This window comes from Sphingopyxis sp. TUF1 (assembly GCF_036687315.1).
Lineage (GTDB): Bacteria > Pseudomonadota > Alphaproteobacteria > Sphingomonadales > Sphingomonadaceae > Sphingopyxis > Sphingopyxis kveilinensis.
The window spans coordinates 2,955,171-3,011,908 of the sequence record NZ_CP144683.1; the positions used below are offsets into that span (position 1 = coordinate 2,955,171).

General features: G+C 64.1%; 51 protein-coding genes and 1 riboswitch (1 of these 52 only partly in view). Of the genes, 20 read left to right on the top strand and 31 right to left on the bottom strand.

The genetic code is table 11. From position 1 onward, the window contains the following. The 4 genes from guaB to VSX77_RS13910 form a co-directional block, all read left to right on the top strand. Window positions 1-1,307 carry the 3' portion of an IMP dehydrogenase gene (gene guaB / locus VSX77_RS13895; RefSeq protein WP_338425196.1) on the top strand. Its footprint begins 151 nt before the window's first position, so the window shows 1,307 of its 1,458 coding nt (coding positions 152-1,458); the start codon falls outside the window, past its left edge; it ends in the stop codon at window positions 1,305-1,307. A 116-nt stretch (window positions 1,308-1,423) separates the two neighbouring features. Further along, on the top strand, window positions 1,424-2,614 hold the full coding sequence (locus VSX77_RS13900) for an RsmB/NOP family class I SAM-dependent RNA methyltransferase (protein WP_338425197.1): 1,191 nt from the start codon (window positions 1,424-1,426) through the stop codon (window positions 2,612-2,614). A 32-nt stretch (window positions 2,615-2,646) separates the two neighbouring features. Further along, on the top strand, window positions 2,647-3,177 hold the full coding sequence (locus VSX77_RS13905) for a hypothetical protein (RefSeq protein ID WP_338425198.1): 531 nt from the start codon (window positions 2,647-2,649) through the stop codon (window positions 3,175-3,177). 120 nt (window positions 3,178-3,297) lie between these two features. Beyond that, window positions 3,298-3,726 carry a hypothetical protein gene (locus tag VSX77_RS13910; protein ID WP_338425199.1) on the top strand — a complete coding sequence of 143 codons (429 nt, stop codon included), beginning with the start codon at window positions 3,298-3,300 and terminating at the stop codon, window positions 3,724-3,726. Window positions 3,727-4,070: 344 nt separating this feature from the next. On the opposite strand, the gene rsmA is transcribed toward VSX77_RS13910, so the two are convergent. From rsmA to VSX77_RS13965, 11 genes are all read right to left on the bottom strand, one after another. Beyond that, complete coding sequence (gene rsmA / locus VSX77_RS13915; protein WP_338425200.1) at window positions 4,071-4,910, bottom strand: 16S rRNA (adenine(1518)-N(6)/adenine(1519)-N(6))-dimethyltransferase RsmA; 840 nt, start codon at window positions 4,908-4,910, stop codon at window positions 4,071-4,073. Next, window positions 4,907-5,926 carry a 4-hydroxythreonine-4-phosphate dehydrogenase PdxA gene (gene pdxA / locus VSX77_RS13920; protein ID WP_422397232.1) on the bottom strand — a complete coding sequence of 340 codons (1,020 nt, stop codon included), beginning with the start codon at window positions 5,924-5,926 and terminating at the stop codon, window positions 4,907-4,909. The genes rsmA and pdxA overlap by 4 nt, the downstream gene beginning before the upstream one ends. Then, window positions 5,926-7,266, bottom strand: a complete 1,341-nt coding sequence (locus tag VSX77_RS13925) for a peptidylprolyl isomerase (protein ID WP_338425202.1) — start codon at window positions 7,264-7,266, stop codon at window positions 5,926-5,928. Before VSX77_RS13925 ends, pdxA begins: the two co-directional genes overlap by 1 nt. 137 nt (window positions 7,267-7,403) lie before the next feature. Then, complete coding sequence (locus tag VSX77_RS13930; RefSeq protein ID WP_422397318.1) at window positions 7,404-8,663, bottom strand: adenosylmethionine--8-amino-7-oxononanoate transaminase; 1,260 nt, start codon at window positions 8,661-8,663, stop codon at window positions 7,404-7,406. A gap of 92 nt (window positions 8,664-8,755) precedes the next feature. Then, window positions 8,756-9,364 (bottom strand): dethiobiotin synthase, encoded by a 609-nt coding sequence (gene bioD, locus VSX77_RS13935; RefSeq protein ID WP_338425204.1) that lies wholly within the window; start codon window positions 9,362-9,364, stop codon window positions 8,756-8,758. Next, on the bottom strand, window positions 9,361-10,497 hold the full coding sequence (locus VSX77_RS13940) for an 8-amino-7-oxononanoate synthase (protein WP_338425205.1): 1,137 nt from the start codon (window positions 10,495-10,497) through the stop codon (window positions 9,361-9,363). The genes bioD and VSX77_RS13940 overlap by 4 nt, the downstream gene beginning before the upstream one ends. A 124-nt stretch (window positions 10,498-10,621) precedes the next feature. After that, the gene (ilvC, locus tag VSX77_RS13945) at window positions 10,622-11,662 is read right to left on the bottom strand and encodes a ketol-acid reductoisomerase (RefSeq protein WP_338425206.1); all 1,041 of its coding nucleotides are present in this window, start codon (window positions 11,660-11,662) and stop codon (window positions 10,622-10,624) included. A 123-nt stretch (window positions 11,663-11,785) separates the two neighbouring features. Continuing rightward, window positions 11,786-12,301 (bottom strand): acetolactate synthase small subunit, encoded by a 516-nt coding sequence (ilvN, locus tag VSX77_RS13950; RefSeq protein WP_338425207.1) that lies wholly within the window; start codon window positions 12,299-12,301, stop codon window positions 11,786-11,788. A gap of 4 nt (window positions 12,302-12,305) precedes the next feature. After that, window positions 12,306-14,060 (bottom strand): biosynthetic-type acetolactate synthase large subunit, encoded by a 1,755-nt coding sequence (ilvB, locus tag VSX77_RS13955; RefSeq protein ID WP_338425208.1) that lies wholly within the window; start codon window positions 14,058-14,060, stop codon window positions 12,306-12,308. Between the two features lie 74 nt (window positions 14,061-14,134). Beyond that, the gene (miaA, locus tag VSX77_RS13960; protein WP_338425209.1) at window positions 14,135-15,094 is read right to left on the bottom strand and encodes a tRNA (adenosine(37)-N6)-dimethylallyltransferase MiaA; all 960 of its coding nucleotides are present in this window, start codon (window positions 15,092-15,094) and stop codon (window positions 14,135-14,137) included. A 60-nt stretch (window positions 15,095-15,154) separates the two neighbouring features. Continuing rightward, complete coding sequence (locus VSX77_RS13965; protein WP_338425210.1) at window positions 15,155-15,787, bottom strand: LysE family translocator; 633 nt, start codon at window positions 15,785-15,787, stop codon at window positions 15,155-15,157. A gap of 17 nt (window positions 15,788-15,804) precedes the next feature. Continuing rightward, window positions 15,805-15,885: riboswitch (ZMP/ZTP riboswitch) on the bottom strand. Between the two features lie 203 nt (window positions 15,886-16,088). On the opposite strand from VSX77_RS13965, the gene serB reads away from it, so the two are divergent. Continuing rightward, window positions 16,089-16,973: a phosphoserine phosphatase SerB gene (serB, locus tag VSX77_RS13970; protein WP_338425211.1), complete on the top strand. Its 885-nt coding sequence runs from the start codon at window positions 16,089-16,091 to the stop codon at window positions 16,971-16,973. A gap of 67 nt (window positions 16,974-17,040) precedes the next feature. Here serB and VSX77_RS13975 read toward each other — a convergent pair whose 3' ends face one another. From VSX77_RS13975 to VSX77_RS14005, 7 genes are read right to left on the bottom strand one after another with little or no spacing between them, the layout of a single operon-like run. Next, window positions 17,041-17,631 carry a VOC family protein gene (locus VSX77_RS13975; RefSeq protein ID WP_338425212.1) on the bottom strand — a complete coding sequence of 197 codons (591 nt, stop codon included), beginning with the start codon at window positions 17,629-17,631 and terminating at the stop codon, window positions 17,041-17,043. A 14-nt stretch (window positions 17,632-17,645) separates the two neighbouring features. Further along, complete coding sequence (locus VSX77_RS13980; RefSeq protein ID WP_338425213.1) at window positions 17,646-18,263, bottom strand: glutathione S-transferase family protein; 618 nt, start codon at window positions 18,261-18,263, stop codon at window positions 17,646-17,648. A 47-nt stretch (window positions 18,264-18,310) separates the two neighbouring features. Then, window positions 18,311-19,234: an SMP-30/gluconolactonase/LRE family protein gene (locus VSX77_RS13985; RefSeq protein WP_338425214.1), complete on the bottom strand. Its 924-nt coding sequence runs from the start codon at window positions 19,232-19,234 to the stop codon at window positions 18,311-18,313. Beyond that, on the bottom strand, window positions 19,231-19,878 hold the full coding sequence (locus VSX77_RS13990) for a carboxymuconolactone decarboxylase family protein (protein ID WP_338425215.1): 648 nt from the start codon (window positions 19,876-19,878) through the stop codon (window positions 19,231-19,233). The genes VSX77_RS13985 and VSX77_RS13990 overlap by 4 nt, the downstream gene beginning before the upstream one ends. A 10-nt stretch (window positions 19,879-19,888) precedes the next feature. Then, the gene (locus VSX77_RS13995; RefSeq protein ID WP_338425216.1) at window positions 19,889-20,284 is read right to left on the bottom strand and encodes a nuclear transport factor 2 family protein; all 396 of its coding nucleotides are present in this window, start codon (window positions 20,282-20,284) and stop codon (window positions 19,889-19,891) included. Window positions 20,285-20,294: 10 nt separating this feature from the next. Next, a complete protein-coding gene (locus VSX77_RS14000) occupies window positions 20,295-21,182 on the bottom strand; it encodes an SDR family NAD(P)-dependent oxidoreductase (RefSeq protein WP_338425217.1) in 888 nt (295 codons plus the stop codon). Continuing rightward, entirely contained in the window at window positions 21,179-22,474 is a 1,296-nt protein-coding gene (locus tag VSX77_RS14005; protein WP_338425218.1) for a spinster family MFS transporter, read from the bottom strand. Before VSX77_RS14005 ends, VSX77_RS14000 begins: the two co-directional genes overlap by 4 nt. 106 nt (window positions 22,475-22,580) lie before the next feature. On the opposite strand from VSX77_RS14005, the gene VSX77_RS14010 reads away from it, so the two are divergent. Then, window positions 22,581-23,348, top strand: a complete 768-nt coding sequence (locus VSX77_RS14010) for an SDR family NAD(P)-dependent oxidoreductase (RefSeq protein WP_338425219.1) — start codon at window positions 22,581-22,583, stop codon at window positions 23,346-23,348. 105 nt (window positions 23,349-23,453) lie between these two features. On the opposite strand, the gene VSX77_RS14015 is transcribed toward VSX77_RS14010, so the two are convergent. Genes VSX77_RS14015 through VSX77_RS14025 form a run of 3 tightly spaced genes read right to left on the bottom strand, consistent with a single transcriptional unit; the run spans window position 23,454 to window position 26,940 of the window. After that, complete coding sequence (locus VSX77_RS14015; protein WP_338425220.1) at window positions 23,454-24,164, bottom strand: glutathione binding-like protein; 711 nt, start codon at window positions 24,162-24,164, stop codon at window positions 23,454-23,456. Next, on the bottom strand, window positions 24,161-24,658 hold the full coding sequence (locus tag VSX77_RS14020) for a nuclear transport factor 2 family protein (protein WP_338425221.1): 498 nt from the start codon (window positions 24,656-24,658) through the stop codon (window positions 24,161-24,163). The genes VSX77_RS14015 and VSX77_RS14020 overlap by 4 nt, the downstream gene beginning before the upstream one ends. Before the next feature lie 11 nt (window positions 24,659-24,669). Then, window positions 24,670-26,940, bottom strand: a complete 2,271-nt coding sequence (locus VSX77_RS14025) for a TonB-dependent receptor (protein WP_338425222.1) — start codon at window positions 26,938-26,940, stop codon at window positions 24,670-24,672. 122 nt (window positions 26,941-27,062) lie between these two features. Here VSX77_RS14025 and VSX77_RS14030 point away from each other — a divergent pair, with 122 nt between their 5' ends. Both VSX77_RS14030 and VSX77_RS14035 read left to right on the top strand, forming a co-directional pair. Then, window positions 27,063-27,569, top strand: coding sequence for a DUF3237 domain-containing protein (locus VSX77_RS14030; protein WP_338425223.1), 507 nt, complete (start codon window positions 27,063-27,065; stop codon window positions 27,567-27,569). A 1-nt stretch (window position 27,570) separates the two neighbouring features. After that, window positions 27,571-28,296, top strand: coding sequence for a glutathione binding-like protein (locus tag VSX77_RS14035; protein WP_338425224.1), 726 nt, complete (start codon window positions 27,571-27,573; stop codon window positions 28,294-28,296). Between the two features lie 222 nt (window positions 28,297-28,518). Here the strand turns inward: VSX77_RS14035 and VSX77_RS14040 are convergent, their stop codons facing one another. Next, window positions 28,519-29,223: a glutathione S-transferase family protein gene (locus VSX77_RS14040; RefSeq protein WP_338425225.1), complete on the bottom strand. Its 705-nt coding sequence runs from the start codon at window positions 29,221-29,223 to the stop codon at window positions 28,519-28,521. A 4-nt stretch (window positions 29,224-29,227) separates the two neighbouring features. Beyond that, window positions 29,228-30,391 carry a CaiB/BaiF CoA transferase family protein gene (locus tag VSX77_RS14045; RefSeq protein WP_338425226.1) on the bottom strand — a complete coding sequence of 388 codons (1,164 nt, stop codon included), beginning with the start codon at window positions 30,389-30,391 and terminating at the stop codon, window positions 29,228-29,230. A 118-nt stretch (window positions 30,392-30,509) separates the two neighbouring features. On the opposite strand from VSX77_RS14045, the gene VSX77_RS14050 reads away from it, so the two are divergent. Further along, on the top strand, window positions 30,510-31,412 hold the full coding sequence (locus VSX77_RS14050) for a hydroxymethylglutaryl-CoA lyase (protein WP_338425227.1): 903 nt from the start codon (window positions 30,510-30,512) through the stop codon (window positions 31,410-31,412). Here VSX77_RS14050 and VSX77_RS14055 read toward each other — a convergent pair. The 3 genes from VSX77_RS14055 to VSX77_RS14065 all read right to left on the bottom strand — a co-directional run bounded on the left by VSX77_RS14055 (window position 31,409) and on the right by VSX77_RS14065 (window position 34,772). Continuing rightward, window positions 31,409-32,320, bottom strand: coding sequence for an EamA family transporter (locus VSX77_RS14055; RefSeq protein WP_338425228.1), 912 nt, complete (start codon window positions 32,318-32,320; stop codon window positions 31,409-31,411). The two genes, VSX77_RS14050 and VSX77_RS14055, sit on opposite strands and share 4 nt — an antisense overlap. A gap of 109 nt (window positions 32,321-32,429) precedes the next feature. Then, complete coding sequence (locus VSX77_RS14060) at window positions 32,430-34,127, bottom strand: N-acyl-D-amino-acid deacylase family protein (RefSeq protein WP_338425229.1); 1,698 nt, start codon at window positions 34,125-34,127, stop codon at window positions 32,430-32,432. 21 nt (window positions 34,128-34,148) lie between these two features. Then, entirely contained in the window at window positions 34,149-34,772 is a 624-nt protein-coding gene (locus tag VSX77_RS14065; RefSeq protein WP_338425230.1) for a helix-turn-helix domain-containing protein, read from the bottom strand. Between the two features lie 142 nt (window positions 34,773-34,914). On the opposite strand from VSX77_RS14065, the gene VSX77_RS14070 reads away from it, so the two are divergent. The 8 genes from VSX77_RS14070 to VSX77_RS14105 all read left to right on the top strand — a co-directional run bounded on the left by VSX77_RS14070 (window position 34,915) and on the right by VSX77_RS14105 (window position 47,309). Further along, window positions 34,915-36,888, top strand: a complete 1,974-nt coding sequence (locus tag VSX77_RS14070) for a serine hydrolase (protein ID WP_338425231.1) — start codon at window positions 34,915-34,917, stop codon at window positions 36,886-36,888. Next, on the top strand, window positions 36,888-37,895 hold the full coding sequence (locus VSX77_RS14075) for a dipeptide epimerase (protein ID WP_338425232.1): 1,008 nt from the start codon (window positions 36,888-36,890) through the stop codon (window positions 37,893-37,895). The genes VSX77_RS14070 and VSX77_RS14075 overlap by 1 nt, the downstream gene beginning before the upstream one ends. Before the next feature lie 126 nt (window positions 37,896-38,021). Further along, the gene (locus VSX77_RS14080) at window positions 38,022-40,211 is read left to right on the top strand and encodes a TonB-dependent receptor (RefSeq protein ID WP_338425233.1); all 2,190 of its coding nucleotides are present in this window, start codon (window positions 38,022-38,024) and stop codon (window positions 40,209-40,211) included. A 2-nt stretch (window positions 40,212-40,213) separates the two neighbouring features. Continuing rightward, window positions 40,214-41,272 (top strand): DUF1611 domain-containing protein, encoded by a 1,059-nt coding sequence (locus VSX77_RS14085; RefSeq protein ID WP_338425234.1) that lies wholly within the window; start codon window positions 40,214-40,216, stop codon window positions 41,270-41,272. Next, a complete protein-coding gene (locus VSX77_RS14090; protein ID WP_338425235.1) occupies window positions 41,269-42,408 on the top strand; it encodes a hypothetical protein in 1,140 nt (379 codons plus the stop codon). Before VSX77_RS14085 ends, VSX77_RS14090 begins: the two co-directional genes overlap by 4 nt. Beyond that, entirely contained in the window at window positions 42,405-43,976 is a 1,572-nt protein-coding gene (locus VSX77_RS14095; RefSeq protein ID WP_338425236.1) for a serine hydrolase, read from the top strand. The genes VSX77_RS14090 and VSX77_RS14095 overlap by 4 nt, the downstream gene beginning before the upstream one ends. Continuing rightward, window positions 43,973-45,151 (top strand): dipeptidase, encoded by a 1,179-nt coding sequence (locus VSX77_RS14100; RefSeq protein ID WP_338425237.1) that lies wholly within the window; start codon window positions 43,973-43,975, stop codon window positions 45,149-45,151. Before VSX77_RS14095 ends, VSX77_RS14100 begins: the two co-directional genes overlap by 4 nt. Window positions 45,152-45,248: 97 nt before the next feature. Beyond that, window positions 45,249-47,309: a transglycosylase domain-containing protein gene (locus VSX77_RS14105; RefSeq protein WP_338425238.1), complete on the top strand. Its 2,061-nt coding sequence runs from the start codon at window positions 45,249-45,251 to the stop codon at window positions 47,307-47,309. Here VSX77_RS14105 and VSX77_RS14110 read toward each other — a convergent pair. From VSX77_RS14110 to VSX77_RS14125, 4 genes are read right to left on the bottom strand one after another with little or no spacing between them, the layout of a single operon-like run. Continuing rightward, window positions 47,306-48,412 (bottom strand): DNA alkylation repair protein, encoded by a 1,107-nt coding sequence (locus tag VSX77_RS14110; protein ID WP_338425239.1) that lies wholly within the window; start codon window positions 48,410-48,412, stop codon window positions 47,306-47,308. The two genes, VSX77_RS14105 and VSX77_RS14110, sit on opposite strands and share 4 nt — an antisense overlap. After that, window positions 48,409-49,824, bottom strand: coding sequence for an efflux transporter outer membrane subunit (locus VSX77_RS14115; protein WP_338425240.1), 1,416 nt, complete (start codon window positions 49,822-49,824; stop codon window positions 48,409-48,411). The genes VSX77_RS14110 and VSX77_RS14115 overlap by 4 nt, the downstream gene beginning before the upstream one ends. Then, a complete protein-coding gene (locus VSX77_RS14120) occupies window positions 49,817-52,981 on the bottom strand; it encodes an efflux RND transporter permease subunit (RefSeq protein ID WP_338425241.1) in 3,165 nt (1,054 codons plus the stop codon). Before VSX77_RS14120 ends, VSX77_RS14115 begins: the two co-directional genes overlap by 8 nt. Window positions 52,982-52,987: 6 nt before the next feature. Then, complete coding sequence (locus VSX77_RS14125; RefSeq protein ID WP_338425242.1) at window positions 52,988-54,142, bottom strand: efflux RND transporter periplasmic adaptor subunit; 1,155 nt, start codon at window positions 54,140-54,142, stop codon at window positions 52,988-52,990. 112 nt (window positions 54,143-54,254) lie between these two features. Here VSX77_RS14125 and VSX77_RS14130 point away from each other — a divergent pair, with 112 nt between their 5' ends. Next, window positions 54,255-54,902 (top strand): TetR/AcrR family transcriptional regulator, encoded by a 648-nt coding sequence (locus tag VSX77_RS14130; protein WP_338425243.1) that lies wholly within the window; start codon window positions 54,255-54,257, stop codon window positions 54,900-54,902. 28 nt (window positions 54,903-54,930) lie between these two features. On the opposite strand, the gene VSX77_RS14135 is transcribed toward VSX77_RS14130, so the two are convergent. Beyond that, window positions 54,931-55,425, bottom strand: a complete 495-nt coding sequence (locus VSX77_RS14135) for an FKBP-type peptidyl-prolyl cis-trans isomerase (RefSeq protein WP_338425244.1) — start codon at window positions 55,423-55,425, stop codon at window positions 54,931-54,933. Window positions 55,426-55,615: 190 nt separating this feature from the next. On the opposite strand from VSX77_RS14135, the gene VSX77_RS14140 reads away from it, so the two are divergent. Together VSX77_RS14140 and VSX77_RS14145 are read left to right on the top strand one after the other, a co-directional pair. Next, window positions 55,616-55,837: a hypothetical protein gene (locus VSX77_RS14140; RefSeq protein WP_338425245.1), complete on the top strand. Its 222-nt coding sequence runs from the start codon at window positions 55,616-55,618 to the stop codon at window positions 55,835-55,837. A 207-nt stretch (window positions 55,838-56,044) separates the two neighbouring features. Beyond that, window positions 56,045-56,644, top strand: a complete 600-nt coding sequence (locus VSX77_RS14145; protein WP_338425246.1) for an EF-hand domain-containing protein — start codon at window positions 56,045-56,047, stop codon at window positions 56,642-56,644. The last annotated feature ends 94 nt before the right edge of the window (window positions 56,645-56,738 follow it).

The window sequence follows — 56,738 nt, forward strand, 5'->3', positions numbered from 1 at the left end:
CCGAAGCCGACATGGCGATCCTGATGGCGCAGATCGGCGGCATCGGCGTCCTTCACCGCAATCTGACGGTCGAGGAACAGGCGGCCGCGGTGCGGCAGGTCAAGCGCTTCGAAAGCGGGATGATCGTCAACCCGATCACCATCACGCCCGACGCGCCGCTGTCCTACGCCACCGCGCTGATGGACCAGCACCGGATTTCGGGCATTCCGGTTGTCGAGACGGGCGGCAAGCTCGTCGGCATCCTGACGCATCGCGACGTCCGCTTCGCCGACAATCCGGGGCAGCCGGTGCGCGAACTGATGACCGCCGAAAACCTTGCGACGGTGCGCCCCGGTGTCGGGCAGGACGAGGCGCGCAAGCTGCTGCACCAGCGGCGCATCGAAAAGCTGCTCGTCGTCGACGACGATTATCACTGTATCGGCCTGATTACCGTCAAGGACATGGAAAAGGCGGTAAATTTCCCCGACGCGACGAAGGATGCCAGCGGGCGCCTGCGCGTTGCCGCCGCCACGAACACGGGCGATACTGGGGTCGTGCGTGCCGAGGCGCTGCTCGAGGCCGAATGCGACCTGATCGTCGTCGACACCGCGCACGGGCACAGCAGGGGTGTCGGCCAGACGGTCGAACGCATCAAGAAATTGTCGAACCGGGTGCAGGTGCTTGCGGGCAATGTCGCGACGGGCGAAGCGACCAGGGCGCTGATCGATTGCGGCGCGGACGGGGTGAAAGTTGGCATCGGCCCCGGCTCGATCTGCACCACGCGCGTTGTCGCAGGCGTTGGCGTGCCGCAGCTGACCGCGATCCTCGACAGCGTCGAGGCGGCGGCGAAGCTGGGCGTGCCGGTGATCGCCGACGGCGGCCTGCGCACCTCGGGCGACATTGCCAAGGCTTTGGCCGCGGGCGCATCAAGCGTGATGGTCGGCTCGCTGCTCGCGGGCACGGCCGAGGCGCCGGGCGAAACCTTCCTGTTCCAGGGGCGCACCTATAAAAGCTATCGCGGCATGGGCAGCGTCGGCGCGATGGCGCGCGGCTCGGCCGACCGCTATTTCCAGCAGGACATCAAGGATCAGATGAAGCTGGTTCCCGAAGGGATCGAGGGCCAGGTGCCGTTCAAAGGCCCCGCCAAGGATGTGATCCACCAGCTTGTCGGCGGGGTGAAGGCGGCGATGGGCTACACCGGCAGCCGGACGCTGAAAGATCTGCGCGAGCGCGCGAAATTCGTGCGCATCACCAATGCAGGGCTGCGCGAAAGCCATGTCCATGACGTCGCGATCACGCGGGAGGCGCCGAATTATCCGGCGGGTTGAGGTGTTCCGTCATTGCGAGGAGCGAAGCGACGAAGCAATCCCCAGCGAGCGCCCATCCAGGTCGTTAGCTGGAGATTGCTTCGCTTCGCTCGCAATGACGCACTAGGAAGACTTTAATGACCCCCGCCGCGCGCATCCAGACCGCGATCGAAATCCTCGACGCCATCGCCGCGGCCGCGCGCGAGGGCGGGGCGCCTGCGGACGCAATCATCGCCGACGCGATGCGCGCGCGCCGCTATGCGGGGTCAAAGGACCGCCGCGCGATCCGCGCGCTCGCCTACGACGCCATCCGCGCCGTGCGCTCGGCGCCCGAATCGGGCCGCGCGGCGATGCTCGCGCTTGCCGATGCGCAGCCCGATCTTGCCGCGCTGTTCGACGGTTCGGCCTATGGCCCGGCGCCGATCGCCGCCGACGAGCCGCGCGCGCAGACGGGCGTTGCCGCCGGGGCGCTGATGGACCTCTTCGACCCGCTCGTCGGTGAAGGGGAGTATGACGCCTTGCTGGCGCGCGCGCCGCTCGATCTGCGCGCCAACCGGATCAAGGCTGCAGTCGATAATCTTGCCACGCTGTTTCCCGAAGCCGCGCCCATCCCCGGGACGTCCGACGGATGGCGCCTGCCGCCCGAAACCGCGGCGGTTCAGCACCCGGCCTATACCGAAGGCGCGTTCGAGGTGCAGGACGCCGCAAGCCAATATGCGTCGGCGGCGCTGGACGCCGCGCGCGGCCAGGCGATCGTCGATCTTTGCGCGGGCGGCGGCGGCAAGACGCTCGCCATCGCCTCGCTGACCGCGAACGATGCGGACATCCTGGCGTGCGACACAAACCGCGCGCGGCTTCAGCAACTCCCGCCGCGCGCCGAACGCGCGGGCGCGACGCGGATCGAAACGCGGTTGCTCAATCCGGGTCAGGAAGTCGCGATGCTTGCCGACTGGCAGGGGAGGGCGGATCGCGTCTTCGTCGACGCGCCGTGTTCGGGCAGCGGCACCTGGCGCCGCAGCCCCGAACTTCGCTGGCGGCTCACTCCCGCTCGGCTCGAAAGCCATCTTGCCGACCAGGCGAAGCTGATCGACATCGGCGCCGATCTTGTGGCGCCCGGCGGCAAACTCCTTTATGCCGTCTGTTCGATTATCGCGCGCGAGGGGCGGGCACAGGTGGATGAATTTCTGAACCGGAACGCCGGATGGACGGCGGACGTCGGCTATCTTCCCGCGGGTATCGGACGCGCCGCGGGTGCGGGTTTTCTGCTGACCCCGGCGCACGACGGCTGCGACGGATTTTTTCTCGCACGGCTGACATCGCCATGTTAGCATCCCCCTCAATCAAGCGATGGGAGAATGCGATGCGCATCAGTTTACTGGCCCTTGGCGCCGGTCTTGTCCTGGCCAGCCTGCCGACCGCCTCCGATGCCCAACGCGCCGACAACGACATCCTCCCGCGCTCGATCGCGCTACAGGCGGAGGGGCAGCAGGCGCAGGAAGCAGGCGACCTGAACCTTGCGATCGACTATTATGAATCGGCGCTCGCGGCCGACCCGCGCAACCGGTCGGCGATCATCGCGCTGGCGCAGGTCGCACGCGCGCAGGGTCTGCCCGGCAAGGCGATCGGCCTATATCGCGAAGCGCAGATTCTGGAGCCCAACGACATTGTCGCGCTGACGGGCGAGGGCGAAGCGCTTGCCGACAAGGGCGCGCTCGAACTGGCGCGCGAAAAGCTCGCTGAGGCTGCGCGGGTCTGTCAGGGTAAATGCCCGCAGGTTGTAGCACTGGAAAAAACGATCGCTTCGAGCGCGTCGAAGCGCGTCGTTGCCGCCGAAGCGCTGGTGCCGAAGCCGGTGGTCGCCACGGTAAAGCCCGCCAGCGGCCAGAATTGATCAGCGCACCTGCGAAGGTTGCTCGGCCCAGGTGTATTCGGAAGGGCGGATAGCGACCGATTGTCGGCTTCCCAACAACCTGCCAAGCTCGACTCAAGGTAAATTTGGAGTGCCTGACCGATGATTGGTTCAATTCTAGTGGCCGTAGTGGCCGCGGCTGCTCCAGTTTCGGCGCACCGCGACGACGAGGCGGTGATGCGCACTTTTCTCGCAGCATTGGTCGCTGGCAACTCGGACCATCTTGAAAAGAACGTTCATGTTGAGCTGCGATACGATGCCGAGTTTCGCGCTCGGCACACGCCTGGACAGTTAGAAACCACCGCCCATGCAGTCATAGAGAAAACGAAGGATTGCGATGTAGGCGCAGTGATACGCGGCGTCGGGTCGCTGAACTATACAGTTAACTGGTGGTGCAAATATCGCGATGAAGCCGAGGGCTCTCCGCTCGAAGGAGCGGCAGCGGTTTTCCGCGTTAGAAAGGGATTGGTCGAGGTCAGCAATTTTAGCTGGCAGCAACCTTATGCGGTGTGGCCGAGAACGTCGAATTGAAGACTAGGCGTTCGCTCGTATACTGTTCAATGGCATCATGATCGCCAGCCAACGACGAGGACTATATCCGCTTTCCACCCCAAAGCCGACGTTCACCGCAAAAAAACGCTGTCCTACATGATCCGACTGTGCCAGCGTTCACCCCGCTCTTTCAATGTGGACAAAAGCGATTGCCGCCGCCGGAGGTCGACAAATCGCGAAAGGCTGACTTTTACTGACCTTTGAGCAGATTTCGCGCCTCGTGCGCGATGGCGCCCGCGCAAGGCTGATCTTTCCTGACCTTTGGGATGTTTCCGCAACTTTTTGCCTCTGACTTCGCGGCGGCCGACCACCTCCCGGGCGACTCAGCGACCCAGCGCGCGGGCCAACGCCATCCACTCGCCGACGCTCACCGTTTCGGCGCGGCGCGTCGGGTCGATTCCCAGCATTTCCGCGGCCGCAACCGCGCCATCGACGCCTTTCAGGCTCTGCCGCAGCATCTTGCGCCGCTGGCCAAAGCCCTTTTCGGTGAGGCGCGACAGGAGGCGCGGGTCAATGCCTTTGGGCTGTTCGGCGGGCGTCACATGGACGATCGCCGACATGACCTTGGGCGGCGGAGTGAAGGCCGAGCGATGTACCTTCATTGCGATCTTCGTATTGGCACGCCACTGCGCGAGCACGGCGAGCCGGCCATAGGCGTTGGTGCCCACCGGCGCGACGATGCGTTCGGCGACCTCGAGCTGGAACATCAGCGTCAGCGACAGCCAGCGCGGCGGCCACTCCATCGGCTCCAGCCAGCGCGTAAATAGCGCGGTCCCGACATTATAGGGCAGGTTGGCGACGATATGATAAGGCTCGCCGCCGGTTACGGCATCTACATCGACTGCCATCGCATCGTCGGCGATGACCGTCAGCTGCGCCGGAAACGCCTCCGCCAGCTCGGCAAGCAGGGGCAGGCAGCGATCGTCGCGCTCGACCGCGATGACCTTTGCGCCCGCGCGGAGCAGCGCGCGCGTCAGGCCGCCCGGACCAGGGCCCACTTCAAACACCGTCGCCCCGTTAAGATCGCCGGGGATCGCGGCGATGCGGTCGAGCAATTGCTCGTCGAACAGGAAATTCTGCCCCAGCGCCTTGCTCGCCGACAGGCCGTGAGCGCGCACCGTTTCGCGCAGCGGCGGCAGCGGCGTCTTCGGTTGCAGGGTCACTTCGCCGGGGCGCAGCTACGTTCGCGCGCCGCCGCCATGCGCGCGGCCATGGCTATCGCGGCGATGGTCGGGCCGGGATCGGCGCGGCCGGTGCCCGCGATATTGAACGCCGTGCCATGGTCGGGTGAGGTGCGGATGATCGGCAGCCCCAGTGTCAGATTGACGCCGTCATGAAAATGCAGCGCCTTGAACGGCGCCAGCGCCTGATCGTGATAACAGCAGAGCACGGCGTCATAGCGGTCGCGGATGCCCGGCGCGAACAGGGCATCGGCGGCGGCGGGGCCGTCGATGACGAGACCCTCGTCCGCGAGCTGCGCGACCGCGGGCTGCATGATGCGGATTTCCTCGTCGCCCAGCTGGCCGCTTTCCCCGGCATGGGGGTTCAGCCCGGCGAGCGCGATCCGTGGCGCCTCGATCCCGAAATCGCGGCGCAGCCCGCGCGCGACGATCCGGGCCTTGGCAATGATAAGGTCGCTCGTCAGTCGCTCGGGAACCTCGGCGAGCGGAATATGGGCCGTCAGCGGAACGACGCGCAGCGACGGTCCCGCGAGCATCATCACCGCGTTGGTCGCGGTGACGCCGCAGCGCTCGGCAATGAATTCGGTCTGCCCGGGATGCGTATAGCCGATGCCGTGCAGCGCGTGTTTCGAAACGGATCCGGTGACGAGCGCCGCGCTCGCCTGGTTGCGCGTCAGCCCAATGCCCGTTTCGAGCGCATGCAGCGCGCACGTCGCACCTGCCGCAGTCGGCGATCCGGGGGTCAGCGGGCCGCTGTCTTCCAGATGCCAGACGGGCAGCGCCCCGGCAAAGGTGCGGCCCACCTCTTCCATGTCGCCGACCCGGGCGACCGGGCCGTCCCAGACCGCCTCGATCGCGGCGATGTCGCCGATGGCGACGAAAGGCGGCAAATCATGGTCGCGGCGCGCGGCCCAGGCTCGCGCGGTAACTTCGGGGCCGACGCCCGCCGGGTCGCCCATGGTGACCGCGATCGGGCGCCGAAGGTCGCTCATCGGCATCAGCTATATTCGATCACCGCGTCGCGGCGCAGGTCGCGCAAGTAGCGCTGGGCGCGCTTGTTGACCTTGTCTTCCAGCAATTTCGCCTCGATCTGCTCGACATTCGGCGCGGTCGCCGTCTCCGGCATGTCGCGGCCGCAGAGAACCAGAACGCTGACGCCCTCGTTCGCGGCGCCGAACGGCTGCGTCGTCTGGCCGATCTGCAGATTGACCAGCGTCGATTGAAGCGGAGCAGGCAGTACGCGCATCGCGATATTGTCGCGCGAGACCACGCTGGCCCCCAATTGCTGCGCCACCGTGTCGGCAGCGCCGCAACCGGCGATCGTGCGTGTCGCCTCGGCAAACTTTGCGGCGAGTTCGGACGCCCGTGCCTCAGTCGTTCCGGCCGGGAAATCGAGCGAAATCTGCTTCAGACTGAGAACGGCGTCGCGCGGATCGGCGGTCAATACCTGTCTCCGGTCGATCAGCAACATGATCGAAACGCCGCCGGGTACTTCGATCGGCCCGACGAGCTGGCCGGGCTGCATCTGCGTGGCGGCTTCGCCCATCGACGCGGGAAGCTGCGCCGCCTTCACCCAGCCGAGGTCGCCGCCGACAACCGCGGTCGAGGCTTCCGAAAACTGGCGTGCATAGGCAGCAAAGCTGCCGCCTGCCTGTAACGCCTGGATGATTTTCTGGGCATTTTGGGTAACGGCGGCAATATTGTCGGGGGTTGCGGACAGATAGATTTCACCGAGATGAAATTCGTCCTGACCTTTTGAGGCTTCCATCTGCTTGACGATAAGATCGACCTCTTCCGTCGAAACATTGGTCGTCGATTGAATGTTGCGCGACAGCAACCGGTCCCAGGCAAATTCGCCGCGAATCTGCTGCTTCACCGCAGCCGCCGACGACCCCTTGGACGCCAGATAGGTGGCGAACTGTTCGGGCGTCTGTTTGAAGCGCGTGGCGAGGCGGGCGAACTGCGCATCCACGACATTTTCATCGATGGTGATGTCGGCGGCGCGCGCCGCCTGGATTTGCAATTTTTCGTCGATCAGGTTGCTGAACACCTGATTGCGCAGCCGCTGTTCCTCTTCCGGAGGCAGTTTGACATCATTGTTGGCGATGCGGATCAGCGCCATCCGTTGTTCGATGTCGGTGGCGGTGATGATCTCGCCGTTGACGGTGGCCGAGGGGCGATAGACATTGGACCGGCTGTCGCCGTAAAGCTGCACATTGCCCGGAATTGTGAGGCTGGTAGTCGGAACTTCGGTGTCGGCGACGGTCTGCGCGAGCACCGGAGTAATGCCGGCGGCCGCCAGCGCGATCAGCCCGGTCATGGTCGAAAATTTGGTCATCTTTACCCTATTCGAAAAGCTCCGGACGCTCCGTATCAGCGGATACGCCCGATGGTCCAGCGCAATCCGCCATCGGCGCCATTTGTCTTGCGGCCGATAGCGGGACCACGCTGAACCTAGGCTGAGCGGGGCGCGCGTCAGACGCTATCGAGCGATGCCGCGATCGCATCCCATATCTGCGCCAGTTCCTGCGCGTCGGTGCAATAGGGCGGCATCACATAGATAGTGTTGCCGAGCGGACGAAGGAGGACGCCCTGATCGCGACAAACGGCAGCGAGCCGGGGGGCGAGACTAGAAAGATAGCCTGAATCGGGCACCACCACGTCGACCGCGGCGATCGTGCCGAGGCGACGGGGGTCGCCGACGCGCGGATGGTGCGAAAGGAGTGCGAGATGAGCGGCCTGTGCTTCTGCCAGCGTGTCGATGCGCTGCTGCACCGGCTCGTCGCGCCAGATGGCGAGATTCGCGTTCGCCGCGGCACAGGCGATCGGGTTCGCGGTATAGCTCGACGAATGATAAAAGGTCTTGCTGCGATCGGTGGAAAGATGCGCGGTGAAAACCGGCTCGATGCACAGCGTCACGGCGAGCGGGAGCGAACCGCCCGTAAGCCCCTTCGACAGGCAGAGGATGTCGGGGATCACTCCCGCCTGGTCGCACGCGAAGCGCGTGCCGGTGCGGCCCCAGCCGGTCATGACCTCGTCGGCGATGAACAGGACGCCGTAGTGTGCGCAAATCGCGCGCATTTCGGCGAGCACCCACGCCGGATAGATCAGCATCCCGCCCGCCCCGAGGATCAGCGGTTCGACGATGAAGGCGGCAGGCCTGGCAGCGCAGGCGGCCTCCAATGCGTCGAGCGTGCTCTGTTCCATACCTTTGTGCGGGAAGGGGATCGAGCCGACGTCGAAGAGCAGGGGTTGCCAAGCGCGGTTATAGACACCGCGTTCGCCCACCGACATCGTTCCGATGGTATCGCCGTGATAGCCATGTTCGAGAACGAGGATGCGGCTTCGCGCCTCGCCGATGTTGAACCAGTAGCCGAGCGCCATCTTCAAGGCGACCTCGACGCTGGTCGAACCGGAGTCCGAGAAGAAGACGCGGGTGAGCTGATCGGGAGTGATGCGGATCAGTTCGGCGGCGAGTGTCTCGGCGGGTTCGTGCGTCCAGCCCGCGAAAATGATCTGGTCGAGCTTTTCAGCCTGTTCGCGGATCGCGGCCATGATGCGCGGGTGCGCGTGGCCGTGGGTGGTGACCCACCAGCTGGAAATGGCATCGATCCAGCTGTTGCCACTGGCGTCATAAAGGCGCGCACCGTCGCTGCGGGCGATCAGCGGGATCGGATCGCCCAGGCCATGCTGGGTGAAGGGGTGCCAGATGGGGGAATGGGCTGCCATCTCGATTTCCGTTTGTGCTGAGCTTGTCGAAGCACCGTTTTTTCCATCCTTCAAAATGAGGACGGCCCTTTGACAAGCTCAGGGCGAACGGCTTTGGATTAGATGAAATCTGCCGGATCGAAGTTCGCGCTGAACGCGGCGGCGAGCGTTTCGGGCGTCAGCGGGTCGATGACAGGCAGCCGCCCCAACCGGCGTACCCCGCCGATGTCGCAGATGATCGCTTCGCTGTCCTCTACCGCGTCGCCCAGGAAGGCGAGGCCGTGGATGGGGACTTTGCGGCTCCTGAGCGCTTCGATAGTCAGCAGGCTATGGTTGATCGTGCCGAGCGCGGTGCGAGCGCAGACGATGACGGGTATCTGCCACGTGGCGAACAGGTCGGCGTAAAGGGTCGTTCGGGTGACCGGAACCAGCGCGCCGCCCGCGCCCTCGACGATCAATTCGCCTGAAGGCGGGGTCAGCCTTTCGATGTCGATGGTGATGCCGTCAATTTCGGCCGCGCGATGTGGCGAGGCGGGGGTGACGAGGCGGTACGCTTCCGGCAGCACCGGCACATCGGCGAGGCGCGCGACGGCTTCGCTGTCGGTTTCGTCTTCAAGACCCGACTGGACAGGTTTCCAATAGGGCGTCCGCGTCGCGCCTGCCAAAGCGGCGGAAAAGACGGTCTTCCCGATCCCGGTGTCGGTGCCCGTAACCACGAAACGTGTCATGCTGCGGCCATGGCTTCGGCAAGGGTGTCGGCCATGTCGTCGATGTCGGCTTCGTCGACATTGAGCGTAATCGCGATGCGGAGGCGCGCCGTGCCTTGGGCGACGGTCGGCGGACGGATACCGCGGATGTCGAAGCCGGCTTCGCGCAAGCTTCCCGCAACACGCATCGTGCGGTCGTTGTCGCCGATGATCACAGGCAGGATCTGGGTTCCGCTGGCGGGAATGCCGAGCGGGACAAGCCGTTCGGCGGCATGGCGGACGAGCGCGTGGAGGCGTGCCTGGCGCTCGGGTTCGTTCGCGACGATCTCGATCGCCTGACGGACGAGCCACGCGATCAGCGGCGACGGCGCGGTCGAAAAAATGAAGGGGCGGCCGCGGTTGACAAGGAAATCGGTGGCGACCGCGGGGGCGCAGAGAAGGGCGCCTTCGACCCCCAAGGCCTTGCCGCAGGTGTGGAGGGTGACGAGGTTGTCGCGGCGCGGCAGGGCGTGTGCGAGGCCGGCGCCGCCGGGTCCGAAAACGCCGGTTGCGTGCGCTTCGTCGACGACGAGTATGGCGTCGTGACGGTCGGCGACATCGGCGAGCTGGGCGAGCGGGGCGCGGTCGCCGTCCATGCTGTAGAGGCTTTCGACGGCGATCCACGGCGTTCCGGCACCGCCGCCCGCGCGCCAGCGGACGATGATGTCCTCGAACGTCTGCACGTCGTTGTGGGTCGCGGCGACATGCCCGGCGCGGCCGAGCTTCATTCCGTCGTGCGCGCTGGCGTGGATCAGCTCGTCGTGGACGACGAGGTCGCCGCGCTGGGGCAATGTCGCGAACAGCGCGGCGTTGGCGGCGAAGCCGGTGGAGAAAAACAAGGCGGCCTCGCTGCCATAATGGCGCGCGGCGTGTGTTTCGAGCGCCTCATGCTCGGCGTGATTGCCACGGAGCAGGCGTGATCCGCCCGATCCGGCAGGAAGGCCGCGTTCGAGGCCTGCGGCGAGCGCGCTGCGCAGGACGTCGGAATTGGCGAGACCGAGATAGTCGTTCGACGCAAAATCGCGCCCGGTGCGCGGCGCGAGAGTGCGGCGGCGGCTTTGGGCCGCGAGCGCGGCCAAATCCTTGCGGTGGGTGTCGAAGGGAGAGTTCGGCATGCCTATCTCATTTTGTCATTGCGAGCGAAGCGAAGCAATCTCCAGCCCGCGAAATTGCACGAGGCTGATGGCTGGAGATTGCTTCGTCGCTGCGCTCCTCGCAATGACGAGGTGTGTTGGCAGTTTAATTCTTCGACTTGTCCACCAGCTGGTTCTTGGCGATCCACGGCATCATCGCGCGCAGTTCGCCGCCGACCTTTTCGATCGGGTGCGCGGCGGCCGCCTTGCGACTGGCCTTCAATTCAGGCTGGCCGGCCTGGTTGTCGAGCACGAAATCCTTGACGAAGCGGCCCGACTGGATGTCCTGGAGGACACGCTTCATTTCCTTCTTGGTTTCCTCGGTGATGATGCGCGGACCCGTCTTGATGTCGCCATATTCGGCGGTGTTCGAAATCGAATAGCGCATGTTGGCGATGCCGCCTTCATAGAGGAGGTCGACGATCAGCTTGGTTTCGTGGAGGCATTCAAAATAGGCCATTTCGGGGGCGTAGCCCGCCTCGACCAAGGTCTCAAAACCCGCCTGGATCAGATGGGTGATGCCGCCGCACAGCACCGCCTGTTCGCCGAAGAGGTCGGTTTCGCACTCTTCCTTGAAGGTCGTCTCGATGATGCCGCTGCGGCCGCCGCCGACCGCCGAGGCGTAACTGAGGGCGAGCGCCTTGGCATAGCCGTTGCCCGAGGCCGCCGCACCTTGGGCTTCCTGTGCGACCGCGATCAGGCAGGGGACGCCGCCGCCCTTCTGATATTCGCTGCGCACCGTGTGGCCGGGGCCCTTGGGCGCGACCATGAAGACGTCGATGTCGGGGCGGGCTTCGATCAGGCCGAAGTGGATGTTGAGGCCGTGGGCAAAGGCGAGCGCGGCGCCGGGCTTCATGTTCGGGCCGATGTCGTCAGCATAGATTTTCGCCTGATGCTCGTCGGGGGCGGCGATCATGATGACGTCGGCCCATTCGGCGGCTTCCTTGTTCGTCATGACCCTGAAACCTGCGGCTTCGGCCTTTTTGGCGGTGGCCGAACCGGGGCGGAGCGCGATCGCGACCTCTTTCACGCCGCTGTCGCGCATATTCTGCGCGTGGGCGTGGCCCTGGCTGCCATAGCCGACGACGGCGACCTTCTTGCCCTTGATCAGATCCTGGTCGGCGTCGCGATCGTAATAAACCTGCATGTCATTCTTCCCTATTTTCTTCCGTCACCCCGGACTTGATCCGGGGTCCCGCTAGACGACGGTGAAAAGCGGGACCCCGGATCAAGTCCGGGGTGACGATAGTTGGACCTTGGTTCTATAAACTCAGAGCGCCTCCGGCCCGCGGGCGATGGCGACGACGCCGGTGCGGCCGACCTCGACCAACCCGCATTCGCGCATCAAGGCGATGAAGCGGTCGACCTTGTCGCTCGTCCCGGTGATTTCGAAGATGAAGCTCGTCAGCGTGGTATCGACGACCTTGGCGCGGAACACGTCGGCCATGCGCAGCGCCTCGATCCTTTTGTCACCAGTGCCCGCGACCTTTACCAGCGCGATCTCGCGCTCGACATGCGCGCCTTGATCCATGAGGTCGGTGACGCTGTGCACGGGCACTAGCCGTTCGAGCTGCGCGATGATCTGGTCGATCACCGCTGGCGGGCCGCTCGTGACGATGGTGATGCGCGACAGCGCATGATCGGCGCTGATGTCGGCGACGGTCAGGCTCTCGATATTATAGCCGCGGGCTGAGAACATGCCGGTGATCTTTGCGAGAATACCGGACTCGTTATCGACCGTGACTGCGAGCACATGACGCTCGCCGGCTTCGGTTTTGATTTTCATGGGATTACACCAGCGCTTTCGCTTCGTCGTCCATTGTGCCGACAATGTCGTTCGGCTGAAGGATCATGTCGGTGTGCGCGGCGCCCGACGGGATCATCGGGAAGCAATTGGCAAGCTGTGCGACGCGGCAGTCGACGATCACCGGACCTGGCGTGTCGATCATCGTCTGGATGCCCGCTTCGAGTTCACCCAGCGTGTCAATGCGCAGCCCTGTCCAGCCATAGGCGTCGGCGAGTTTCACAAAATCGGGCAGGCTGTCCGAATAGCTGTTCGAATAGCGGCTTTCATAGGTCAGTTCCTGCCACTGGCGGACCATCCCCATCCATTCATTGTTGAGGATGAAGATCTTTACCGGCAGGCGGTATTGGCTGACCGTACCCATTTCCTGAATGTTCATCTGCAGCGAGGCTTCGCCCGCGATGCAAATAACGAGGCGGTTCGGGTTGGCGATCTGCGCGCCCACCGCGGCGGGAAAGCCGTAACCCATCGTGCCGAGCCCGCCGCTGGTCAGCCAGCGGTTGGGCGCCGAAAAGCCGAAATGCTGCGCGGCCCACATCTGATGCTGACCGACTTCGGTCGTGATGATCGGGTCGTGCCCGCGCGTCGCGTCGAACAATGCCTTCACCGCGCGCTGCGGCATGATGTCGGCGTCCGGTTCCTTCTTTTCGGGGAAGTCGAGGCAGCGCGTCGCGCGCCAGCCGTCGACGCGGCGCCACCATTCGCCCAGGTCCCGCGCCTTATGGCCCTTGTCGGCCCACGCGGCGATCAGGGCGTCGAGTGCGCGGCCCGCGTCGCCGACGATCGCGAGATCGACGGGGACGATCTTGTTGATCGAGCTGCGGTCGATGTCGATATGTATCTTTTTGGAACCGGGCGAGAAAGCATCGAGACGGCCGGTCACGCGATCGTCGAAGCGCGCGCCGACCGCGATGATCAGGTCGGCGCGGTTCATCGCCATATTGGCTTCATAGGTTCCGTGCATCCCGAGCATACCGAGCCATTTGGGATCGTCGGCGGGAAAAGCGCCGAGCCCCATCAAGGTCGAGGTGATCGGCGCGCCGGTCAGCGACACGAGCTGGCGCAAGGCAGCGCTTGCGTCGGGGCCCGCATTGATGACGCCGCCGCCGGTATAGAAGATCGGGCGCTCGGCCGCGGCGATCATGTCGATCGCCTGCGCGATGGCATCGGCGTCGGGTTCGACCTGTGGGCGATAGCTGTTGTGCTGGATGAATTCGGGCACGCTATAGGTGCCGGTCGCGACCTGCACATTCTTCGGAATGTCGATCACCACCGGGCCGGGGCGGCCGTGCGTTGCGATGTGAAACGCCTCGTGCATGATCGGCCCCAAACGGTCAGGGTCCATGACGAGATAATTATGCTTGGTGCAGTGACGCGTGATGCCGACCGTGTCGCATTCCTGAAAGGCGTCGGTGCCGATCAGCGTGGTGGGAACCTGCCCAGTAAGCACAACCATCGGAATGGAGTCGAGCAAAGCGTCGGTGATGCCAGTGACGGCGTTCGTCGCGCCGGGGCCCGAGGTGACGAGCACGACGCCGGGCTTACCGGTCGAGCGCGCATAGCCCTCCGCTGCGTGGGTCGCGGCCTGTTCGTGGCGGACGAGGATATGCTTGATCGTCGGGTGCTTGTAGAGCGCGTCATAGATCGGAAGCACCGCGCCGCCCGGATAGCCGAACACTGTGTCGACGCCAAGGTCGACCAGCGCCTGAACCACCATGTCGGCACCGCTCATTTCCGTCACGACAAAACACCTTTCCACACAAAAACGCAGCGCTTGTGCGCTGCAACAGGGCTGCGGGCAATAGTTGCATGATTCTATCTTGTCAACAGCATATCACGTAATTTTATTACTAAATCGTCGATGTTGTCGTTGTTTAATGACTCGGTGGAGCGTGACCAGCTCGCCGGGGGCTGATGGCGGAACCAGGTGAACTGGCGTTTGGCATATTGGCGCGTCGCCGCCTGCGCGGCCGCGAGCGCCTCGTCGCGGCTCGCCGTGCCATCGAGGAAGGCCGCGATCTGCGGGACACCGATCGCGCGCATGACGGGAAGGTCGGGATCGAGGCCGCGGGCGAGCAGCGCTTCGACTTCGCCGATGGCGCCGCCATCGAACATTTGCACCAGCCGCGCATCGCAGCGTGCCCGCAGCCAGTCGCGCGGTGGCAACAGGACCAGCGGGGCAAGGGCGACACGGTCGGCGATGCCGCCTTCGCGCGCCTGCTGCCAGCTTGCCAGCGTGCGCCCGGTCGAACGCACAACTTCGAGCGCGCGCGCGACGCGGGTGATGTCGGCGGGGTTCAGCCGCGCCGCCGCCGCCGGGTCGGCGACCGCGAGGGCCGCGTGGGCTTCGCCGACCGGAAGCGTGCGCACGGCCTGGCGGACGGCGGGATCGATTTCAGGGACCGGCGCAATGCCGAAAAGGAGCGTGCGCAGATAAAGCCCGGTGCCGCCGACGAGAACGGGCACACGGTTTGCGCGATGGGCAGACTCGATCTCGGCGCGCGCTTCGGCGGCCCAGCGTGCGGCGTTACAGGCCTCCGCGCCGTCGATGTGACCGAACAGGCGATGCGACACGCCCGCCATTTCGGTGTCGGTCGGCCGCGCCGAGAGTATCCGCAGATCGGTATAGACCTGGCTGGCATCGGCGTTGATCACGACCGCGTCGCCCAGCGCCCTGGCCAGGCCGACGGCCAGCGCGCTTTTGCCGCTGGCTGTCGGCCCCGCGATGATCGCGAGCGGCAAGGGCGTGGGGGGCGGGGTCGATGAAACAGCCATTCCGCTCGCGCGATAGCAGGCCCCGCGCGTGCAGGCGAGACGGCGCTTCGGCCCGGCGCCCTAACGGCGCGCTTCGGTCGCCATCCGCACGGCCAGCCCGGCGAGCACGGTTCCCATGATCCACCGCTGGACCCGCGCGAACGACGGGCGGTCGACCAGAAATCTGGCGAAGCCCGCGGCGGAAAAGATGATCGCCATATTCACCAGCGCGCTGATGAGGATCTGCACCGTCCCCAGAGCGAGCGCCTGCCCGAGGATGCTTCCGCTGGTAGGGGTGATGAATTGCGGCAGCAGCGACAGATACATCACGGCGATTTTCGGGTTCAGCAGGTTGGTGAGGAACCCCATCAGGAACAGCTTGGACGGCGGGTCCGCATTTAGCTGTTTCACCTCGAACGGCGATCGGCCACCCGGCCGCACCGCCTGCCACGCGAGCCACAGCAGATAGAGCGCGCCCGCGAAGCGTATCGCGTCATAGGCAAAGGGGATCGCCATCACGAGCGCGGTGATACCGAAGGCCGCGCACAGCATGTAGAAAACGAAACCGAGCGCGACGCCGCCCAGCGAAATCATCCCCGCCGCGCGGCCCTGACAGATGGCGCGCGAAATCAGATAGACCATATTGGGCCCGGGCGTCACGACCATGGCAAAGGCAATGAGGGCGAAGGCGAGCAGATTATCGGGTTCGGGCATTGCATTCCTCCTGACAGAATCGATGCCCAGACGCGCGGCGGCAAGTCCCCGCGCTTCCCGATGGTGACCCATCTCCAGCGTCAGTCACGCGGGTGAAAGGCGTCATCGGTCAATCGGATTGGCCCGGCAACCCGAAAGCATCGCTATTCGGTAAAGCTTTGCTTTCAGGGCAGGAAGTACGGTTTGATTGCGGCCTGCGTCGGCAAAGCCGACTTGCCGGGCATCCGATCGCTCTTGCCGCTGGGCGCGGCGGCCGCGATAAGCTGGCTATCGAGGCTGTGAAAGACCGAAAGGACCCGCCATGTTCGTCGCCACATTGATTGCAGCCGGAAAGCTGACCGACGAGGTGGTTCGCGAAGCGATCGACCGGCTCGACGCAACGGGGCACGACGTCGGCGCGCCGCACTGGCTGGATGTCGGCGACGCCGCTGACATCGTTTTTCAGGGCAGCCTGGTCAGTGCGCGCAGCGAATTGATGCTGATGGATCACGGCGCGCTCGACATCGTCGTTCAGCCGCTGGGCGATCGCACCAAGAAACTCATCATCGCCGACATGGACTCGACGATGATCACCGTCGAATGCATCGACGAACTCGCCGACTATGCAGGACTGAAACCGCAGATCGCGGCGATTACCGAGCGGGCGATGAACGGCGAGCTCGATTTTCGCGCAGCGCTGGAGGAGCGCGTGGGCCTGCTCGCAGGGATGGACGAAGCGGTGCTTGCCGAATGCCGGATGGAGCGCGTGCGGCTGACGCGCGGCGCGCGGACGCTCGTGCAGACGATGAAGGCGCATGGCGCTTTTTCGGTGCTCGTGTCGGGCGGCTTCATGCCCTTTGCCGGGCCCGTTGGCGAAGCCGTCGGGTTCGACAAGGTTGTCGCGAACGAACTGGAGATCGCGGGCGGCAGGCTCACGGGCAAGGTGCTCGAACCGATCGTCGACAGCGCGGCCAAGCTCGACACGCTCAAGGCCGAAGCCGCAGCGCACGGCCTGCCGCTTGCCGACACACTGGCGGTGGGCGATGGCGCAAACGACATTCCGATGATTACGGCGGCGGGTCTCGGTATCGGCTATCATCCGCATCCCGCGGCGGCCGAGGCAGCGGCGGCGGTGATCTGCCACCATGATCTGACCGCTTTGCTCTGGGCGCAGGGTTATCCGCGACGCAGCTGGGTGCTGGGATAAAAAGAACCCGGCCAATGGCCGGGCTCAGGAGGAGTTCCCGCAAGCGGAAATCCAGTGGATCGAAAAGCTATTCGGCGGGCACGGGTGTGCGGCCGGTGATCATGCCCGTGGCTCGCGTGCCGTCGGCCTGCATCGGATCGTGCGCGACGTCGCGGTCGTCGAACGTCTTGGTCCAGGCAGCAAATTCCAGGCATACGCCGTCGGGGTCGAAGAAATAGACCGAGCGCACGAAGACATCGTCGTTCATTTGGTCCGACGACTGTGTTGGCGAATTGTCGTGATTGAGGATCTTGGTGACCTCGACGCCTTTGTCTACGAGCCGCTGATAATATTCATCGAAGCGTTCGGCGGGGACATTGATTGCGATATGGTTCATCGATCCGTGCGCCGAGACGAAACTGCCCTTCGTCGGCAGCGCGGCGGGGGCGGAAATGCCGGGCACGGCTTCGGGCGCATCGGGAAACCAGAAAAAGGCCAGGCTGTCGCCGTTGCCCATGTCGAAAAAGAAATGCTGACCGCGCCCGCCAGGCAGGTCGATCGTCTTGGTCAGCGGCATACCGAGGATGTCGCGATAAAAGGCAACCGTCTTTGCCATATCCTTGCACACGAGGGCGAGGTGGTTGACCCCGCAGAATTCAAATTCCTTGTTGGCAGCCATCATCCGTCTCCTTGTCAGCTTATCTGGGCACTGGGGCGGCTTTTCATCCGCTCGAACCAGCGCAAAACATGTGTGCAGGCAGGATCGACCGGCTGGCCGACCGACGCGCCGAAATCGAGGAAGGCAAAGAGCATGACGTCGGCAAGGCTGATCGTATCGCCTGCGATATAATCGCGCCCCGCGATCAGCGGATCGAGCCAGCGGATGCCGTCCTGCGCAATCGCCTTGAGTCCCGCCGCCGCTTCGGGCAGGCAGCGCGTCCGCGGCTGAAACAGCGCGAGACCTTCGGCAAAGCGAAAGCCGTTTGTAAGCGGCTCGCAAATCTTGAGATCGACCCGGCGCGTCCACATACGAGTGGTCGCGCGCGTCTCGGCGGTCGTGCCGATCAGCGCGGGCTCGGGAAAACGCTCTTCCAGATATTCGCAGATGGCGGTCACTTCGTTCAGCATCGACCCGTCGTCAAGCTGAAGCGCCGGGGTCTGCCCCGCCGGATTGACGTCGATATTATAGGGAGCGCGCCGGTTCTCGCCGCCGCGCAGGTCGATCATGACCTCCGGAAGCTCGATACCCTTTTCCGCCATGAACAGCTTCACGACGCGCGGGTTGGGGCCGACGCTGTTATAGAATTCCATCCTGTCCTCTCACGACTCTTATAGCATCACCCTCGCCAATCGTCAATTTAGTTGACGATTGGCGAGATAAGTCCCGGTCGCGGCCAGCGAACGCGGTAAAGCGTGCCCGTCGTCGATGCGGTGATATAGGCATCGCGCCGGTCGGCGCCGCCGAAGGCGATGTTGGTGATCCCGACGTCGGGCAGCGGCACGAACTCCGACCCGCCGCCGTCGGGGTCAAAGACGGTGACCCCGCCTTCGACCATCGTGCCGACGCAGATACGTCCGCTTTCCTCGACGGCGAGGCTGTCGAGGAGGCGAAAGGCGGGCGGCGTGCCGACAAAGCGGCCCGGCGCCCACGGCGGCGGTGGGGCGAGGGTGCCCGGCGCGACGATGTCCATCGCCCACAGACGCGCAGTCATCGTCTCGCTGACATAGAGCGCCCGCCCGTCGGGGGAGAGCCCGATGCCGTTCGGCCCCATCATGTCGGCGCGCTGGCGGCTGATACCCGATCCATCGGCGGCTGCGTAAAAGATCGCACCATGGTCGCGGCCAGACTCGCGGACCTGGCCATGGTCGGTGAACCAGAAGCCGCCATGTGCATCGAAAATAAGATCGTTCGGACCTTTGAACCGCTCACCCTCGAAGCTGTCGTAGAGCGTCGTGACAATACCCGTGGCAAGGTCGACCCGCTGGATCGACCCGCACGCTTCGGGGTTCGCGGCGTGGCCGGGGAACAGCAGGGAACCTGCCTCGATCCATTCGAACCCGCCATTGTTGCAGACATAGGCGGCGCCGTCGGGGCCGATCGCTAGTCCGTTCGGCCCGCCCCCCAGTTCGGCAACGACCGACAGTTCGCCGTCGGGTGCCACGCGGGTCAGGGTCCCGCGCGCGATCTCGACGAGCAGCACCGACCCGTCGGCCATCGGCACCGGCCCCTCGGGAAAGCGAAGGCCCGTGGCGACGACCGCGGGTGCGCCATAGCCGCTCATTCCTGCGGCGGTCGCGGCGCGCTGAGGAAATCGGCGGCGCTGAACCCTTCGGGCGCGGCGATCTCGACGATGGGGTCTTCGCGCGCGTCATATTCCATGCGGAGCGCGCGGGTGATGACCGCGTGCATATCGTAAAGACAGGTGATGTAGGTGAATTCGAAAATCTGCTCGTCGTTCCAGAAGGTCTTGAGCTTGTCGAACACTTCGAGTGGCACGCGGCCGCCGGCCTGGCTCAGGCAATCGGCATAGGCCAGCACGGTGCGTTCCTGATCGTCATAGCAATCCGCGACCGGCCAATGCGCAATGGCTGCAATCTTTTCCTCGCTGACGCCGAGGCCGCGGAGTGACTTGCAATGCTGCGAAAATACGAACTGGCTGCCTTTGACCCAGCCCGCGCGCGTCTGTCCCAGCTCGCGCAGCACCGGATCGATCGTGCGGGCAGGGTTGCGATAGACCGCGAAGCCCTTGACGGCATGTTCGAAGATGTCGGGCGACAGCGCAAAAACGGTCCACCAGTCGCCGGGCGTGCCCGTCGCGGTGCCGGGTTCGGCAACCGGATCGCGGTCGCCGAAAAGGCGGTTGTAATAGGCAAGGACGGTCTCGTCGGTGACTTCGGATCGGGGAACCTGACGCAGGACGGGCATGGAATACTCCTCAGGCGTTCGCAAATTTGCGGAATTCGGCGACATGCGCGCTGTCGAAATATTCGTCGAGCCGCGTGATCTTGCCATTTTCGACCTTACAGATGATCGCGCAGGGCAGGCGCACCGGGCCGTCGTCGTGGACGCGGACGCCCTTGAGCACATGCTGCTGAACGAAGCCGCCGGGAAAGGTGGTGAGGCGGCGATCGGCGTATTCGCGGTTCTTGATCCGCGTCACCATGCCGGTCAGCGTCTGCGCAGTGTGTGCGGGAGTGACGATCAGCTCGTCAGTATTGTGCCAGATTTCGGCGTCGGGCGTGAAGCTGTTCTGCATCGTTTCGATGTCCCCTGCCTCGATCGCGTCGAAAAAGCGCGTCGCCATCGCGCGGATGTCATCCTGTTCGCTCATATTGTTCTCCTCAGATCTTGGCGCCGAACATGCGGCCGCCATTGGCGGCGATCAGTCCATTGATGTCGTCGCCGCGATAGTCGGGATCAGCCGACGGACCGAAGGCAGCCAGCATGTCCTGCGTCACCAGTTCGGCCATCTTTTTCCATTCGGGATGGGTGAAGATCCAGTAGTCGCCATTCTCGATGGCCTGCACGACGCGCGCGCCGACCTTGGCGGGGTCCATCCCGCCAGCGAGTACGCCCTGCATCGCCTGACTCGTCGCCGCAGCCTTGCCGACCTCGACCTCCACGGGCCGCAGGTCGCGTGTCGTTTCGACGATCCGCGTCGCCGACATACCCGGCATCAGCACTGAAATATCGACGCAGGTCTCGGCCAGCTCGTTCCGCAGCGCCATCGCGATGCCGAGCGTCGCATATTTGGAACTGATATAAGCGACCGAGATCGGCGGCGGCACGATCGCGACCATCGACGATGTGATGACGAGATGCGATGGCTCGCCGCTCGCCTTCATGTCGCCGAGGAAAGTGCGACACGCATAAAGATGCGCGTGCGCGTTGACCGCATAGTTCCAGCGCCACACGTCGGTGTCATAGCGCTCGAAAGGCCCCGACCCGCCGCCGACCCCGGCGTTGCTGAACAGGATGCGTACCGGTCCAAAAATCTGCGCTTTTTCTGCGGCTTCCGCCCAGCTTTCTTCGCTGGTGACGTCGAGGCGGAGGCCGATTGCGTTTGCACCCTCGCCACGCAACGCCGCTGCCGCGGCTTCGGCGCCAGCTCCGTCGATGTCGGCGAGAATGACCGAGGCCCCATTGGCGACGAGCGCTTTCGCGGTGGCGAGGCCGAGGCCGCTGGCGCCGCCGGTGACGAAGGCCGTCTTGCCTGCGACGTCGGTCATTCGGCGAAATCCTTTTCGAGATGGCGCGTCATCCGATACTGCGCGATGCCCGCCGCCGCCGCGAAGGGCATCAGCGCCATCAGCGCCCAGCGCAGGCTGTCGACGCCGTGCGCATCCATCAGCGCGTCGCTGACGATGCCGGCGAACAGCGGACCAAGGCCAAGGCCGATGATGTTGAACATCAGCATAAGCACCGCGGCAGCCGTGGCGCGGCTGCGCGGCGGGGTCAGGTTTTGCACGAGCGCGAGCGCCGGGGCGACATAGGCTGTGCACGCCGCCATCGGGATCAGCATCAGCGCGAGCGACAGCTGCCAGCTATCGACGAGCAAGGCTGCGATGAAGGTCGGGATCAGCACCGCCGTCGCCAGTGCAGGGATGGTGCCATAGGCGCGCGCCGAGGTCTTGGCGCGGTGGCTGACCAGCCAGCCGCCGCCGAGGATGCCGATACCGAAAGTGATGCCCGCGGCGGGCGCGAACCATGTCGCCATCGCCTCCAACGGCATATTTTGCGTGCGCATCAGAAAAGCGGGAATCCAGTTGAGCATCCCGTAGCTGACGAAGGCCGCGAGCCCGCTGCCGATCATCACCATGCGCAGCGACGGGCGGCGGATGAACATCGCGAGGCTCTGGCTGAAAGGCAGTGCTTCGTCGGCGGGTTTGTGGGTATCCATCGCGCCGCGCGCAGGCTCGCGGACGAGCCAGATCAGCAGCGGGGCGACAAGGATGCCAACGATGCCGATGACGATAAAGGCATTGCGCCAGCCGATATTGGCGGCGGCCCATGCACCGAAGGCCGCGCCGACGAAGACGCCGAACGGCCCGTTACAGGTAAAGATCCCGATTGCGAGCGGCCGCTGCGCGGAGGGATAATAGTCGGCAAGCACCGACAGCGACGGTGCGGTGCCGCCCGCTTCGCCTGCACCGACGCCGAAACGCATCAGCGCCAATTGCCAGAAATTCGACGCCAGGCCGCACGCCGCCGTAAAGCCGCTCCAAACGATGCAGGCGATGCCGATCAGCCGGATGCGGTTCCAGCGGTCGGCGATCATCGCGACAGGAACGCCCATTGCCGCATAGAAAAGCGCGAAGGCGAGGCCGGTCAGCAGGCCGAACTGCGTATCGCTGAAATTCATGTCGGCGCGGATCGGCTCGACGAGCACCGACAGCAGCTGACGATCGACGAAATTGATCGTGCCGACGATGAACAGCATCACCAGCGCGACGTTGCGGCGCAGCGCGAGGCCGCTTTCGTGCGCAGCTGCGCCGGCGGGAACGGCGGTGGCCTCGGTCATAACTCTCCCCAAATCGCGCGATTCTTCTATTCAAAAAATACTTAGATATTTAAGTTTATCTGTCAATGTGCTTTACGGTAGCGGGTAACTTGCCGGGAGAGAAGAGATGGAGATCAAGGGCAAAAGCGCGATCGTCACGGGGGCGGCGGGCGGCATCGGTCGCGCCACGGCGGTGATGCTGGCGGCACGCGGTGCGCGGGAGATTGCGCTTGTCGATGTCAACGAAGCGGGACTTGCCGAGACGGCGAAGCTGGTTGAAGGCGAGGGCGCGCGTGCGGGCATCCACCGGCTCGACCTTTCCGACATTCCAGCGACCGAGGCGTGGTTCCGTACGCATGGCGACGTCGACATATTGCACAACAATGCCGGCGTTGTGTCGGGGCTGCCGCAATTTCCCGACGTCGATGCCGCCCGCCTGCGCTGGATCATCGACGTTAACTTGACCTCGCTCGTCGCGGCGACGCAGATCGCCGTGCAGGCGATGCGGAAAAATGGTGGGGGAGTCATCGTCAACACGGTCTCGACCGTCGCGCTCGGCACCGGGTTCTACGATGCCATGTATGCGACGACCAAGGCGGCGGTGATGATGTTCACGCGCTGCTGCGCGCCGCTGAAAGACGAATGCAACGTCCGCGTCGCCGGGATGCTGCCGGGGCTGGTCGATACGCCGATCCTCGATACGACCGGGGCGGGCGGCAAATCCGAATGGATGAAGGCCGTGCTCGCGAACAACGAGGCGTGCGCGCCCGAGGATATTGCGGGGGGCGTGATCGCGCTGATCGAGGACGACAGCCTAGCGGGTGGCGACTGGCTGGCAGTGCGGCGGCTGGGCGGTCAGATCGAATATCAGTGGGGGCACGCCGACACGATATAAGATCAAAGCGTCATTGCGAGCGAAGCGAAGCAATCTCCAGCTCGCGTAGCACCCGGATGATGGCTGGAGGTTGCTTCGTCGCTGCGCTCCTCGCAATGACGAAGGCTAGCGCGTCGGCGCTTCCAGCATATTCTTGCCGAACAGATTCGACCATTGCTCCTCGGTGAGTACGGGGCGCGCGCTCGACAGGTTCGCGGCATTCTTGACGTCGGTGCCCGCGATCACCGCCGGTCGCTCGCCGATCCGCGCGAACCAGTTGGCGACCGCAGGATAATCGTCGAGCGTCAGCCCGATGGCGCGGATCGCGCGCGTCCATGGCCAGCAGGCGATGTCGGCGATCGAATATTCCTCGGCCAGATAGTCCGCCTCGCTCAGCCGGCCGTTAAGGACATGGAGCAGGCGCAGCGTCTCGTTGCGATAGCGCTCGACCGGATAGGCCTGCCCCTCGGGCGCATAGCGGATGAAATGATGCGCCTGTCCCTGCATCGGGCCAAAGCTCGCCATCTGCCACATCAGCCATTGCTGCGCCTGGCTGCGGCGCCGGGGATTTTCGGGGAGCAGCTGGCCGCTCTTTTCGGCGAGATAGAGCAAAATGGCGCCGCTCTCGAATACCGGCAACGGTGCGCCGCCACCAGTGGGATCATGATCGACGATCGCGGGCAGGCGGCCGTTCGGATTGATGCGGCGATATTCCGGAGTCAGATGATCGCCTTCGAGCATGTTCATCGCGATCAGCCGGTGCTCCAGCCCGATCTCCTCCAGCATGATCGAAACCTTGTGGCCGTTCGGCGTGGGGGTGAAATAGACGTCGATCATGCGGGGTTTTCTCCGGCGAAAATGGCGCGCGCGGCGGCAAAAGCGGCTTCAAATGCCTCTTTCCCCGCGGGATAGGCGACGACGGCCAACGTCACGCCCGCAATTTTCCACCCGTTCTGCCGCACCAGCCGATGCGTGTAACGGCCGATCAGATCGCCGAGCAGGGTGCGGTCCTCGACCCCGACGATATGGACGGCATCGACGACGCTGGTCACCGTCGCACGGTCGCCGTCGATGATGGCGCTGACGTTGTGCAACTGGTGTGCGGTCGCATCGAACCCTTCGAGCGTTCGGCAGCGGGTTGTCCACTCGTCCGCGGACACGGTCGCGACGAGCGAGCCGATCGCGCCATAGTCGATCGCGATTTCGTCGGCGAAGAGCGCGCGATAGGCGGCCCAGTCGCGCGCATCGAGCGCGGATGCGTAGCAGGTCACGACCGCCACCGCCGCTTCCCTGTCGAGGAAAGCTTCGATGGCGGCCGATCCCTGGGACATCATATTCGGACCTAGAACTTGATACCGGCCTCAACCGAAATGTTGCGCGTGGGCTCGAGATAAAGGATTGCGCGCGGAACCGGCGTGATCGGGAAGGGCAGGTTGAACGCGCTGCCGATCGTCTTCTGGTTGGTCAGATTCTTCCCGACCAGCGCGAGGTGCCAGCTATCATCGCGATCGGCGAGCTGGACGCGCAGGTCGAGCTTCACATAGCCGTCCTGGACGCCGAAGATCGGGCTCTGGTTGTCCGAATTGAAATATTTCGAACGGCCCGCGGCGACGCCGGTGATATCCAGCTTCAAATCTTCCGACATGTCGAAACGCGCGTGCGCGGTGACGCTGCCTGTCCATTTCGACGAATAGGCTACCGGATAACCGGCAAGATTGTTCGTCGCCGGCGTACAGCCGACTTGCGAGGCAAGACAGGCTGCGCCCGGATAATCGTCATATTTGATATCCGAGTAGGCGGCCGAGGCGCTGATATCGAAATTCTCGATCGGATAGATGCTGAGCGATCCTTCGATGCCCTTCGACGTCGCGGCCGCAGCGTTGCCGGTCAGATAGCTCGACGTCGCGGGCTGATAGACCGAAACCTGCAAGTCCTTGAACTTGGTGTGATAGAGCGAGACGTTCGCGACGACCTTGCCGTCGAACAGCGTCGATTTGACGCCCGCCTCGAAATTTTCCGACCGTTCGGGCTCAAAGGTGAAGGTCGCGTTCGTCGTACCGAGCGTGTTCGACACGAAACCGCCCGACTTCGAACCGCGGCCCCAGGTTCCGTAGATCATGATGCGCGGCGCGATATCGTACTGCAGTGTCACCGACGGATCGACATTGCCTTCGCTGATCTTGCCGACCGCGCTCGAAATCGGGCGTAGCGCAAAAGGCTGGCCGTTGAGGCCGTTCGATCCGTAGACCAGCCGGGCGGCGAAATCGCCTTCCTTCTTCGTATGCGAATAACGCAGGCTGCCGATCGCGCGGAAGGCGTCGGTGACGTTGAAGGTGCCCTGTCCGAACACCGACCAGCTTTCGGCTTCCTGATTGAAGACGCTGTCGATGCGGCCGAAATAGGGTCCGGCAAAGACGCCAGGGATCGTCAGGCTCGGCAGGTTGAAGCCCTGATATTGTTCGAGCGTGTAGTTCGATTTGTCATAATAGGCGCCAACGATGAATTCGAAGGTCTTGCCGGTCGGCGAAAGGATGCGAATTTCCTGCGAGATCTGGTCGAAACGTTCGGGGAAGGCGTTGTAGACCGAGTTTGCGGTGAACGCGCCGCCACTGTTCGGGATCGTCTGGTCGAACCCGTTGATAATCTTCGACTTGAACCAGCTGTACCCCGTTACCGAGGTCAGCGTGAAATCGCCGAGCGCGAGGTTGCCGACGCCCGAGATCATCACCGATTTATTGTCATTGCCCTCGTTGCCCAGCGCCGAGCGTTCGAGATAGCGCGTCGTCTGCGGATCCTGCCCGCTGGTCAGCGGGCTCGACACGGTGATGCCGCCGTTGACTTCGCGGTTCCCGTATTCGACCTTCGCGGTATAATCGAAATTGGCCGACGGCTCCCACTTCAGCGTCAGGCGCAGCAATTGCGACTTGATTTCGGGATCGTCGTGATCGGTCGCGCGGTTATAGATATAGCCGTCCTGATTGACGATCTTGTACGCGAGGCGCGCGCCCAGCGTGTCGCTGATCGGCCCCGACAGATAGCCTGAAAAATCGGTGCCTTTGTGATCGAAGTTGTAAAGTCCGGTCAGCGCGCCTTCGAATTCGCGCGTCGGTCCGGCCGAAACGACGCTCACCGCGCCCGCGGCCGTGTTCTTGCCGAAAAGCGCGCCCTGCGGACCGCGCAGCACCTCGACGCGCGCAAGGTCGAAGAAAGGCGCCTGCGCCTGCCGGTTGCGGCCGGCGTAGATGCCGTCGACATAGAGCGACACCGACTGGTCGAACGCGAAGTTTGCCGGCGGCGAACCGAAGCCGCGGATATAAATGACGTCGTTGCCCGCGGTCGATTGGACGAAGACGTTCGGCGTGTAGTTCATCACCGCCTTGATGTCGCTCGTGTTGAACTCGGCGAGCTTGGCGCCGCTCACCACTTCCATCGAGATCGGCACGTCCTGAAGGCTCTGTTCGCGCTTTTGCGCGGTGACGATGATTTCGTTGGTTGCGCTGTCGTCGTTATCCGCTGCTTCGGCAGGCGCTGTTTGCGCCCACGTCGGTGCGGCGTTGGCAAGCATCGCGAACGCTGCGACGCCCGACAGCAGAAACTGGTTACGAGCCTTCATATGCACCCTCCCATTGAGTGTATGTCGTCGGTTCCGGAGATATTTCCGATCCGTCAATCTGATTGACCCTTAGTATACTAATTGTTTTATGCTTGTCCATAGGCAGGAAGAGGATTCGTGGCATGAGTGAAGAAATTAGGGACAGGGAACCCGCCGCGCTGGCAAGCCGGCATCTGTGCACCGTCGAGTTCGAAGTGGGCGGCGGAATCATAGGCATCGGCGCCTCGCCATTCGGCGACCAGCGGCTTGGGTATATTAGTGGAGGGCGCTTCTTCGGGCCGCGAATCAACGGCATAGTCCTGTCAGGTGGCGGAAACTGGTCGCGCAGCGGGCGGCTCGGCGACACGGTATCGGTCGGCACCTTCGACGCGCGCGCAGTGTGGCAGACCGATGACGGCGAACTCATCTATGTCAGCTACACGGGCCGCAACATCATTCCCGACGATGTGCGCACCACCTTCGCCGACCCCGCTGTGCCCGACGCCGACGCATCGCGATATTATCTGCGAATCGCCCCCGTGTTCGAAACCGCGAGCGCGCAATATGGCTGGCTCAACGGCGTGCTGGCGGTGGGGGTCGGCGAGCGAACCGATTTTGGCGTCCGCCATGTAATCCACGAGATACTCTGAAATGATCGACCTGCATTATTCGGCGACGCCGAACGGACAGAAGATTGCCATCATGCTGGAGGAGATCGGCGCATCCTATCGCGTCATGCCCTATGACATCTTCAACGGCGACCAGCTGACCGCCGAGTTTGGCCGGATCAATCCCAACCATAAGCTGCCCGCGATCGTCGACCATAGTCCCGTGGACGGCCGTGATCCGATCACCGTCTTTGAATCGGGAGCGATCTTGCAATATCTGGCCGAAAAAAGCGGGCGCTTCCTTCCGTCATCGGGTGCCGCGCGCGCGGCTACATTGTCATGGCTGACGTGGCAGGTTGCGGGGCTGGGGCCGATGGGCGGACAGGCGAGTCATTTCTTGCGCTACGCTCCCACCGGGCAAGATTATGCGATCGAGCGCTATACGAAGGAACTGACGCGTCTGCTCAGCGTGCTCGAAAAACGGCTGGAGAAAAGTGCCTATGTCGCCGGCGAGGAATATACGATCGCCGATATGGCGATCTGGCCCGGCCGCGCATCGGCGTTCGTTATGGGAATGGCTCTCGACGAATGGCCCGCTATGCGGGGTTGGTTCGAACGCATCCGCGAGCGTCCGGCTGTCGCACGTATGATGGCGCGCGACGATCTGATGCCACCCGCGAAATATATCGGGCGGCACCAGCGGCTTGATGAAAAGGAATGGTCGAACATGTTCGGCGATGCGAACCAAGCGGCGGCGCGGGGGGACTGAGGGCGAGAGGCTGGGAACACCGATTGCAGACAATAAAATCCTCCCTGTCGCGAAGCGATGGGGAGGTGGCAGCGCGAAGCGCTGACGGAGGGGCTTTGGCGCTGCCGTCGCGGCCCCTCCACCACTCGCTGCGCGAGCGGTCCCCCTCCCCATGGCTTCGCCACAGGGAGGATTTAGCGGCAACTCCCCACCCTAAAGCCGCCATCATCCTTACGCACCCTCTCACCGCTTCGCATGCTGCCGATCCCCCCACAAGATCGCGCGGTGCTCGTCGGTGAAGCCGGTGAGTCCACCCTCGATCGTTTCGGCACGCGCGACGCCGACTGTCATGCCCTCAGCGACCGCAGGACGCTCGAGCATCGCTGCGCCCCAGCGGTCGACATTCGGAAAACGTCCGGCCTTTTCGATCAGCTGGCGACGCAGATAAGGAAGCGTCGCCATATCGGCGATCGTATACTCGTCGCCCGCCAACCACTTGGCCTCGCCCAGCCTTTTGTCGAGGACCATCATCAACCGGTCGACCTCGCGGCTGTAACGTTCGATCGCATATTCGTGCCGGTCCTTGGCATAATGGGTGAAATGCGCTTCCTGCCCGAACATCGGCCCGACGCCCGACACCTGGAACATCAGCCATTGCCAGCAGATCGCGCGCGCTGCCGGATCGGTGGGCAGGAAGCGTCCGGTCTTTTCGGCGAGATAGAGCAAAATCGCGCCGGTCTCCCAAAGCACGAACCGCTCGCCATCCGGTCCTTTGTCGTCGACGATCACGGGCGTCTTGTTGTTTGGGTTGAGCGCGAGAAATTCGGGGGTCAGCTGATCGCCCGCCAGAATGTCGATATATTCGAGGCGCCAGTCGAGCCCCATCTCGAGAAGCGCGATCGCGATCTTGCGCGCATTGGGGGTCGGGCCGCCGTAGAGCGTGATCATCGCCTCAATCCTCCCGTCCGAGCCATCGTTTGATGACGTCGGCGCCGTCCTGTCCGACGCCAAGCGGGGCAGGGCGGCGAACGCTGCCCGGTGTCGCCGACAGTTTTGGAAATACGCCCTGCATCGTGATCTCGCCAAACTCGTCGTCGGCAACTTTCACCAGCGCGTCGCGTGCGGCAAAATGCGGGTCGGCGAGCATGTCTTCCGCGTCGAAGACGCGGCCCGCAGGGACGGCGGCCTCGACCATCTTCGCTTCAAGCTCGGCGATGGTCAGCGTTCTTGTCCATTCGCCAATGAGCGCATCGAGCTCTTCCTGCCTCGCGCCGCGCGCACGGTGCGTCGCATAGCGTTCGTCGCGCGCCAGTTCGGGCCGCCCCATCGCCGCGGCTAGCCGCGCAAAGACGCCATCCTGATTGGCGCCAATCAGATATTCGCCATCCTTGCACGGATAGACGTTCGACGGCGCGATGCCGGGCAGCGTCGACCCGGTGCGGCGGCGCTTGGTGCCGCTCGCCGAATAGTCGGACACCGTCGATTCCATCACCTGCAACACCGCCTCATAAAGCGCCGAGTCGACGATCTGCCCTTCGCCGGTCTTGCCGCGGTGATGGAGCGCCACGAGCGCGCCCATGCACCCGTAGGTCGCAGCGAGCGTATCGCCGATCGATACCCCCATGCGCGCGGGCGGCAGGTCCGGATAGCCGACGATGCCGCGCCAGCCGCCCATCGCCTCGCCGATCCCGCCGAACCCGGCGCGCGCGGCATAGGGACCGGTCTGGCCGTAGCCCGAGACGCGCACGACGATCAGACCGGGGTTGGCCTTGCGAAGCTCGACGGGGTCGAGGTTCCATTTTTCGAGCGTGCCGGGACGGAAGTTTTCGATCAGGATGTCGGCCTTGGCGATCAATTCGCGCGCGAGCGCCTGTCCATCTTTGGACCGCAGGTCGCACGCCACCGAAAATTTGTTGCGTGCGATGACGCGCCACCAGCTTGGCTTGTCACCCTGACCCCAATGGCGCATCTGGTCGCCCGTCCCCGGTGGTTCGAGCTTAACGATTTCGGCGCCCATGTCGCCGAGCAGTTGGCCGCAGAAGGGGCCGGCGATCAGCTGCCCCATTTCGACGACCCTGATGCCTTCCAGCGCACCCCCGCTGCCCGTCTCGCCCATATCATTCCTTTCGCGGCCGACTCCGATAGAGACGACCTGCCTCGCCCATGGTCATTCTATACTTAGAATGCTATGTAATTTTCAACCTGCAAATGACCCGGAAAATTCAGGACGCAAGATGTTGAAAAATCATGCCGTGGAAATCGTCGAGGTCGGCCCGCGTGACGGGCTTCAGAATGAGCCGGCGATCGTATCGACCGCCGACAAGCTCGATCTCGTCCGCCGCGCGATCGATTACGGCGTGCGCCGTATCGAGGTGACGAGTTTCGTCAATCCGAAGAAGGTGCCGCAACTCGCCGACGCCGAAGAGCTGGTCGCCATGCTTCCCGATCGCAATGACGTGACCTACATTGGCCTCGTCCTCAACCGCCGCGGCGCCGAGCGCGCGCTGGCGACGGGGTGCATCGACGAGCTTGGCGCCGTGTGCGTCACCAGCGACAGCTTCGGCATTCGCAATCAGGGGCAAAGCTCCGACGAATCGCTTGCCGCCGCAATCGAGATTGTCGGGCTAGCAAAAACGGCCGGGCGCAGCGGGCAGATGACGATTGCGACGGCCTTCGGTTGTCCGTTCGAGGGCAGGGTAGCGATCGACCGCGTCGTCGAAATGGCGAAGCGCGCGTCCGATGCTATTCCGCGCGAAATCGCGCTCGCCGACACGATCGGCGTTGGCGTCCCGGCGCAGGTCGCGGAGATGGTCGGGCGGGTCCGCGAGGCAGTCGGCGGACTGCCGATCCGCGTCCATTTCCACAACACGCGCGGCACGGGCATCGCGAATGTCTGGGCGGCGGTGCAGGAAGGCGCGGCGACGGTCGATGCGTCGCTAGGCGGACTGGGCGGCTGTCCCTTCGCGCCGGGCGCGGCGGGCAATGTCGCGACCGAGGATGTCGTCTATATGCTCGAGGGCAGTGGCGTTGCGACGGGGCTGGATCTACCAATGCTCATCGACGCAGCAAAATGGCTGACGGGTGTCATGGAGCGGCCGCTGCCCGCGATGGTCAGCCGGGCGCCCGCCTTTCCTTAAAGCGTCGCGATTAGCGCCATCACGACGCCGCCGACGACGAGCAGCAGCCCCGCGATTTCGTGCCAGCGCACCGGTTCGCGCAGGTAGAAATGCGCGAAGCCGACGGTGAACACGACCTCGACCTGTCCGACGACGCGCACCAGCGCCGCAGGCGCGGCGGCAAAACCGATATACCAGCACGCCGAGCCGAGCGCCGACAGCAGCCCGACCTGGCTCGAATTGCGCCATGTGCGAAAGGCCGCGGCGAGCGTCGCGCGGTCACGCATCGCGACCCACATCAGATGCAACGTCGTCTGGATCGCCATGACGACGACGAGCGTGACCAGCGCCGATCCGATCAAATCGACGTCTTCCAGCTCTGCCGTCGCAAGCTTCACGGCGATGGCGGCGAGCGCGAACATCGACCCCGCGCCGAGCCCGCAGAGCGCCGCCGGCTGGCCGAGTGCGCGCCAGACTTCGGCGGCCGCAATGCCGCGTCCGGCCAAGGCGAGCACCAGCACCCCCGCGACCCCCGCGACGATGCCCAGCCAGGCGAGCAGCGGCAGCCGCTCGCCGAGCAAGAGAGCGGTCACCAGCGCCGCCTGCACGGCTTCGGTTTTGGAAAAAGCGGTGCCAACGACGAATCCGCGGTGTCCGAACGCCATGATGAGCAGGATCGTCCCGGCCATTTGGGTAACCGCGCCTGCAGCCGCAAAACCGAGGAATCGACCGCCGAGCTCAGGGACGGTATCGCCCGTCAGGCTGAGCCACGCACCCGCGAGCAAAAGCGCAAAGGGCACACCATATAGATAACGCACCAACCCCGCGCCGCTGATGCTGAGTTCGGAGCGCAGTCTCTGTTGCAGCGCCGTGCGCCACGCCTGGAACAGCCCGCCGAAAAGTGCAGCGGGAAGCCAGATCGGATTCACGCTTCCGCCCCTTGCAGCGCGATCGCCGCGATTCGCCCCGGATTTTGCATGGCGCCCCATGCAATAGTTTTATTACTAAGTATATCCCGCTTCGCGCGAGCCGGTCGTGCTAGGGACAGCGGTTCCAGCCGCGTCCGCGTACCGCGCGGCCCGGCGTGGCGCCGCTATGCTCGCCATCCTTCAGCACCTGCGTGCCGTTCACGAACACGTCGCGCACGCCGACTGAATATTGGTGCGGCGCCTCGAAGGTCGAGCGGTCGGCGACCGTCGCGGGGTCGAACACGACGACGTCAGCGTAATAGCCGGGCTTCAGCGCGCCGCGTGCTTCGATGCCGAGATTGGTCGCGGGCAGGGTGGTGAGCCGGTAGACCGCCTGTTCGAGCGGGATCAGCTTCTCGTCGCGGACATAGCGGCCGAGCAGCCGCGCGAAATTGCCGTAGGTGCGCGGGTGCGCGCCCGATTTCAGGAACACGCCCTCAGTCGCCTGCGACGCCGCGTCGGACGCGAAGCTCATCCATGGCAGCTGGATCTGCTTGCGGACATTGTCCTCGGACATCAGGAAATAGACGGTGCCGACGCGCGAGCCATCCTCGATGACAAGGTCCATCGCGGTCTCTTCGGGCGACTTGCCGCGCATCGCCGCAACCTCGGCGAGCGTCTTGCCGGTGAGCGGTTTGAGGGCTTCGCTTTTGAAGCCCGAAAGGATCATCTTGTCGGCGCCCGCGCCGAAATAGAGATTTTCCCAGTCACTGCCGGGCTTCTTCATTTCCTCGGCAACGCGCGTCCGGATCGCGGGGTCTTTCAGCCGCTCGATCCACGCCTCCAGCCCGCCCGCCTGCACCCAAGTCGGCATCGCGGCGTCGAGCCCCGTCGCGCCGGCCGTGTAGGTGTACATGTCGGTCGTAATCTTCAGCCCGGCGGCACGGGCATCTTCGATTTTCTTCACGATACCATCGAGCTTGCCCCAGTTGCTGCGCCCCGCCATCTTCAGATGATAGATTTCGGCGGGCGCACCCGAGCGGCGCGAAATCTCGATCAGTTCGTCGACTGCCTCCTCGATCCGGTCGCCTTCGGATCGCATATGGCTGATATACATGCCGCCGCACTTCGCCGCTTCGCGGGTCAGCGTGACAAGTTCATCGGTTTCGGCGTAGGAGCCGGGCGCATAGATGAGCGAGCTGCCAACGCCCATCGCGCCCTCATTCATCGCCTGCCGCACCAGCGCGCGCATCCGGTCCAGCTGTTCGGGTGTCGGATCGACATCGCCTTCGCCAAGCTCATGCACGCGCACCGTCGCTGCGCCGACGAAGCTGGCAATATTGGTGGAAATGCCCCGCTTTTCGAGCCAGCCGAAATAATCGCCGAGGCTCGTCCATTCGATCGGATATTGGATGTCGCCCTGCCGCGCCGTTTCCTGGGCCTTCATCGCCGCGTTCATCGGACCCATCGACCAGCCTTCGCCCATCACTTCCAGTGTCACGCCCTGCCGGATATCGCTCTGGCTCTTGGGATCGGCGATCAGCGATTCGGTCGCCCAGCTCAGCATGTTGATAAAGCCCGGCGCGACCGCCATGCCCTTGGCCTGCACCTCGCGCGTCGCCGTTCCTTCGACGGTACCGACCGCGACGATGCGATCGCCCCTGATTCCGACGTCGCCGATGACCGGCGAATTACCCGACCCGTCATAAAGGGTGCCGCCGCGGATGATCAGGTCATAGGCGGGCGCCTGCGCCGCGACCGGCGCTGCGAGCAACATCGAGCTGCAGAGGAGCCAAAGCGGGGGTGCGAAGCGCCGGGGCGATACCATTTTCTTTTCCTTTTCGGTTACTTATCCGTGCAGACTCATCAGCGAATCCATCAGCCCGTCGTCGGCGCTCGAACAGACGCCAAGCACCAGCGCCTCTTCACACCCGTCAGCGACGACATAGGCGTGACCCATCGACGAATCGATATAGATGCCCTGGCCGACGTCGAGTGTGACGGGGTCGTAAAACTCGCTGTGCACCTCGATCCGGCCTTCGAGGACGTAGATGAATTCCTCACCCTGATGATGAACCAGCTCGCCGAACTCGCGCGCGCTGTGCGCACGGATGCGCGTGAGGATCGGGATCATCCGTTTTTGCCGGAGGTCGGTGCAGAGATAATGATAATCGTAGTTATCGGTGGTGACGCGCGCCGCCCGGTCGATCGTCGCGATGCTGCGGCGCCCGGTGACGCGGGGTGCGGCATCCTCCTCGTCCTCGGCGAACAAGTCCGACATGCGAATTTTGAGTCGCTGGCTGAGCTGCTGAAGTTTGTCGTAACTCAGCGTGAGCCGGTCGTGCTCGACCTTCGACAGCGTCGATACGGGGATGCCCGACTTCGCGCTCATTTCCTTGAGCGTCCAACCGTTTCGCGCCCTTATCCCCTTCATCACCGCGCCGAGCGTCGGCGGCGTTGCACGGTCGGCCATCAGATTTTCCAATCCTCGTTTGACAATTTTCTAATCAGGATCATTATGTCCCTATCGGGCTAACAGATGTTCGGCCCTTGGTAAGGGGTCGCGCGACTTGCCGCAAGGTGTGACAGGGCGTGCCAGACAAAAGGGGAAAGCGATGCGTTTCATCCGCAAGGCGATGATCGGGCTCGCGGCATTGGCCGCGCTGCCATTGGCCGCACAGGGGCCAGTGCCTGCGCCAGCCGTGAAGAAGGCCGAAACGATGGCGCCGAAGGGTATGGTCTCGGCGCCTGTCGCGCTCGATTCAAAAGATCTCGAGGCGTGGATGGACGGCTATCTGCCATATGCGCTCGAGCGGGGACGCATTCCCGGCGCGGTTGTGGTTGTGGTTCGCGGCGACGAGGTTTTGCTTCAAAAGGGCTATGGGTTCGCCGACGTCGCGAAGCGAGCGCCGGTGCTTCCCGAAACCACGCTTTTTCGACCCGGATCGGTGTCGAAGCTGGTCACCTGGACGGCCGTGATGCAGCAGGTGGAGGCCGGCAAGATCGATCTGGACAAGGATGTTAACGCCTACCTCGATTTCAAGATTCCTCCCTTTGACGGCAAACCGATCACGATGCGCCAGATCATGACGCATACCGCTGGTTTCGAGGAATCGGTGCGCTACCTCATCAGCAGCGATCCCAAGGCGGTTAAAACGCTCAAAGAGCTGATGCCGCTTGCGCTGCCCAAACGCGTGTTCGCGCCCGGCACGACGCCCGCCTATTCCAATTATGCGACAGCGCTCGCCGGTTACATCGTCGAGCGTGTCAGCGGTCAGAATTTCGACGATTATGTCGAAACCCGGATCTTCAAGCCGCTCGGCATGACGCATTCGACCTTCCGCCAGCCGCTGCCCGCGCGTCTCGCACCGTATATGGCAAAGGGCTATTCCGACGTTACGGGCAAGGCGGAGCCCTTCGAAATGGTCATTCCCGGCCCCGCGGGCAGCCTGTCAGCGAGCGGTGCCGACATGGCGAAGTTTATGATTGCGCACCTGAATGGCGGCGGCGGAATTTTGAAGCCTGAAACCGTCGCGCAGATGCACAATTTCAAGGCTCCCGGCGTCGGTCCGCTCAACAGCATGGCGCTGGGCTTCTACGAGCAACAGGTCAACGGGCGCCGCGCGATCGCGCATGGCGGCGATACCGTCTGGTTCCACTCCTATCTGTGGCTGTTTCCCGATAGCGACATCGGCATTTTCCTGTCGATGAACGCGCAGGGCAAGGATGGCGCCACGGGCGCGGTGCGCAGCGCGCTCTTCCACAAATTCGCCGACCGCTATCTTCCCGGCGAAGAAAAGCCGGGGCAGGTCGATGCCGCGACCGCCCGCGAACATGCGCAGATGATGGTCGGCAATTATGTCAGCAGCCGCGGTTCCTTCACTAATTTCCTGAGCCTGCTGGGCCTGCTCGGACAAGCGACAATCTCGCTGACCGAAGACGGCAAGCTCAGCTTTCCCGCGCTCGATGGCCTTGGCGCCGGTGCACGCGACTGGGTCGAGGTCGAACCCTTCGTCTGGCGCGACACGGGCACCGGCGAGCGCCTTGCCGCCGAGGTTAAGGATGGCCGCGTCGTGCGCATGAGCGTCGATGCCGGATCCCCGTTCATGGTGTTCGAACCGGCGCCTGCCGGCGTCAACGCCGCCTGGCTCAATCCCGCATTGATTTTCGCCTTCGGCATCATCCTGCTCGCCGCGCTTGCCTGGCCGGTGCGCGCACTGGTGCGACGCAACTTCAAGGCGGATTTCGCGCTCACAAGCAAATCGCTCCGCGCCTATCGCTTGTCGCGTGTCTTCGCGTGGCTCGCACTCGGGGCGCTGGCGGGGTGGATCGGGCTGATCGCGGCCTTTTCGGCCGACATCGGCAGCATCGGCGGGCCGCTCGACTGGTTGATCCACCTGCTGCGCATCCTCACCCCGCTTGCCGCTTTCGGCTTGCTCGTGACCGCAGCATGGCACCTGTGGCTTTGCATCAAGGACAAGCGGCGCTGGACGATGAAGCTCGGCGCGGTGCTGCTGATCCTCGCCGCCGCGGTGCTTGTGTGGGTCACGCTCACCTTCCATCTCTATGGCTTCGGGATGGTCTATTGATGGCGACGCAGCGAACGCAGGGATTGACGCTCGACCTTCGGGTCGAGCGTTTTCCCTATCACCAGCCGTTCCGCATTTCGGGGCATGTCTTTACCGAAACCGCGCTGCTCGTCGCCGAACTCTCCGATGGCGAGCATGTCGGGCGCGGCGAGGGGGCGGGGGTCTATTATCTCGGCGACGACATCGACCATATGCTTGGCCAGGCGGCCCGCGTGCAGGGTGCGATCGAGCGCGGCGCGACGCGCGAGGATTTGCAGCAATTGCTGCCGCCCGGTGGCGCACGCAACGCGCTCGACTGCGCCTTTTGGGATCTAGAAGCCAAGCAGACGGGGCGGCCTGTGTGGCAGCTTGCCGGACTGGACGCGCCAAAGGCGCTGCGCTCAACGCTGACGCTCGGCGCCGATAAGCCCGAACGGATGGCGGCGGCCGCACAGGCGATTGACGCGGAGGCGCCGGTCAAGGTCAAGCTTACCGGCGACCTGGCCGACGATGTCGCGCGCATCGAGGCGATCCGCGCGGCGCGGCCCGGCGCCTGGATCGGCGTCGACGCCAATCAGGGCTATGATGTCGGAACGCTGCGCGACCTGCTGCCCGTGCTCCTCGCGGCCAGGGTCGCGCAGCTCGAACAGCCGCTGAAACGCGGGTGCGAGGCCGATCTCGATGAGTTGAAGCGTCCGTTGCCCTTCGTCGCTGACGAAAGCGCGCTGTCGCTCTCCGACACCGCTTCGCTCGTCGGGCGCTTCGACGTGGTGAATATCAAGCTCGATAAATGCGGTGGGCTGACCGAGGGGCTGGCGATCGCGCGGCAGGCGAAGACGCTGGGCCTCGACGTCATGGTCGGCAACATGATGGGGACCAGCCTGTCGATGGCGCCATCCTATCTGGTCGGGCAGCTGTGCGACATTGTCGATCTCGACGGACCGACCTTCCTCGCGCGCGATCGTGTGCCCGGTGTCAAGTATCGCGATGGGATGATCCATTGCCCGGCGGAAATATGGGGGTCATGACAATTGATGTCCTAAATAGGTTGACAATTTTCTAATTAGGACAATAATCGCCAAATTGACGATGTGTGGCGCGCGCTGTGACATTTCCCTTTTGTCGCATCCTCGGCCAAAAATGGGGGACCCATCATGAAGCAAACTTTTTTGGTCGCCGGCAGCTTGATCGCTTTAGCCGTCAGCATGCCCGGCTATGCGCAAGAAGGCGACGAACGTGAAATTGTCGTCACGGCGCAAAAGCGCGAGCAGGCGCTGATCGACGTTCCGCAATCGGTGTCGGTGGTGAGCGGCGCGACGCTGGAAAAGCAGCAGGCCGTCACCTTTCAGGACTTCGCAAAGCTTATCCCGGGTCTGCAGCTTGAACAAAGCAATCCGGGCGAGGGGCGCCTGGTGCTGCGCGGCGTGAACACAGGCGGGGTTGCCTCGACGGTATCCACCTATATCGACGAGACGCCTTTCGGTTCGTCGAGCGGCCAGAACAATGGTGCGATTCTTGCGGGGGAGTTCGACACCTTTGATGTCGACCGGGTAGAGGTTCTGCGCGGACCGCAGGGCACGCTGTATGGCGCGAGCTCGCTGGGGGGCGTGCTCAAATTCGTCACCAACCGTCCCGACCCCGAGGCGTTTGAGGCGCGTGTGCGCGGGACCGCCGAAACCACCGACGGCGGCGACATGTCCTATATGGGGCAGGCGCTGATCAACCTTCCGCTCTCTGACAAGGCGGCTCTGCGCGCGTCGGGTTTTTACCGTTCCTATGGCGGTTATATCGACTCGGTGGGCACGGCGGGGTCCGACGCCGACAAGAACATCAACGATTCGAAGAGCTATGGCGGCCGCATCTCCGTATTGTTCGCGCCCACCGAAAATCTGTCGATACGGCTGACGGCGCTGCTTCAGGATTTCGACAGTGATGGCGGCAGCACCGTCGAAGTCGATCCTTCGACGCTGAAACCGCTCTACGGCGGCCTGACCAAGTCGCAATATGTCCCCGAGTTCACGAAGGTGAGGTATCGTCTTTATAACGGTTCGCTCGACTGGGATTTCGGATTTGCCGAACTGCTGTCCTCGACAAGTTATGCTATCCAGGACGTCACCCTGCGCGATGATTTGACCACGCCTTATGGCGCGGCGCTTGGGCTGCCGAGCGACATTGGTCTGGCGCAAATGACCAACCTGACCAAATGGACCCAGGAAGTGCGTCTCCAGTCGCCGGTTGATGATAGCTTCGAATGGCTTGTCGGCGGATATTACACGCACGAGAAGGGCGGGATTTTCCAGCGGATCGACCTGTTCGAACCGGGCACGCTTACGATCGACCCGCTGCTGCCCGATATCGCCGATATCTTCACGACATCGACCTATGAGGAATATGCCGCGTTCGGCAACGCGACGGTCCATCTTGGCCCGCGTTTCGACGTCACGCTGGGCGGCCGCTACAGCCACAACAAACAGTTCGTCGACCAGGGCGGCACCGGGCTGCTGGCGCCGCCGTCGCTCGAATCCACCTCGTCGGAGGACGTGTTTACCTGGTCAGGATCGGCAAAATACAAGGTGTCGAGCAATGTGGCGCTCTACGCGCGGGTCGCCAAGGGCTTCCGGCCGGGCGGCCCCAACCTGTTGCCGCCCAATGTGCCGGCCGGCACGCCCCAGACATACAGTTCGGATTCGCTGATCAGCTATGAAGCCGGCATCAAGGCCGAAACCGCCGATCGCAGTTTTTCGATCGACGCCGCGGCCTTCCATATCGACTGGACCGACATCCAGCTTTTTACAGTGATCAACAATTTCGGCCTCAACGCGAACGGCGGCAAGGCAAAGAGCGACGGGTTTGAATTCACCGCGACGCTTCGGCCGACGCGCGGGTTCGTCCTCTCGCTGAACGGAGCCTATACCAATGCGCGGCTCAAGACCGACACCGATCCTAATGTGGGCGGCCTTGCTGGAGACTCGCTGCCGTTCACGCCAAAATATAACCTCAACGCGAACATCGACTATAGCTGGAGCCTTGGCGGCAACAGCGAGGCGTTCGTCGGTGCTTCGCTGCGGTCGCTTTCGAAGCAACGCGCGAATTTCGACGCCGGCTTCGGGGCGCTCTATGGCCTCGATCGTCCGGTCGTCCCAGCCTATGAGGTAATCGACCTGCGCGCCGGCGTCGATTTCGGCCGCTACTCGGTCGAATTCTTTGCGAAGAATCTGGGTAACAGCCGCGGCATCACCGATGTGGGGACGGGCGGCGGCTTGCCGGTCGCACCGAACGGCGCCATCACCACGGGCATCGTTCGGCCGCGTACCTTTGGCGTCACTCTGGGGGCCGGATTCTAGGCATGTCCATTCCGAAAATCGAACTGCCGATGCCCGCTGCGCCGGGAGATAGCCTGACTCTGCCGCAACCCTATCTGCTCTTCCTCGGCAACACGACGGAGGCGGGCTATGCCAAGACCGCCTTCGGTCTTGCCGACTGGGCGGCCGACCGCTGCGTCGGCGAGCTGGGGATCGCCGGCTGCACGGTCAGCGCGGGCCTGCCGCAGTTGTCGCCCGCGGAAGCGCGCGCGGCGGGTGCCCGCTCGCTGGTGATTGGCGTCGCCAACCAGGGCGGCGTTATCAGCGAGAGCTGGGTCGCGGCGCTGGTAGAGGCGATGGAAGCGGGGCTGGACATCATCAGCGGACTGCACACGCGGCTGACGAGTGTACCCGCGCTGGCTGTGGCGTCGCGGCGCAGCGGGCAGCGGTTGATCGATGTGCGCACCCCGCCGCCGGCGATCCCGGTCGGCAACGGACGCAAGCGCAGCGGCAAACGATTGCTGACCGTCGGCACCGACTGCGCGCTCGGCAAAAAATATACCGCGCTGGCGTTGCACCGGGCATTCGTCGCGCGTGGGATCGACGCCGATTTCCGCGCGACGGGGCAGACGGGGATCATGATCGCGGGCGGGGGCATCCCGATGGATGCGGTCGTGTCGGACTTCGAAGCCGGCGCGGCGGAGATTTTGAGCCCTGACGCGCCTGCCGATCATTGGGACCTGATTGAGGGGCAGGGGTCGATCTTCAACCCCGCCTATGCCGCGGTGTCGCTTGGCCTGCTCCACGGCAGCCAGCCCGACGTCTTCGTCGTTTGCCACGATCCCACGCGCAAGGTCATCCTCGGCATGGAAAGCTTTGCGCTGCCCAGCATAGAGGAAGTGATCGACCTGACGATCCGGCTGGGCAGTCGGACCAATCCGGCGATCCGCTGCGGCGGGATCAGCCTCAATACGTCAAGCATGGGGGTGGGTGAGGCCGAAGCGCTGATCGGCGCCGAGAGCCGACGATTGGGCCTGCCCGTTGCCGATCCGATCCGTGGCGGCGGGGCCTTCGACGCGCTCGTCGAAAATTGTCTCGCATGAGTGAGGGCGAGACTGGTGGCAGGTCGAGCTGGTTCCAGCGCTTCCTGCTGCCCGGTTTCGCGCTGAAAGCCGTCATCATCGGCGGCGGCTATGCCACCGGGCGCGAACTCGCCGAATATTTCGTGCCCTCGGGGCCATGGGGCGGGCTCGCCGCAATGCTGCTCGCGACCCTGATATGGAGCGGCGTCGCGGCGTTGACGTTCGCGCTCGCGCGGCGGATGCATGCTTATGATTATCGCAGCTTTTTCGAAGGGCTGCTAGGCCCGGCGTGGATCGCGTTCGAGATGGCCTATCTGATTTTCGTCGTCCTTATCCTCGCTGTCTTCGGCGCCGCCGCGGGCGCAATCGGCGCCGCGACCTTTGGTTGGCCCGAACTCGCGGGATCGGTGCTGCTCGCGGTCAGCATCGTTGCTTTCACCGCTTTCGGCACCGCGATCGTCGAGACATTGTTCAAATATGCCTCGATGCTGATCTATGCGGTCTATGCGATCTTCATCGTCTTTGCGCTGGCGAGCTTTGGCGATATGATCGGCAATGGCTTTGCAAACGCGCCGCCACCCTCGGGAAATTGGGTGGCGGGCGGCATCACCTATGCCAGCTACAATATCGTCGGCGCTGCGATCATCTTGCCCGTGCTCCGCCATTTGACCAGCCAGCGTGACGCGGTCGTCGCCGGGCTGATCGCCGGGCCGCTGTCAATGCTCCCCGCGATTCTCTTTTTCGTCGCGATGATGGCCTTTTACCCCGCAATCGGTGCCGAAACACTGCCATCGGATTTCCTGCTGCGCCAGATGGCGGTGCCGGGCTTTCACATCCTCTTCCAGCTGATGATCTTTGCCGCGCTCCTCGAAAGCGGCGTTGGCGCGATCCACGCGATCAACGAGCGCGTGTCGGGCGTCGTCGAGGCGCGCGGCCGCCCACCGCTCGGAACCGGCATCCGCGCGGCGATCGGTTCGCTCATCCTCGTCGGTTGCATGTTTGTCGCCGCTCGCGTCGGGCTCGTCGATCTGATCGCGAGCGGCTACCGCTTTCTCGCCTGGCTGTTCGTGATCGTCTTCGTCCTGCCGCTTGTCACCATCGGCACCTGGCGCCTGCTGCGTCCCGAACCCGCTCCCCTTATGGAGGCCTTGCCATGAAACGCCTGCTCGCCCTTTCGCTCCTGCTCTCGGTCGCGATGCCGGCATGGGCTGAACCGCCCGCCGACATCGCCGAAAGCGTCGAGGCGCTGCGCCAGAAAATTGGCGCAGCGGGCGTGTCGATCGCGATCGTCGAGGATGGTCGGACGACGCTGTCGCGCGGCTGGGGCGTGCGCAAGCTGGGCGAAGCGGCGCCCGTCGATGGCGAGACGATTTTTCAGACCGGATCGACCGGCAAAGCGATGACCGCCGCGGCGGTCGCTGTGCTCGTCGATGAAGGCAAGATCGGCTGGGATGATCCGGTCATCCACCATATGCCCTGGTTCCGCATGTACGACCCGTGGGTCACGCGCGAGATCACGATCCGCGACCTGCTCGTCCACAGGAGCGGGCTGGGGCTGGGGCAGGGCGACCTTATGTTCGTCCCGCGCACGCATCTGACGCGCAAGCAGACGGTCGAGCGGGTCGCTTACCTCAAACCCAGGACGAGTTTCCGCTCGGCCTATGCGTACGACAATATTCTCTACGCTGTCGCCGGTCAGCTGATCGAAGAAGTCACCGGGCAGACGTGGGAGGATTTCATCCGCGCGCGCGTGCTGCGCCCCGGCGGGATGAAACATGCCACAAGCGACAGCGAAGAACGCTTCCGCACCCCCAACCGTAGCTGGCCGCACGCGCGCCTCTCCGGCCCATTGCGCGGCATCGGCCCGCAGCAGGCGCTCAATGAGCGCGACGAGCTGGGCCGCAACGGCGCGCCCGCGGGTGGGCTCGCGCTCAGCGCCGACGATATGGCGGCATGGCTCCGGATTCAGCTCGCCCACGGCGCGCTGCCTGATGGCAAGCGGCTGTTCAGCGAAAAGCAGGCTATGGAGATGTGGGCGCCGGTGACGCCGATGCCGATCACGCCTTTGCCTGATACGCTGAAGCCCGCGCAACCGACACAACAGGCTTACGCGCTCGGCTGGCAGGTCCAGGATTATCGCGGCCACCGCATCATCCAGCACGGCGGCGGCGTATTCGGGTCGATCACGCGCGTCGTGCTGATCCCCGACAAAAATATCGGTTTCGCGATCATGATGAACAGCGAGGATAGCGGGATGCTGCTCGGCCTCACCTATGATCTGCTCGACCATTATCTGGATCAACCCGACCATGGCTGGATCGAAAAATGGGAGGACTGGTATCAGGCTCGTCTCGCGGGGGGCGTCGAGTTCCTGAAACAGTCGAAGGCGTCGCCAGCGCGGAGCGGTCCCTCGCTCGCGCTGGCGCGCTATGCCGGGCGCTATCGCGATCCCTGGTACGGTGATGTCGTGATCGGCGCGGATAAGAAAGGGCTGACGATCGATTTCACCTCGACGCCGCGGATGGCGGGGCGGCTCGATCACTGGCAATATGACAGCTTCGTCACGCGCTTCGACGATCCGGCGATTGAACCCGCCTATGTGACCTTTGCGCTCGACGCCGATGGCAAGATAACCGGCGTTACCATGAAGGCGGTGAGCAAGATTGCCGACTTCAGCTGGGATTATCACGATCTCGACCTGAAGCCCGTGGAGGACAAGAATTGAAGCAACTCGCTATCCTGCTGGTCGCGACCTCGCTCGCGGCCTGTTCGGCCGGCAGCGACGAGCCGAAGGTTGCCCAAGCCCCGCTGCACAGCCGAATGCTGGTGCTCGACACGCATCTCGACACGCCGCTCCATTTCGAGCGCGCTGGATGGAGCTTCGCCGACCGCCACACCCTCGCCGATGATATGGTCCAGCTCGACATTCCGCGGATGAAGGACGGCCATCTCGATGGCGGTTTCTTTGTCATTTACACCGAGCAGGGGCCGCTGACCCCCAAGGGCTATGCCGACGCGCTCGCCTTTGCGCGGAAACGGTCGGACCTGATTGACCGCACGCTCGCCAAATATCCCGACGCGATCGCCCCCGCGCGCACCGCCGCCGATGCCGGGCGGCTGACGCGTGAGGGCAAGCTGATCGTCTTCAAGTCGATGGAGAACAGCTATCCGCTCGGCGAAGATCTGACACTGCTCGAGGAATTCTATGCCAAGGGCTTGCGAATGGCAGGGCCGGTGCATTCACGCACCAACCAGTTCGCCGACAGCGCGACGGGCGAGGCGCGCTGGAAGGGGCTGAGCCCGCTCGGCAAACAATGGGTGGCCGAAATGAACCGGCTCGGCATCGTCATCGACGCCAGCCATTCGTCCGATGCGGCGTTCGACCAGATGCTCGCGCTGTCGAAATATCCGATCATCCTCTCGCACTCCAGCCTGCGTTCCGCCTACGACCACCCGCGCAACCTCGACGAAGCGCGGCTGAAGGCGCTCGCGGCGAAGGGCGGGGCAATGTGTATTTCGACGATCTTCATGTCCGAAATGAACATGACCCCCGCGCGCGGCGAACTGTTCGGCCAATATGAGCGGATCGGCACGATGCCCCCTGCCGAGCAGGCCGAGCTCAACCGCAAATGGCGCGAACTCGACAAGACCGAAGCCCTATGGGCCGCCGATTTCGAGGATTATATGAAGATGGTGCTGCGCGCGATCGAGGTCGCGGGCCCCGATCATATCTGCTTCGGTGCCGACTGGGACGGCGGCGGCGGCCTGAAGGGCATCGAGGACATCACGGCACTGCCCAACGTCACCGCGCGGCTGAAGGAAGCGGGCTATTCGGATGCCGACATCGAAAAGATGTGGAGCGGCAATGTCCTGCGCATTCTGAACGCGCAGAACGGCTAGCCCGTGACGGATTGGTCGACGAAACATTTCCCCCGAGAAGGCAGCGGACATAAGATATTTGCCTAGGCTGTATTGGGGCTGTAATACGGCCCGGTAGATGACCTGGTTCCGTAAACCCGAAGGCACCGACCCGACGCTGGCGATGACGCCCGGGGGACCGTTCGCCGAAGCTCTTCCGCCGCTGCCGACCGCGCCGGTTGCCGAATCGCGGCGGCACAGGTGGATGCGCCGCATCGCGCGCGGCTTTGCGGTTCTCTGTGTGATCCTTATTCTGCTTATCGGGTGGCTCGCGCTGACTGCGCCGCTTTCGAAATCGCTCGAACCGATCGCACCGCCGCAGATAACATTGCTCGCGTCCGACGGCACGCCGATCGCGCGGTCGGGCGCTATCGTCGATCGGCCCGTCAAGACGCGCGACCTGCCCGAGCATGTCACCGGCGCTTTTCTGGCGATTGAGGACCGGCGCTTCTATTCGCACTGGGGCATCGATCCGCGCAGCATCGCGCGTGCCGTGTGGAGCAATATAACCGGCGGCCCGACGCAGGGCGGCAGTACGATAACCCAGCAGCTTGCCAAATTCACCTTCCTGACGCCCAAACGCACGCTGGGCCGCAAGGCGCGCGAGGCGCTGATCGCCTTCTGGCTGGAGGCGTGGCTGACCAAGGACGAGATCCTCGAGCGCTATCTGTCGAACGCCTATTTCGGCGACAACACCTATGGGCTGCGCGCCGCGGCGCTGCATTATTTCTATCGCCAGCCCGAAAATCTGACCCCGGCGCAGGCCGCGATGCTCGCGGGGCTGGTGCAGGCGCCATCACGGCTTGCTCCGACGCGCAATCCTGATCTGGCTGAAAAGCGGATGAAGCTGGTGCTGGACGCGATGGTCGCGACAGGGCAGATGACCGAGCAGCAAGCGCGCGCAATCCGCACGCCGCGCATTGACGTACGCACGCGCAATACATTGCCGACGGGCACCTATTTCGCCGACTGGGCCTTGCCCGAAGCGCGCAAATTGAGCGACGTCGGCTATTCGCGGCAGACGATCGCGACGACGCTCGATGCGCGGCTTCAGTCGATCGCGCGGCGCGTCACGAGCCGGGCGGGGTTGGGCAAGGCGCAGGTCGCGCTCGTTGCGATGCGCCCCAATGGCGAAGTCGTTGCGATGATCGGCGGCAAGGATTACGCTGCCTCACCCTTTAACCGCGCGACGCAGGCGCGGCGCCAGCCCGGATCGACCTTCAAGCTGTTCGTCTATCTCGCCGCGCTGCGAGACGGATGGGAGCCCGACGACATGATCGACAATCGCGCGATCGAAACCGGCTCCTACCGCCCCAAAAATGCGGGCGGCACCTATTCGCGGGAGATCAGCCTGGAAGATGCGTTCGCGTCATCGAGCAATGTGGCCGCGGTGCGGCTGCTCGGCGAGGTGGGCGATGACAAGGTGATCGGCACGGCGCGCGACCTGGGCGTCACCGCGCCACTGGCAAGGGGCGACCCCAGCCTCGCGCTCGGCACGTCGAGCATGACCTTGCTGGAGCTTACCGCCGCTTATGCCGCCGTCGCGGCGAACAGCTATCCGGTCAAAGCCCATGCGTTCAAGGCGGAGGAAAAGGGTTGGATCGAGAATCTCGTCTGGGGACCATCGCGTTTCCGATCGCGCGTGCATGAGGATATGGAAAAAATGCTGCGTGCCGCGGTCAACCGCGGAACCGGCCGCGCCGCACGGCTGCCGCAGCCCAATTTCGGCAAGACAGGCACCAGCCAGGACAATCGCGACGCGTTGTTTGTCGGCTATGCCAACGGCCTAGTCGTCGGCATCTGGATCGGCAACGACGACAACAGCCCGCTTCAGGGGATTTCGGGCGGCGGCCTGCCCGCGCGCATGTGGCGCGATTTCATGACGCAGGCGTCGGGCCAGAAAGCCGCGCCGCGGCCGCGCCCCGTCGATCCGACCGGTCCCGTCGAGCCGCAGGATACGCCGGTCATTCCTGACGTCGGCAATATCCCCATTGGCGATCGGACACGCGTCGGCATCGAAGACGGCGATGCTGTGATCTCGACCGAGGTGGGCGGCAGCCGGATCGACCTGCGCCTGCCGATTGATCAGCGTCCGCCCGAACCCGCCGTGCCCGACGCGGCGCCGCCGCCCGGAAATTAGCCGGCTTTGTCGGGCAGGATGTCGAAAGCGGTCTCCGCCATCATATGACCGTTGACGACCAGTTCGACCCGGTGCTGCCCGGGATGATGACGGCGCGTGGTGAAGTCGCAGATCGTCTGTGAAATCGCCAAGTCGGCGGTGTCATGTCCCGCCAGCGTAAAGCTCTTGAACTTGAATACTTTGGGCGCACTCTTGCCGCTTGGACGCGTGTAATGGATGCGGTAATCGACCACCAACGGCTGATCGTCCGGTGACTCCGACACCAGTTCGGCGGTGATCACAATCCGTTCGCCCAGGTGGATGGTGGCCGGTTCGACGGCAAAGCGGCCCACCGTCACCGCGGCCCCGTGACCGACGCCGATCAGTGCGAGCGCGGCCGGGTCGCCCTGTTTGATCAGCGTGCGCAGCGCGTGGCGGATGATCCACGCGGTGCGTTCGTCCTCTTGCGGCCAACCGGCAAGCCTGTCGAGCAGCCAGTCGGGCCGGTCCTTGGCAATGTCGTTGAGATGGTTCGCGACCGACTTGCGCACATAGAGGGCGGGATCGGCCTTCAGAGCCTCAAGGATCGGCGCCGCGCGGGTCGGGTCGACCTTCAGTGCTGGCACTCGCGCGGCCCACGGCAGGCGCGGCCGCGCGCCTTCGCTTGCAAGGCGGCGGACATGTTCGTCGTCGTTCGTGGTCCATCCTTCCATGATGCCGAGCGCGCGGTCAGCGTCGGCAGCCAGGAACGGACGGATCGCAAACTCGGCCGAACCGAAGCGGGTCAGATCGGCAAGCGCGGCCATCGAGTGGTCGAAATCGTCGAGACCATGGCGTGCAACCACTTCGGTGATCGCAATCGCCTGAAAGCCGTGCGTCAGTCGCGGTGCCATCGCGCGCAGCGTATCGAGCGTAGCGCCATAGTCATCGGGCAGTGTGCTGTGCAGCGCATCGGCGATATGGCGAACGCGCTCCATGATCGACAGCGCATCGAGCCCGTCCGACGCCGCCTGCACGAACGTCGGCCGGTCGAAGCGGGGCGATGCGGTGGCCGCGGCGTCCGCGATCGTCGCGATCGCTTGCGGGCCGAGCAGGTTTTTGAGCAGCAGCGTTTCGCCGCTCATCGCGGCTGGCCTCCCGCGCGTTCGACGAGGCCGCCGCCCAGCGCGACATAGAGCGTGACCAGATTGTCGACCTGCGCACGGCGGAGTTCGATCAGCGTCTGTTCGGATGCGAACAGATTGCGTTCGGCATCGAGCACTTCGAGATAGGTCGAAACGCCCTCGCGATACCGCTTGCGCGCAAGATCGGCGATCTGCCGTGTCGCAAGCGTGCCGCGTTCCTGCGCCTCGACTTGTTCGGCCAGGTAGCGACGGCCGGCGAGCGCGTCGGCAACCTCGCGGAACGCGCCCTGCACCGTGCGCTCATAGGTGGCGACCGCGATGTCCTCGCGGGCCTCCGCAACGGTCAGATTGCCCTTGTTGCGCCCGAAATCGAAGATTGGCAGGCTGATCGACGGGCCAAAGCTCCATGTCATGGCATCGTCGCTGAACAGATTGTCGAGCGCGCCCGACGCAAAGCCGAAGCTGCCGGTGAGCGAGATCGACGGGAAAAAGGCAGCGCGCGCCGCGCCGATGTTGGCGCGTGCGGCGCGCAGCCGTTCTTCGGCCGCAACGATGTCGGGGCGTGCGACGAGCAGGTCGGAAGGCAATCCTGCGGTGAGCGTCGGCGACCCGGCCTGCGCGACGAGCGGGAGCGGTGCAGGCAGGGGATCGACCACGGGGCCGCCGGTGAGCACGGCGAGGAAATTATCGGCCTGTGCCTTGCCCAGTTTCAGACTCGCAAGCTGCGTCTCCGCCTGCGTCAGCAGCGTTTCGGACTGGCGATAGTCGAGCGCGGACGTGACGCCGGCATCAAGGCGGCGCTTGGCGATGCGCAGCCCTTCCTTGCGGCTCGTAACCGTGGCCTCGGCGAGCTCAATCTGCTCCTCGGCGCCGCGCGAGGCGAAATAGGTCGAGGCAACGTCGCGTACGAGCGCGAGGCGAAAGGCGCGCTCGGCGGCTTCGGTCGCGAGATACTGGCTGCGCGCCGCTTCGGAGAGATTCTTGACGCGCCCCCAGAAATCGAGCTCGAAGGAGGTGACGCCGACGCCGACCGAATAACGGTTCGTCGTGTCGGTCCCCACGCCGGTCAGCGCCGGGCCGCGCGTCCGCGTTGCATCGGCGCTGGCGCCGACGGTCGGCAGGCGGTCAGCGGCCTGGATCCGATAAAGCCCGCGCGCTTCCTCGATCTGCGCGACCGCGACGGCAAGGTCGCGATTACGCGCAACAGCCTGTGCGATCAGCGCCTCCAGCCGCGGATCGGCAAAGAAATCGCGCCATGCAATGTCGGTCGCGCGCTGCCCCGGCATCGTCTCTCCTGCGAACTCGGCCGGATAGTCGTCGGCGGTGGCAAGTGGCGGCCGCTCATGCGGAGGCGCCATATTGACGCATCCCGCGAGGGTGGTCGCCGCAAGCAGCGCGATCAACTTACGCATGGCCGGGTTCCTCATGATGACCCTTTTCGGCGGGTGCAGGGGGCCGCTTGCGGCTGAGCCACTTGCGCACCGACAGGTAAAAGAGCGGGATGAAGAAGATGCCCAGCAATGTGGCTGCGATCATCCCGCCCATCACCCCCGATCCGACCGCAATGCGGCTCGCCGCGCCCGCACCGGTCGCGATGACCAGCGGCACCATGCCGAGAATGAAGGCGAGGCTGGTCATGATGATCGGCCTGAGGCGCAGCTTCACCGCCTCCATCACCGCGTCGAGCGTCGATTTGCCCTCGGCCTCCTGCTCGATCGCAAATTCGACGATCAGGATCGCATTTTTGGCGGCAAGGCCGATGATCGTAATCAAGCCGACGTTAAAATAAATGTCCGCCGATAGTCCGCGAAACATCGAAAAAAGCACCGCGCCGAGTACGCCGAGCGGCACGACGAGCAGCACCGCGACCGGCACCGACCAGCTTTCGTAAAGCGCTGCGAGCAGCAGAAAGACGACCACCAGCGACAGACCCAGCAACATACCGATCTGCCCCGCCGATTGCTTTTCCTCGTAGGAAATGCCGGTCCATTCGAAGGAGAATCCGGACGGCAATTGCTCTGCAAGCCGTTCCATTTCGGCCATCGCTTCGCCGGTCGATTGGCCCGGCGCGGGTTCGCCCGAAATCGTCATCGCGGGATAGCCGTTGTATCGCTGGAGCTGCGGCGGTTCGGCCGACCATTCGGCCTTGCTGAACGATCCGAAGGGCACCATGTCGCCCGTCGCGCTGCGGACGCGCAGGTCAAGCACGTCCTGCGGCGTCATGCGGTTCGCGGCGTCGGCCTGCAGCAGCACACGCAGCACGCGGCCCTCGCGCGTAAAGTCGTTGGCATAAGCGCTGCCGAAACTGATCGCGAGCGTTGCATTGACCTCGCCGATCGACAAGCCTAGCGCGCGCGCCTGAATCCGGTCGATGTCGAGCTTCAGCACCGGCGCGTCCTCTTGTCCTTCGGGGCGGACGTTGGCGAGCAGCTTGCTCTGCATCGCGCCGCCGAGCATCTGGTTGCGCGCCGCGACCAGCGCCTCGCGCCCGTTCGCGCCGCGATCCTGAAGCTTGAAAGTGAAGCCGCTCGACGTGCCGAGCTCGGGGATCGAGGGTGGGCTCAGCGAAAAGGCAAACGCTTCCTTGATCCCCATCAGCGTGCCCATTGCCTTGCCGGCGATCGCGTCGGCGCTGTCGCCCTCGCCCGTGCGCTCGTCCCAGGGTTTGAGCGGGGTGAACATGATCGCGTTGGCTTGGCCTTGGCCGAAAAAGCTGAAACCGTTGACGAGCACGATATTTGCCACCTGCGGCTGTTCATCGAAGAAGGCTTTGACCTGCTTCGTCGCCTCGGTGGTGCGCTGCGCTGTGGCGCCGGGCGGCGCCTGGATCACGGTGATCAGATAGCCCTGATCCTCTTGCGGCAGGAAGGATCCGGGCAGGCGCGAGAAAAGGAGCGCGGTTATCGCGACCATCGCGACGAATACGCCGAGCCAGCGCAGCGGCGCGGCGAGCATCCTGCCCACGCCGCCCTGATAACGATCGGTCGTGCGCCCGAACCAGCCGTTGAAGCGCTCGAAGAATCGGTCGAAAAAGACGCCGACCGGTCCCGTGCGTTTTGTTTGGTCGTGCGGCTTCAACAGGGTCGCGCACAGCGCGGGCGTCAGCGTGAGCGCGAGCAGGGCCGAGAAAGCGATCGAAATCGCCAGCGTCATCGAGAACTGGCGATAGATCCCACCGGTTGAGCCGGGGAAAAAAGCCATGGGAATGAACACCGCGATCAGCACCAGCGTGATGCCGATGATTGCGCTGGTGATCTGTCCCATCGCTTTCACCGTCGCTTCATAGGGCGGCAGATGCTCTTCGTTCATGATGCGCTCGACATTCTCGATCACGACGATCGCATCGTCGACGAGGATGCCGATCGCCAGCACCATGCCGAACAAGGTCAGCACGTTGATCGAGAATCCGAACAGCCAGAGGCCAAGGCACGCACCCGCGAGGGCGATGGGAACGACGATCGTGGGGATAACGGTCGCGCGCCAGTTCTGGAGGAACAGGAACATGACGAGGAAGACGAGGATCATTGCCTCGACCAGCGTCTTCACCACCTCTTCGATCGACAGTTCGACAAAGGGCGTCGTGTCATAGGGGATCGACCAGGTGACGTCGGGTGGGAAACCCTTGGCCAGCTCGTCCATCTGCGCCCGCACGCCCGCCGCGGTCGACAGCGCATTGGCGCCGGGGGTTAGCTGGACGGCGAGACCCGCCATCGGCTTGCCGTTGAGTTCGGATGAGAAAAGATAGCTTGCGGCGCCCAGCTCGACGCGGCCGACGTCGGCCAAGGTCACTGCCGACCCGTCGGGGTTAGCGCGCAGAATGATACTCTCGAACTGTTCGGGCTTGGTGAAGCGCCCCTGCGTCGTGATGACGGCATTGAGCTCGGCGCCCTTGGCGATCGGCTGATCGCCGAGCTGGCCGCCCGGGGTCTGGCTGTTCTGTTCCTGCACCGCGCCCAAAGCCTCGGCGGCGGAGAGATTGTAGGAAGCGAGCTTTTGCGGATCGAGCCAGATGCGCATCGCATATTCGGGGGCGAAGGCCTGCACGTTGCCGACGCCGTTCACGCGGCGCAGTTCGTCGAGCACGCGCGTGTTGGCGAAATTGTTGACCTCCATCGGGTCGGTGTTGCCGCTTTTCGAGGTGATCGCGACGATCAGCAAGAAGCCCGAATTGGCTTCGGTTACCGAAATGCCCTGACGTCGCACATCTTCGGGCAGGCGTTGTTCGACGCGGCGCAGGCGGTTCTGGACCTCCATCTGCGCGTTATCGATGTCGGTCCCGGCTTCGAAAGTCAGCGTGATCGATGCAATGCCGTTCGATTCGCTGGTCGAGGCCATGTAGAGGAAACCCTCGACCCCGTTCAGTTCCTGCTCAATGACCTGCGTGACATTTTGTTCAAGCGTGCTCGCGTCGGCACCGGGATAGGTAACGCCGATCGTCAGCGACGGCGGGGCGACCGACGGATATTGCTCCACGGGCAGCCCGCGCAGTGCGATAATCCCGGCGAGCAGGATACCGATGGCGATGACCCAGGAGAAGATGGGCCGGTCGATGAAAAAACGGGGGGTCATGCCGGATCAGTGCTTCGCAGGCGGCGTCGAAGCCGTTCCCTTGGGCGGCGCGACGCGCACCGGCTGGCCCGGCTGGACCTTTTGCAGCCCGTCGACGATCACCCGGTCGCCCGGCTTCAATCCGTCGAGCACTGCCCATTGGCCCGCGACCATCGCGCCGAGCTTGATCGGCCGCGGGGTGGCGACATTCTTGGCATCGAGCACCATCACGCTGGCATCGTCGCCGCTCAGCTTGACCGCGCGCTGCGGGATGAGCATCCCGTCGGCGCGATTGCCGGCAAAAATGCGCGCGCGCACGAACTGGCCGGGGAGCAGTGCGGCGTTGGGGTTGGGGAATTCGGCGCGCAGCGCGGCGGTTCCGGTGGCTTCATCGATCGACAGGTCGAGGAAATCGAGGTGGCCGACGACCGGATAGGCGCTGCCATCCTCGAGAATCAACTGCACTTCGACGCGCTCGAGCTGCTGTGCGCTGATACGGCCCGACCCCATGTCGCGGCGCGTCGCAAGCAGGTCCGAACTCGACTGGCCGAAATTGACATAAACGCGGTCGATCTGTTCGATCGTCGTCAGCAGCGTGCCCTGCGCCGCGCTGACGAGCGCGCCTTCGGTCACCTCGGCGCGGCGCGCGCGGCCCGAAATCGGCGCCGTCACCGACGCATAACCGAGATTGAGCCGCGCCGATTCGAGATTGGCCTGCGCCGCTTGCACATCGGCCTCGGCGGTGCGCTGCGCGGCAACGGCGGCGTCATATTCCTGCTTGCCGATCGCCTGGTCGGCGAGCAGCGGCTGGTAACGTGCAACGACCTGCCGCGCGTTCGCCGCGGTCGCCTGCGCGCGCGCGAGCTGCGCGCGGGCGGCATTGGCATTTGCAGTCAGCTGACGCGGATCGATGCGGAAAAGCGCGGTGCCGGCGCGCACAAAACTGCCCTCGTTGAACAAGCGGCGTTCGACGATGCCATCGACGCGCGCGCGCACCTCCGACGTCCGATACGCCTGAACCCGGCCCGGCAGTTCGATGACGTTGGGTACGGCCTGCGACCGGACAGTCACGATATTCACCTCGGGCGGCGGCGGCGCAGGTGGTGCTTCGGACGAACAGGCGGCCAGCAACAGGGCCAATGCGGCGCCGACGGCGCAGCCGGGAGGAGAGACGCGACTCATATGGACCCCTGAAAAATCGCTGTTGTGCGGGACTTTCTTATAGGCGAAAGCTTGCGCGGGTGCGCCGTGTAATTTAGGTTACAAAAAAGCGCAAGGGAAGGGGAATCAAAAATTGACCGGGTCGGAAACGACTTTATCTCAGATAGATACAGCATCGCCACGCGAACGGCGACACGGCGCGATTCTCGATGCGGCAGAAGCGCTGTTTATCGAGCAGGGTTATGACCGCACAAGTCTTGCCGACATTGTCCGGCGATCGGGGGGATCGCTTGCGACGCTTTATGATCTTTTTGGCAACAAGCAGGGGCTGCTTCGCGCCATGGCGACGCGATGGTCAGGCGAAACGGCATTTCGCCCGCTGGACCCCGCGGCGACGTCAGCGATGTCCAACGTCGATATCCTCAAATGCTACGCCTACCGGCAAAGCGACGCGATGCAGTCGCCGCGCGCGATCGCGCTGATGCGGATGCTGGTGTCCGAAAGCGTGCGCGATCGCGAGTTTGCTGTCCGCATCTATCGTGACCTGCATTTGCCCGCGATCGACGAGCTCGTCGAGCTGTTCAGCGACTGGGTCGCCAAAGGCGAGGCCAAGATCGACGATCCAGAAGCCGCGGCGAAGTTGTTCCTGAACATCGTCTTCGGCGATTCGATGCTCAACGCGCTTGCCGGTATCGAGGAAGACTGGCTCGGCAGGGACCAAATCGACTGGCGGCTTCAGCCCTTCATTTCGCATTTTCGCATCGCGGCGGACCCGGTCTGATCAGATCGGCCCCGATCGTTCCTGCCGACTATGCCGCCGGATCAATGCCAAGCAGTTCGACGGTAAACAGCAGGGTCGCGCCGCCGGGGATCGGCCCCTTGCCTTCGGCGCCATAGCCAAGCTGCCAGGGTATCGCGAGCTCGACCTTATCGCCGACACCCATCAGCGCGACACCTTCCTGCCATCCCTTGATGACACGGTTGAGCGGAAAGCTGGTCGGCTCGCCGCGACGGATGGAGCTGTCGAACTCGCGCCCGTCGGCAAAGGTGCCGACGTAATGGACGGTGACACGATCGGTTGGCCCGGGACGTGCGCCCGTGCCGTCGCCAGCGACGCGGCGCCAGCGCAGTCCGCTCGGCGTCACCCGCCAACCATCGGCGCTTTGACGTTCGGCAAGCGCTGCCATTTGCTTGTTGAGCCACGCTGTTCCGTGAATGAGCGACGTGTCGGCGGGCTGCGCTGACGCCGCGGTAGCTATACCGAGCGCAATTGCCGCGGCGAACAGGTAGTCGGCTTTTGACATGTGATACGTCTCCCTCGATCGACGTCGCATAAACTCATCGGGTGCCGGATGCGCAACGCGTTTTGCGTCACCAAAATCCGGGGCGAGTCGTCCTGCATGTGCGATGAGCGGCTTTTGAGCAGGCATCGAATGGCGCTTGTGTCAGTTTGTCAAAGATTAGCCCGTCCACCCAAGGGAGATTTTTATGAGCATGTTCAAAAAGGCGGCGATTTCGCTGGCGGCGCTTTCAGTAATTGCGGCTCCCGTGGCTGCTTCGGCAGCGAGCGGCGTTCGCGCCGAATCGGCGACGTCCGGCGCTAGCGAGCTCGAAGGTAATTCAAGCTGGATTATCGGTCTGCTCGGTCTGCTCGCAGGTATCACTGCGATGGTTCTTATCGCCGATGACGATGATGATGCGCCGGTAAGCCCGTAACCGATCGTCGCCATCCCATATTCGAAGGCCGATCGCGATGTCGTGGTCGGCCGTTTCGCTTTCGCCGGAGTGAACAGCCGCTCCTTCTTGCGACGTTTTGCGACAATTTTCTGATCGTCCGGCACGCGGATGGGACAAATGGGGCTTAAAACTACCTTCATCGAACGCGGGGCACTCCCCGCCGCTTCGCTCGAAGGAGTTTGACACGTGAATAAAAAAATCAGTCTTTTAACGCTGGGCGCCGCGCTGCTTGCCGTGCCCGTTCTCGCCGCCCCCGGCGATCCGCGGGGCGATGCCGATGGCAATGGCACGCTGACGCGCGCCGAGGCCCAGGCCCATGCGACGCAGATGTTCGCGCGAATGGACGCGAACCAGGACGGTAAGCTCGATGCTGCAGACCGTACCGCCAAGCGCGCCGAGATGCAGGCCAAGATGTTCGAGCGCTTCGACGCCGACAAAGACGGCAATATCAGTCGCGCCGAATGGGATCAGCATAGCGCAGATCGCGCCGCGAAGCGTGCTGAGCGCGGCGAAAAGCGCGCTGAGTCCGGCGAGGGCCGTCAAGGCAAGCGCCATGCGATGCGCGGTCAATACGGCAAGCGCGGCGGCCATCACGCGATGATGGGCAAGGCCGACACCGACGGCGACAAGGCGATCAGCCAGGCCGAGTTCCAGACCGCTGCGCTGGCGCGCTTCGACGCCGCCGACGCGAACAAGGACGGGCAGGTGACGGCCGACGAGCGCGCAGCGCAGCGCAACGCCTGGCGCGCCAAGCGCGCGGCCCCTGCGGCTTCCGCCGGCGAATAAACCATTTGGCAGCGTCGGGCGGCGGCGCAGTGTTTTCTTCCCCCTCCCGGCATTGCCTTTGCCGCCACGCCCTGCCAGCTATCGCCCACCGGTC

Excerpts from the sequence above, each read along its gene's own strand:
- VSX77_RS13910 (WP_338425199.1), top strand. The coding sequence starts at position 3,298 with ATGATTGGTTCAATTCTAGTGGCCGTAGTGGCCGCGGCTGCTCCAGTT.
- VSX77_RS14060 (WP_338425229.1), bottom strand. The coding sequence starts at position 34,127 with ATGGTATCGCCCCGGCGCTTCGCACCCCCGCTTTGGCTCCTCTGCAGC.
- bioD (WP_338425204.1), bottom strand. The coding sequence starts at position 9,364 with ATGACACGTTTCGTGGTTACGGGCACCGACACCGGGATCGGGAAGACC.
- VSX77_RS14135 (WP_338425244.1), bottom strand. The coding sequence starts at position 55,425 with ATGTCAAAAGCCGACTACCTGTTCGCCGCGGCAATTGCGCTCGGTATA.
- VSX77_RS13925 (WP_338425202.1), bottom strand. The coding sequence starts at position 7,266 with ATGACCAAATTTTCGACCATGACCGGGCTGATCGCGCTGGCGGCCGCC.
- VSX77_RS14045 (WP_338425226.1), bottom strand. The coding sequence starts at position 30,391 with ATGGGCGAGACGGGCAGCGGGGGTGCGCTGGAAGGCATCAGGGTCGTC.
- miaA (WP_338425209.1), bottom strand. The coding sequence starts at position 15,094 with ATGGCTGTTTCATCGACCCCGCCCCCCACGCCCTTGCCGCTCGCGATC.
- VSX77_RS14050 (WP_338425227.1), top strand. The coding sequence starts at position 30,510 with ATGTTGAAAAATCATGCCGTGGAAATCGTCGAGGTCGGCCCGCGTGAC.
- VSX77_RS13985 (WP_338425214.1), bottom strand. The coding sequence starts at position 19,234 with ATGAGCGGCTATGGCGCACCCGCGGTCGTCGCCACGGGCCTTCGCTTT.
- VSX77_RS13995 (WP_338425216.1), bottom strand. The coding sequence starts at position 20,284 with ATGAGCGAACAGGATGACATCCGCGCGATGGCGACGCGCTTTTTCGAC.
- VSX77_RS13980 (WP_338425213.1), bottom strand. The coding sequence starts at position 18,263 with ATGGAATTCTATAACAGCGTCGGCCCCAACCCGCGCGTCGTGAAGCTG.
- VSX77_RS13990 (WP_338425215.1), bottom strand. The coding sequence starts at position 19,878 with ATGCCCGTCCTGCGTCAGGTTCCCCGATCCGAAGTCACCGACGAGACC.
- VSX77_RS13975 (WP_338425212.1), bottom strand. The coding sequence starts at position 17,631 with ATGGCTGCCAACAAGGAATTTGAATTCTGCGGGGTCAACCACCTCGCC.
- VSX77_RS14065 (WP_338425230.1), bottom strand. The coding sequence starts at position 34,772 with ATGGCCGACCGTGCAACGCCGCCGACGCTCGGCGCGGTGATGAAGGGG.
- VSX77_RS14140 (WP_338425245.1), top strand. The coding sequence starts at position 55,616 with ATGTTCAAAAAGGCGGCGATTTCGCTGGCGGCGCTTTCAGTAATTGCG.
- VSX77_RS14025 (WP_338425222.1), bottom strand. The coding sequence starts at position 26,940 with ATGAAGGCTCGTAACCAGTTTCTGCTGTCGGGCGTCGCAGCGTTCGCG.
- VSX77_RS14035 (WP_338425224.1), top strand. The coding sequence starts at position 27,571 with ATGATCGACCTGCATTATTCGGCGACGCCGAACGGACAGAAGATTGCC.
- VSX77_RS14000 (WP_338425217.1), bottom strand. The coding sequence starts at position 21,182 with ATGACCGACGTCGCAGGCAAGACGGCCTTCGTCACCGGCGGCGCCAGC.
- VSX77_RS14005 (WP_338425218.1), bottom strand. The coding sequence starts at position 22,474 with ATGACCGAGGCCACCGCCGTTCCCGCCGGCGCAGCTGCGCACGAAAGC.
- VSX77_RS13940 (WP_338425205.1), bottom strand. The coding sequence starts at position 10,497 with ATGCCGAACTCTCCCTTCGACACCCACCGCAAGGATTTGGCCGCGCTC.
- VSX77_RS14110 (WP_338425239.1), bottom strand. The coding sequence starts at position 48,412 with ATGAGCGGCGAAACGCTGCTGCTCAAAAACCTGCTCGGCCCGCAAGCG.
- VSX77_RS14075 (WP_338425232.1), top strand. The coding sequence starts at position 36,888 with ATGGCGACGCAGCGAACGCAGGGATTGACGCTCGACCTTCGGGTCGAG.
- VSX77_RS14080 (WP_338425233.1), top strand. The coding sequence starts at position 38,022 with ATGAAGCAAACTTTTTTGGTCGCCGGCAGCTTGATCGCTTTAGCCGTC.
- VSX77_RS14120 (WP_338425241.1), bottom strand. The coding sequence starts at position 52,981 with ATGACCCCCCGTTTTTTCATCGACCGGCCCATCTTCTCCTGGGTCATC.
- serB (WP_338425211.1), top strand. The coding sequence starts at position 16,089 with ATGTTCGTCGCCACATTGATTGCAGCCGGAAAGCTGACCGACGAGGTG.
- ilvN (WP_338425207.1), bottom strand. The coding sequence starts at position 12,301 with ATGAAAATCAAAACCGAAGCCGGCGAGCGTCATGTGCTCGCAGTCACG.
- VSX77_RS14070 (WP_338425231.1), top strand. The coding sequence starts at position 34,915 with ATGCGTTTCATCCGCAAGGCGATGATCGGGCTCGCGGCATTGGCCGCG.
- VSX77_RS13900 (WP_338425197.1), top strand. The coding sequence starts at position 1,424 with ATGACCCCCGCCGCGCGCATCCAGACCGCGATCGAAATCCTCGACGCC.
- VSX77_RS14095 (WP_338425236.1), top strand. The coding sequence starts at position 42,405 with ATGAAACGCCTGCTCGCCCTTTCGCTCCTGCTCTCGGTCGCGATGCCG.
- VSX77_RS14030 (WP_338425223.1), top strand. The coding sequence starts at position 27,063 with ATGAGTGAAGAAATTAGGGACAGGGAACCCGCCGCGCTGGCAAGCCGG.
- pdxA (WP_422397232.1), bottom strand. The coding sequence starts at position 5,926 with ATGCCGATGAGCGACCTTCGGCGCCCGATCGCGGTCACCATGGGCGAC.
- VSX77_RS14040 (WP_338425225.1), bottom strand. The coding sequence starts at position 29,223 with ATGATCACGCTCTACGGCGGCCCGACCCCCAATGCGCGCAAGATCGCG.
- VSX77_RS14105 (WP_338425238.1), top strand. The coding sequence starts at position 45,249 with ATGACCTGGTTCCGTAAACCCGAAGGCACCGACCCGACGCTGGCGATG.
- VSX77_RS14115 (WP_338425240.1), bottom strand. The coding sequence starts at position 49,824 with ATGCGTAAGTTGATCGCGCTGCTTGCGGCGACCACCCTCGCGGGATGC.
- VSX77_RS13965 (WP_338425210.1), bottom strand. The coding sequence starts at position 15,787 with ATGCCCGAACCCGATAATCTGCTCGCCTTCGCCCTCATTGCCTTTGCC.
- VSX77_RS14090 (WP_338425235.1), top strand. The coding sequence starts at position 41,269 with ATGAGTGAGGGCGAGACTGGTGGCAGGTCGAGCTGGTTCCAGCGCTTC.
- VSX77_RS14020 (WP_338425221.1), bottom strand. The coding sequence starts at position 24,658 with ATGTCCCAGGGATCGGCCGCCATCGAAGCTTTCCTCGACAGGGAAGCG.
- VSX77_RS14010 (WP_338425219.1), top strand. The coding sequence starts at position 22,581 with ATGGAGATCAAGGGCAAAAGCGCGATCGTCACGGGGGCGGCGGGCGGC.
- VSX77_RS14125 (WP_338425242.1), bottom strand. The coding sequence starts at position 54,142 with ATGAGTCGCGTCTCTCCTCCCGGCTGCGCCGTCGGCGCCGCATTGGCC.
- VSX77_RS14085 (WP_338425234.1), top strand. The coding sequence starts at position 40,214 with ATGTCCATTCCGAAAATCGAACTGCCGATGCCCGCTGCGCCGGGAGAT.
- VSX77_RS13905 (WP_338425198.1), top strand. The coding sequence starts at position 2,647 with ATGCGCATCAGTTTACTGGCCCTTGGCGCCGGTCTTGTCCTGGCCAGC.
- ilvC (WP_338425206.1), bottom strand. The coding sequence starts at position 11,662 with ATGCAGGTTTATTACGATCGCGACGCCGACCAGGATCTGATCAAGGGC.
- VSX77_RS14015 (WP_338425220.1), bottom strand. The coding sequence starts at position 24,164 with ATGATCGACGTCTATTTCACCCCCACGCCGAACGGCCACAAGGTTTCG.